47 protein-coding genes and 3 pseudogenes (1 of these 50 running past the window's edge) are annotated in these 57,671 nt (G+C 61.6%); 32 read left to right on the top strand and 18 right to left on the bottom strand.

Translation table 11 applies throughout. From position 1 onward, the window contains the following. From C2R25_RS02220 to C2R25_RS02195, 6 genes are all read left to right on the top strand, one after another. Nucleotides 1–584 carry the 3' portion of an acyl-CoA dehydrogenase family protein gene (locus tag C2R25_RS02220; RefSeq protein ID WP_103727673.1) on the top strand. 643 nt of this gene lie to the left of the window's left edge, so the window shows 584 of its 1,227 coding nt (coding positions 644–1,227); the start codon falls outside the window, past its left edge; it ends in the stop codon at nt 582–584. Then, nucleotides 493–1,662, top strand: coding sequence for a trans-acting enoyl reductase family protein (locus C2R25_RS02215; protein WP_103727672.1), 1,170 nt, complete (start codon nt 493–495; stop codon nt 1,660–1,662). Before C2R25_RS02220 ends, C2R25_RS02215 begins: the two co-directional genes overlap by 92 nt. A 106-nt stretch (nt 1,663–1,768) precedes the next feature. Beyond that, nucleotides 1,769–2,761: an NADPH:quinone oxidoreductase family protein gene (locus C2R25_RS02210; RefSeq protein WP_103727671.1), complete on the top strand. Its 993-nt coding sequence runs from the start codon at nt 1,769–1,771 to the stop codon at nt 2,759–2,761. A 39-nt stretch (nt 2,762–2,800) separates the two neighbouring features. Continuing rightward, a complete protein-coding gene (locus C2R25_RS02205; RefSeq protein WP_103727670.1) occupies nt 2,801–3,592 on the top strand; it encodes a crotonase/enoyl-CoA hydratase family protein in 792 nt (263 codons plus the stop codon). 30 nt (nt 3,593–3,622) lie between these two features. Next, the gene (locus C2R25_RS02200) at nt 3,623–4,411 is read left to right on the top strand and encodes an enoyl-CoA hydratase-related protein (protein WP_103727669.1); all 789 of its coding nucleotides are present in this window, start codon (nt 3,623–3,625) and stop codon (nt 4,409–4,411) included. 33 nt (nt 4,412–4,444) lie between these two features. After that, entirely contained in the window at nt 4,445–5,218 is a 774-nt protein-coding gene (locus C2R25_RS02195; RefSeq protein WP_103727668.1) for an SDR family NAD(P)-dependent oxidoreductase, read from the top strand. Between the two features lie 39 nt (nt 5,219–5,257). Here C2R25_RS02195 and C2R25_RS02190 read toward each other — a convergent pair whose 3' ends face one another. The 7 genes from C2R25_RS02190 to C2R25_RS02160 form a co-directional block, all read right to left on the bottom strand. Next, nucleotides 5,258–6,025, bottom strand: coding sequence for an SDR family NAD(P)-dependent oxidoreductase (locus tag C2R25_RS02190; RefSeq protein WP_103727667.1), 768 nt, complete (start codon nt 6,023–6,025; stop codon nt 5,258–5,260). 20 nt (nt 6,026–6,045) lie between these two features. Continuing rightward, nucleotides 6,046–6,552 carry a DUF3237 domain-containing protein gene (locus C2R25_RS02185; protein WP_158250603.1) on the bottom strand — a complete coding sequence of 169 codons (507 nt, stop codon included), beginning with the start codon at nt 6,550–6,552 and terminating at the stop codon, nt 6,046–6,048. A gap of 79 nt (nt 6,553–6,631) precedes the next feature. Then, complete coding sequence (locus tag C2R25_RS02180; RefSeq protein ID WP_103727665.1) at nt 6,632–7,885, bottom strand: acetyl-CoA C-acetyltransferase; 1,254 nt, start codon at nt 7,883–7,885, stop codon at nt 6,632–6,634. Nucleotides 7,886–7,963: 78 nt separating this feature from the next. Next, entirely contained in the window at nt 7,964–8,335 is a 372-nt protein-coding gene (locus tag C2R25_RS02175) for an EthD domain-containing protein (protein ID WP_103727664.1), read from the bottom strand. Continuing rightward, nucleotides 8,332–9,000 carry a nitroreductase gene (locus C2R25_RS02170; protein ID WP_103727663.1) on the bottom strand — a complete coding sequence of 223 codons (669 nt, stop codon included), beginning with the start codon at nt 8,998–9,000 and terminating at the stop codon, nt 8,332–8,334. Before C2R25_RS02170 ends, C2R25_RS02175 begins: the two co-directional genes overlap by 4 nt. A 13-nt stretch (nt 9,001–9,013) precedes the next feature. Further along, nucleotides 9,014–10,156 carry an acyl-CoA dehydrogenase family protein gene (locus tag C2R25_RS02165; protein WP_103727662.1) on the bottom strand — a complete coding sequence of 381 codons (1,143 nt, stop codon included), beginning with the start codon at nt 10,154–10,156 and terminating at the stop codon, nt 9,014–9,016. 92 nt (nt 10,157–10,248) lie between these two features. Further along, nucleotides 10,249–11,268 carry an NADP-dependent oxidoreductase gene (locus tag C2R25_RS02160; RefSeq protein WP_103727661.1) on the bottom strand — a complete coding sequence of 340 codons (1,020 nt, stop codon included), beginning with the start codon at nt 11,266–11,268 and terminating at the stop codon, nt 10,249–10,251. A 134-nt stretch (nt 11,269–11,402) separates the two neighbouring features. Here C2R25_RS02160 and C2R25_RS02155 point away from each other — a divergent pair, with 134 nt between their 5' ends. The 4 genes from C2R25_RS02155 (at nt 11,403) to C2R25_RS02140 (ending at nt 15,338) form a co-directional block, all read left to right on the top strand. Beyond that, nucleotides 11,403–12,467: a phosphotransferase family protein gene (locus C2R25_RS02155; RefSeq protein WP_199183736.1), complete on the top strand. Its 1,065-nt coding sequence runs from the start codon at nt 11,403–11,405 to the stop codon at nt 12,465–12,467. Between the two features lie 106 nt (nt 12,468–12,573). Then, a complete protein-coding gene (locus tag C2R25_RS02150) occupies nt 12,574–13,587 on the top strand; it encodes a phosphotransferase family protein (protein WP_103727660.1) in 1,014 nt (337 codons plus the stop codon). 2 nt (nt 13,588–13,589) lie between these two features. After that, nucleotides 13,590–13,976: a DUF6285 domain-containing protein gene (locus C2R25_RS02145; protein ID WP_103727659.1), complete on the top strand. Its 387-nt coding sequence runs from the start codon at nt 13,590–13,592 to the stop codon at nt 13,974–13,976. A 27-nt stretch (nt 13,977–14,003) separates the two neighbouring features. Continuing rightward, nucleotides 14,004–15,338, top strand: a complete 1,335-nt coding sequence (locus C2R25_RS02140) for an acyl-CoA dehydrogenase family protein (RefSeq protein WP_103727658.1) — start codon at nt 14,004–14,006, stop codon at nt 15,336–15,338. 66 nt (nt 15,339–15,404) lie between these two features. On the opposite strand, the gene C2R25_RS02135 is transcribed toward C2R25_RS02140, so the two are convergent. Genes C2R25_RS02135 through C2R25_RS02120 form a run of 4 tightly spaced genes read right to left on the bottom strand, consistent with a single transcriptional unit; the run spans nt 15,405 to nt 20,010 of the window. Then, nucleotides 15,405–16,205: an enoyl-CoA hydratase/isomerase family protein gene (locus C2R25_RS02135; RefSeq protein WP_103727657.1), complete on the bottom strand. Its 801-nt coding sequence runs from the start codon at nt 16,203–16,205 to the stop codon at nt 15,405–15,407. Nucleotides 16,206–16,234: 29 nt separating this feature from the next. Then, on the bottom strand, nt 16,235–17,785 hold the full coding sequence (locus tag C2R25_RS02130) for an acyl-CoA synthetase (protein WP_103727656.1): 1,551 nt from the start codon (nt 17,783–17,785) through the stop codon (nt 16,235–16,237). A 15-nt stretch (nt 17,786–17,800) separates the two neighbouring features. Then, nucleotides 17,801–18,913 (bottom strand): NAD(P)-dependent alcohol dehydrogenase, encoded by a 1,113-nt coding sequence (locus tag C2R25_RS02125; RefSeq protein WP_233203720.1) that lies wholly within the window; start codon nt 18,911–18,913, stop codon nt 17,801–17,803. Between the two features lie 44 nt (nt 18,914–18,957). Continuing rightward, the gene (locus C2R25_RS02120; RefSeq protein WP_103727655.1) at nt 18,958–20,010 is read right to left on the bottom strand and encodes a CaiB/BaiF CoA-transferase family protein; all 1,053 of its coding nucleotides are present in this window, start codon (nt 20,008–20,010) and stop codon (nt 18,958–18,960) included. 289 nt (nt 20,011–20,299) lie between these two features. Between C2R25_RS02120 and C2R25_RS02110 the strand changes: the two genes are divergently transcribed. The 11 genes from C2R25_RS02110 (at nt 20,300) to C2R25_RS02060 (ending at nt 33,574) form a co-directional block, all read left to right on the top strand. Continuing rightward, nucleotides 20,300–21,298, top strand: coding sequence for an NADPH:quinone oxidoreductase family protein (locus C2R25_RS02110; RefSeq protein WP_103727654.1), 999 nt, complete (start codon nt 20,300–20,302; stop codon nt 21,296–21,298). Continuing rightward, on the top strand, nt 21,295–22,848 hold the full coding sequence (locus C2R25_RS02105; protein WP_103727653.1) for a fatty acid--CoA ligase: 1,554 nt from the start codon (nt 21,295–21,297) through the stop codon (nt 22,846–22,848). The genes C2R25_RS02110 and C2R25_RS02105 overlap by 4 nt, the downstream gene beginning before the upstream one ends. Nucleotides 22,849–22,916: 68 nt before the next feature. Further along, nucleotides 22,917–24,359: an aldehyde dehydrogenase family protein gene (locus tag C2R25_RS02100; RefSeq protein WP_103727652.1), complete on the top strand. Its 1,443-nt coding sequence runs from the start codon at nt 22,917–22,919 to the stop codon at nt 24,357–24,359. Nucleotides 24,360–24,442: 83 nt separating this feature from the next. Further along, nucleotides 24,443–25,330: a crotonase/enoyl-CoA hydratase family protein gene (locus C2R25_RS02095; protein ID WP_103727651.1), complete on the top strand. Its 888-nt coding sequence runs from the start codon at nt 24,443–24,445 to the stop codon at nt 25,328–25,330. Nucleotides 25,331–25,341: 11 nt separating this feature from the next. After that, nucleotides 25,342–26,160, top strand: coding sequence for an SDR family oxidoreductase (locus tag C2R25_RS02090; protein WP_103727650.1), 819 nt, complete (start codon nt 25,342–25,344; stop codon nt 26,158–26,160). Then, the gene (locus C2R25_RS02085) at nt 26,157–26,891 is read left to right on the top strand and encodes an SDR family NAD(P)-dependent oxidoreductase (protein ID WP_103727649.1); all 735 of its coding nucleotides are present in this window, start codon (nt 26,157–26,159) and stop codon (nt 26,889–26,891) included. The genes C2R25_RS02090 and C2R25_RS02085 overlap by 4 nt, the downstream gene beginning before the upstream one ends. Further along, complete coding sequence (locus tag C2R25_RS02080) at nt 26,888–27,667, top strand: SDR family NAD(P)-dependent oxidoreductase (RefSeq protein ID WP_103727648.1); 780 nt, start codon at nt 26,888–26,890, stop codon at nt 27,665–27,667. The genes C2R25_RS02085 and C2R25_RS02080 overlap by 4 nt, the downstream gene beginning before the upstream one ends. Nucleotides 27,668–27,676: 9 nt before the next feature. After that, the gene (locus tag C2R25_RS02075; protein WP_103727647.1) at nt 27,677–28,720 is read left to right on the top strand and encodes a phosphotransferase family protein; all 1,044 of its coding nucleotides are present in this window, start codon (nt 27,677–27,679) and stop codon (nt 28,718–28,720) included. Between the two features lie 283 nt (nt 28,721–29,003). Beyond that, nucleotides 29,004–31,331, top strand: coding sequence for an enoyl-CoA hydratase-related protein (locus C2R25_RS02070; RefSeq protein WP_233203716.1), 2,328 nt, complete (start codon nt 29,004–29,006; stop codon nt 31,329–31,331). Between the two features lies 1 nt (nt 31,332). Next, a complete protein-coding gene (locus C2R25_RS02065) occupies nt 31,333–32,331 on the top strand; it encodes a nitronate monooxygenase family protein (RefSeq protein WP_103727646.1) in 999 nt (332 codons plus the stop codon). Nucleotides 32,332–32,341: 10 nt separating this feature from the next. Further along, nucleotides 32,342–33,574, top strand: coding sequence for an acyl-CoA dehydrogenase family protein (locus tag C2R25_RS02060; RefSeq protein WP_103727645.1), 1,233 nt, complete (start codon nt 32,342–32,344; stop codon nt 33,572–33,574). A gap of 1,154 nt (nt 33,575–34,728) precedes the next feature. On the opposite strand, the gene C2R25_RS02055 is transcribed toward C2R25_RS02060, so the two are convergent. Further along, nucleotides 34,729–35,466, bottom strand: coding sequence for an enoyl-CoA hydratase/isomerase family protein (locus C2R25_RS02055; RefSeq protein ID WP_103727644.1), 738 nt, complete (start codon nt 35,464–35,466; stop codon nt 34,729–34,731). A 451-nt stretch (nt 35,467–35,917) separates the two neighbouring features. On the opposite strand from C2R25_RS02055, the pseudogene istA reads away from it, so the two are divergent. The 3 genes and pseudogenes from istA to istB all read left to right on the top strand — a co-directional run. Next, nucleotides 35,918–36,798 (top strand): annotated as a pseudogene (gene istA, locus C2R25_RS02050) (IS21 family transposase); the annotation flags it as partial. Then, nucleotides 36,790–36,954, top strand: a pseudogene (locus tag C2R25_RS20615) (ATP-binding protein); the annotation flags it as partial. The pseudogenes istA and C2R25_RS20615, both read left to right, overlap by 9 nt. Before the next feature lie 17 nt (nt 36,955–36,971). Further along, nucleotides 36,972–37,766 (top strand): IS21-like element helper ATPase IstB, encoded by a 795-nt coding sequence (istB, locus tag C2R25_RS02045; protein WP_304465943.1) that lies wholly within the window; start codon nt 36,972–36,974, stop codon nt 37,764–37,766. A 1,184-nt stretch (nt 37,767–38,950) separates the two neighbouring features. Here the strand turns inward: istB and C2R25_RS02040 are convergent. After that, the gene (locus C2R25_RS02040; RefSeq protein ID WP_103727643.1) at nt 38,951–41,002 is read right to left on the bottom strand and encodes a 3-hydroxyacyl-CoA dehydrogenase NAD-binding domain-containing protein; all 2,052 of its coding nucleotides are present in this window, start codon (nt 41,000–41,002) and stop codon (nt 38,951–38,953) included. A 1,318-nt stretch (nt 41,003–42,320) separates the two neighbouring features. Between C2R25_RS02040 and C2R25_RS02035 the strand changes: the two genes are divergently transcribed. Further along, complete coding sequence (locus tag C2R25_RS02035) at nt 42,321–44,636, top strand: CoA transferase (protein ID WP_233203715.1); 2,316 nt, start codon at nt 42,321–42,323, stop codon at nt 44,634–44,636. A gap of 4 nt (nt 44,637–44,640) precedes the next feature. Continuing rightward, on the top strand, nt 44,641–45,495 hold the full coding sequence (locus C2R25_RS02030) for an enoyl-CoA hydratase-related protein (RefSeq protein ID WP_103727641.1): 855 nt from the start codon (nt 44,641–44,643) through the stop codon (nt 45,493–45,495). A gap of 129 nt (nt 45,496–45,624) precedes the next feature. On the opposite strand, the gene C2R25_RS02025 is transcribed toward C2R25_RS02030, so the two are convergent. The 3 genes from C2R25_RS02025 to C2R25_RS02015 all read right to left on the bottom strand — a co-directional run bounded on the left by C2R25_RS02025 (nt 45,625) and on the right by C2R25_RS02015 (nt 48,877). Further along, complete coding sequence (locus C2R25_RS02025) at nt 45,625–46,431, bottom strand: tyrosine-protein phosphatase (protein ID WP_103727640.1); 807 nt, start codon at nt 46,429–46,431, stop codon at nt 45,625–45,627. Nucleotides 46,432–46,503: 72 nt separating this feature from the next. Next, on the bottom strand, nt 46,504–47,964 hold the full coding sequence (locus tag C2R25_RS02020; protein ID WP_103727639.1) for a coniferyl aldehyde dehydrogenase: 1,461 nt from the start codon (nt 47,962–47,964) through the stop codon (nt 46,504–46,506). 139 nt (nt 47,965–48,103) lie between these two features. Then, nucleotides 48,104–48,877 carry an SDR family NAD(P)-dependent oxidoreductase gene (locus tag C2R25_RS02015; RefSeq protein WP_103727638.1) on the bottom strand — a complete coding sequence of 258 codons (774 nt, stop codon included), beginning with the start codon at nt 48,875–48,877 and terminating at the stop codon, nt 48,104–48,106. 152 nt (nt 48,878–49,029) lie between these two features. Between C2R25_RS02015 and C2R25_RS02010 the strand changes: the two genes are divergently transcribed. From C2R25_RS02010 to C2R25_RS01985, 6 genes are all read left to right on the top strand, one after another. Beyond that, nucleotides 49,030–50,247, top strand: coding sequence for an acyl-CoA dehydrogenase family protein (locus C2R25_RS02010; protein WP_103727637.1), 1,218 nt, complete (start codon nt 49,030–49,032; stop codon nt 50,245–50,247). A gap of 5 nt (nt 50,248–50,252) precedes the next feature. Then, entirely contained in the window at nt 50,253–51,044 is a 792-nt protein-coding gene (locus tag C2R25_RS02005; protein WP_233203714.1) for an enoyl-CoA hydratase/isomerase family protein, read from the top strand. 7 nt (nt 51,045–51,051) lie between these two features. After that, on the top strand, nt 51,052–52,245 hold the full coding sequence (locus C2R25_RS02000; RefSeq protein WP_103727635.1) for an acyl-CoA dehydrogenase family protein: 1,194 nt from the start codon (nt 51,052–51,054) through the stop codon (nt 52,243–52,245). Nucleotides 52,246–52,328: 83 nt separating this feature from the next. Further along, entirely contained in the window at nt 52,329–53,492 is a 1,164-nt protein-coding gene (locus tag C2R25_RS01995; RefSeq protein WP_103727634.1) for an acyl-CoA dehydrogenase family protein, read from the top strand. Further along, on the top strand, nt 53,482–54,537 hold the full coding sequence (locus C2R25_RS01990) for a phosphotransferase (protein ID WP_103727633.1): 1,056 nt from the start codon (nt 53,482–53,484) through the stop codon (nt 54,535–54,537). The genes C2R25_RS01995 and C2R25_RS01990 overlap by 11 nt, the downstream gene beginning before the upstream one ends. 719 nt (nt 54,538–55,256) lie before the next feature. Further along, nucleotides 55,257–56,219 carry a TetR/AcrR family transcriptional regulator gene (locus tag C2R25_RS01985; protein ID WP_103727632.1) on the top strand — a complete coding sequence of 321 codons (963 nt, stop codon included), beginning with the start codon at nt 55,257–55,259 and terminating at the stop codon, nt 56,217–56,219. Nucleotides 56,220–56,625: 406 nt separating this feature from the next. Here the strand turns inward: C2R25_RS01985 and C2R25_RS20115 are convergent, their stop codons facing one another. Both C2R25_RS20115 and C2R25_RS20790 read right to left on the bottom strand, forming a co-directional pair. Continuing rightward, nucleotides 56,626–56,952 (bottom strand): hypothetical protein, encoded by a 327-nt coding sequence (locus tag C2R25_RS20115; RefSeq protein ID WP_146049601.1) that lies wholly within the window; start codon nt 56,950–56,952, stop codon nt 56,626–56,628. 26 nt (nt 56,953–56,978) lie between these two features. Then, nucleotides 56,979–57,457 (bottom strand): annotated as a pseudogene (locus tag C2R25_RS20790) (IS630 family transposase); the annotation flags it as partial. Nucleotides 57,458–57,671 lie beyond the last annotated feature (214 nt).

Here is a 57,671-nt window from a genome sequence, read left to right as displayed (position 1 = left end):
TCACAATTGTGCGGATGCTGCCGGTGTTCGGATTTGATGACGCTCCGCACGGTCACGCAGAAGTGCTGCTCGAGGACGTTCGCGTCCCAGTCGAAAACATCATTCTGGGTGAAGGCCGCGGCTTCGAGATCGCACAGGGTCGTCTCGGGCCGGGGCGCATCCACCATTGCATGCGCACGATTGGCGTGGCCGAATATGCTCTCGAAATGATGTGCCGGCGGCTTGAGGCCCGCACGGCGTTCGGCCGGAAGATTGCCGACCAGACGATCTGGCACGAGCGCATTGCCGAGGCGCGCATCGACATCGAGATGTCTCGGCTGCTCACGCTCAAGGCCGCGGACATGATGGACAAGGTCGGCAACAAGGGCGCGCAGCTCGAGATCGCGATGATCAAGGCTGCCCTTCCGAAGATCGCGTGCCGGATCATCGACGACGCGATCCAGGCTTGGGGCGGCGGAGGCGTGACCACCGGTCCCGGCCTCGCGAAGTTCTATGCAGGTGCTCGCTCGCTCCGGATCGCCGACGGGCCCGACGAGGTGCACAATCGCGCGGTCGCGCGACTGGAGCTGTCCAAGTACCGTTGAGAACGGCACGTGCCGCTGGCCTCGGCCAAGCGGGCGAGGCTTGCGAGAGGAACGAACCCTGGCGAAAATCCTGATCTATGGAGCAACCGGGTATACCGGCCGCATGATAGCCCGTCGCGCCGCAAAGCGGGGCCTGAACTTTTCCGTGGGCGGTCGGGACGCGAGCAAGGTCGTGGCGCTTTCGACCGAACTCGGGGTGGACGGTCTTGTTTTGGATGCCGACGACCGCATCGCACTCGGCGCCGCCGTGGCTGCAGCGGACTGCGTCATCAACGCAGCCGGACCCTTCGCGGCGACGGCTCGGCAGGTCATTCGCGCATGTCTAGACAACTCCGCCCATTACATCGACATAACCGGAGAGGTGGGCGTCTTCGAGCTCGCGTACTCGCTCGACGCGGAAGCACGCGACGCCGGGGTCATGCTGATGCCGGGTGCCGGCTGGGACGTTGTGCCAAGCGACTGCATCGCCTTGCATGTGGCGCTTCGCGCCACCGGAGCGGAGTGGCTGCGGATCGGGTTGGCACACATCCACGGTGTGCCCTCGCGCGGGACCCTGCGGACCGGAAGTTTGATCGGGAACAGAAAGATCGTTCGCCGCGGCGGCGTACTGGTCGACTTGGATTATTCGCCGCCGCTGGTCGAGCTAAATTTTGGACTTCGGAGCTTCACCTGCGAGCTCTTGCCGATGGGCGATGTCGTCACCGCCTTCAAGTCGACCGGCATTCCTAATATCGCGGTCTACGGGCCGAAAAGTCCGGCTTCAAGGATGCTGGAGGGAGGTTTGGAAGCATTTCCGGAAGGCCCAACCAAAGAGCAGAACGCGCGTTGGCGGGCGCTTGCGCTTGCGGAAGCCAAGGCAGCGGATGGACGGATCGTGCGCTCAGTGATCGAAACGGGCTCGGGTTATGAATTCACCGCAGCGGCCAGCATCGAGATAGCCGAACGAATCGCTCAAGGCCGATACACTTCTGGGTTCCAGTCGCCGGCTTCAGCTTACGGCGTAAGCCTTGCAACCGAGCTGGGCGGGCGCATCACGGACCTCGACGGCCAAAGCCGCCCCGCGCGATCTCGCGCTTGAAGCTCAAGCGACTTAATTCGCTCCATAACGATCATTGACTCTCTCTCTCTACAATCTTATTAGCCGGTCAATAAACGGTTGATAGAGGCGGCGGAGCGGGAATACGATGCGGGCGCTGCTGAGTCCCCAATCAGGCGATCACACGACTCTTCAACTCAGAGATGTGCCGGAGCCAATTCCAGGGCCGGGAGAGGTCCGTGTGGAGGTGGAGGCAGTAGGTATCAACTATCCGGATGTGTTGATCATCCAGGATCTTTATCAGTTTCGACCTCAGCGGCCTTTTGCACCCGGGGCGGAATTCGCGGGTCGGATCGATGCCGTAGGTGAGGGCGTTGATCGCTTCAGGGTAGGTCAGCGTGTACTCGGAGGTTCAGGCTGGGGAGGGCTCGCTGACAAGGTCGTACTCCCGGCAGACCGGTGCTTCGCCATACCCGACAGCATGCCGGCCGATGAAGCAGCTGCTTTTCTGATGACCTACGGAACTTCACAGCATGCGCTGAAGGATCGTGGCCGTATTCAGAGCGGCGATAGACTGTTGGTGCTCGGTGCTGCAGGTGGGGTGGGGCTCGCCGCTGTTGAGCTGGGCAAAGCCTATAAGGCTCAAGTGATCGCAGCTGTTTCCACTGCCGAGAAGGCCGAAGTTGCGCGTGAGCGCGGCGCTGACGCGACGATCATCTATCCCTCAGGGCCGCTCGACAGTGCAGAAGCCAAGGCGTTTACCGCTGAGATTAGGAAAATCGCCCCCGACGGCGTCAACATCGTATATGACGGCGTGGGCGGCGACTATGCCGAGCCGGCGCTCCGAAGTATGGCTTGGGACGGGCGCTATCTCGTCGTGGGTTTTCCCGCTGGCATACCACGGTTGCCGCTGAATTTGCCGCTCCTAAAAGGGTGCTCGATTGTGGGCGTGTTTTGGGGCGCGTTCATCAATCATGCGTCGGCGCAGCACGAGGCGAACGTCGCTGAACTTATAAGTCTTTACGAAGCCGGAAGAATAAAGCCGCTGGTTTCCGAGCGTTTCCCTCTTGAGCGCGGCGGCGAAGCGATCGCTCGCCTGCAGACGCGAAGCGTGATCGGTAAGGTGGTCGTCACGCTTTAGGCGGCGGCTCCGTGTCTGCAATCTTGGGAGTGTTGGCCGATGAATGATCGGGTCGTTGTTGATGTTGCCGACCATGTGGCGCATGTGCGGCTGGTCCGTACTGACAAGATGAACGCGCTTGATCCTGCGATGTTCGACGCGCTTGTCAAGACGGGTGAAGACCTGCGGGCGCGCAAGGACGTACGTGCGATCGTGTTGTCCGGGGACGGACGTGCATTTTGCGCCGGACTGGACTTGCAGAACTTTTCAGAGATGGCGAAGGGTGAGGCGCACATGGACCTCGTGCCGCGGACGCATGGCGCAGCCAACGCTGCGCAGCATGCCGTCCTGCAATGGCGGGAGATGCCCGTTCCAGTGATCGCTGCGGTACATGGCGTGGCGTTCGGCGGCGGCTTTCAACTGATGCTGGGCGCGGACATGCGCTTCGTTCAGCCCACTGTGAAACTGTCGATCATGGAGATCAAATGGGGGCTCATCCCCGATATGGGTGGGCTGTGGCTGTTGCGCGACATGCTGCGGCCCGACGTGCTGGCCGACCTAACTTATAGCGGACGCACGATCGCTGGCGAAGAGGCGCTCACGCTCGGCCTTGCCACGCGCGTGTGTGGCGATCCCCGGGCCGAGGCGCTTCTCGTTGCGCGCGAAATCGCCAACAAAAGTCCCGATGCAATCCGCGCGGCCAAACGCGTGCTCGCTATAGACGATAGCGAGATCAAGCAGCGGGTGCTGATGGCAGAATCGGTTGAGCAAGCCGCGCTGATGTCGCGCCCGAACCAGATCGAAGCTGTCTTGTCCTCACAACAGGGACGCGTCCCCGTTTTCGCCGATTGACGGCAGAGCAACTATCTTCAGGAGCCAGCCATGGAATACAGCAAGATTCAATTCGAGAAGGCCGGTGATGTCGCCATAGTGCGTCTTAACGCACCCGAAGTCCTCAACGCAGTCGACATGCAGATGGTCGAAGAGCTTCACCATGTGCTCGACACTGTCGGCAATACTGCGCGGGCGCTGCTGCTGACCAGCGTTGGACGTGCTTTTTGTGCCGGCGCGAATCTGTCAGGCGATCTTGGCACAGTTGCTGAGGATGGGTTGCCGGACGCCGGCGCTGCGTTGGAGACGAGCGTCAACCCGCTAATGGTGAAGCTCAGCCAATTGCCAATCCCATTCGTAACGGCCGTGCGGGGCGCTGCTGCTGGAGTTGGCTGCTCCTTTGCGCTTAGCGCAGACATGATCATCGCCAGCGAAAACGCCTATTTTCTTCAGGCATTTGCGCGCATCGGCTTGGTGCCCGATGGCGGTTCGAGCTGGCTACTGACGCGGGCAATTGGGCGCGTTCGTGCGATGGAGGTTATGCTGCTGGGCGAGCGTCTGCCGGCAGAAAAGGCGCTGGAATGGGGCTTGATCAACCGAGTGACGCGCGATCAGGACCTCGATCAGGCGGCACTGGATCTCGCTGCTGCCTTGGCCGCGGGTCCGACGCGTTCACTGGGATTGATCCGCAAGGCAGGTTGGGCGGCAGCAGAGCAGGATTGGCAGCAGGCGCTGGCAACCGAGCGACGCCTGCAGCGCGAAGCTGGTCGCACGGGCGATCATCAGGAAGGTGTGGCGGCGTTCATCGAAAAGCGGCAAGCGCGCTTCACCGGCGCCTAAGCTCTGCTCGAATGTAAACCAGAGGAAGAGTGGATGTCGGGTTTCAGTTTCGATCTAAGCGGCCGTACCGCGCTTGTCACCGGGGCCTCATCGGGGCTTGGCGCACGTTTCGGGCGTATCCTTGCGGCGAACGGTGCCAACGTGGTGCTGGCCGCTCGTCGAACCACGCTGCTTGAAAGCTTGACGGAGGAAATCCGGCAGGAAGGAGGCCAAGCAATCGCGGTACAGATGGATGTCGCCGACGAGGACTCAACGCGCGCTGCTTATGATGCGGCGGAGGCGACATTTGGAACCGTAGACACTATCATCGGCAACGCTGGTACCAACATCGAAGGTCTAGCGCTCGACGTGGAGGCGTCGTCGCTTGATGCGATTTTATCCGTAAATGTGCGCGGGCTCTTTCTTACCTTGCGAGAAGGGGCACGACGACTGATCGCGGCGGGCTCTACAGATCGACAGAACGGAAGAATGGTGATTATCTCTTCCGTCACCGCCCAGTCGATCTCGCCTGGGACGGGTCCGTATAGCGCATCGAAGGCGGCCGCCCTGCAACTCGGCCGGGTACTGGCGCGCGATTGGGCAAATCGCGGCATTAATGTCAATATGGTGCTGCCCGGCTACATCCCTACCGACATCAATATCGATTGGTTCGCAAGTGAAGGCGGCAAGCGCCAGATCCAGAAATGGCCGCGGCGGCGGCTAATGGGTGAGGATTCCCTCGATGCTATGCTGCTGTTCCTCAGTTCCGATGCGAGCCGTTTCGTGACCGGGAGCGCTTTCACTATCGATGACGGACAGACGCTATAGCCCGGTCAAAATAGAATAGGTTGACCGTGTGTTTCTATGCTATCGGACGGCGAAGCCGCCATCAATCAAAAAGAAGCCGCCGGTGTGATAGGCACTCGCATCTGACGCCAGGTACACGGCAATCCCGCCAAAGTCTGTGCCTTTACCCCAACGCTTGAGGGGAATGCGCGGCAGGATTCGCGTGGTCGGCATGTCCGTATCAAGGTGGGGGTTCATGTCGGTGGCGATGAAGCCCGGCGCCACAGTGTTCGCCCGAATGCCGTGCGGTCCATGCTCGACAGCAAGCGAGCGCATCAGCGCGGCAATTGCCGCCTTGCTCGCGGAGTAAATCTCTGCGCGTGCCATTCCGAAGACCGCGCCGAGCGAAGCCACTCCGATCAGAGAACCGCCAGGTTCACCTGCCTTCGCCCGCTCCACCATCAAGCGGCAGCCTTCTCGCAGCGTCCAGTAGACGCCATCCAGGTTGACGCCGAGTATATCGCGCATGTTCTCGGTTGTGGACTCGGTGAACCGCTCCAGCTTGCCGCCGACCCCAGCGTTGGCAATGATTGTGTCAACCCGACCGAACTCGTCGCTTAAGGTATTCATCCCGGCGACGACCTCCGCCTCATTCGCGACGTTCACGGTTCGAGCGCTGACGCGAACTGGGAATTCAGAAAGTTTCTCCAGCGCCTGCGCGTTACGATCGGCGTTGCTGCCCCAAATTGCGATGTCAGCTCCATGTGCGGCAAGTGCTTCTGCCATCGCGAAGCCGATGCCGCGGTTTCCCCCGGTGACCAGTGCCACCTTGCCCGTTAAATCGAACATGTTCGGCAAGCGCCAGCTCCTTATTCTGCTTGGTAGGCAAACAGCGCGTCGGCATTCGCCAGCCCGACGGACTTGTCTGGGATGCAGTGATACATCAAATATTCGACGCCGTCCGTTGTGCCCCGGCCTTCCGTGATCGCCATGACGTGGTTGAGCCAGGCATATCGGGGATGGCTCGTTTCGAAGCGTGGCTGCGTGACGAAGTAGGTGTCGCCGAAGTCGACGATCTCACCTCGCTTGTATCGCTCCTTGGCAGCCGCATCGGTGTTTGCCACACCAAAGTACTGCACGAAGATATTTGCGCCATCTTCAGTGACAAGGACGAGGCGCACGTCGATGTGGTAGATGCCCTCGGCGTCAATCAACTCGAATTCGCCGCCGACCGGAGCCACCGTGCCACGTATGCGCGGTCCTTCCACGGTGCCGCCGGCGAGAGCCCATACATTACGCCGACCCTTCGGGATTAAGCCGATTGGATAGCGCTTGCCCAGGTTGATGCTCACGCGCAGCAACGGCTCGAGCCGCATTGTTCTGTCCCTCCCCAATGGCGCCTGTATCGCGAGCGGCCGGGCGACATCGCACGTCCGGCCGCCCATGAGACGCGTTCTAGATGCGTTCGATGATGATAGCAGGCGCCATGCCGCCAGCGGCACACATGGTCACGAGTCCACGCTTCAGGTTGCGGCGTTCCAGCTCGTCGAGCACGGTCCCGATGAGGATCGAGCCGGTTGCGCCGATTGGATGGCCTAGCGCCATAGAGCCGCCATTGACGTTCACCTTCTCGCGGTCGAGATCCAAATCACGAATGAACTTCTCCGCGACCACTGCAAACGCCTCGTTGATCTCCCAGAGATCGATATCGTCGATGGTGAGGCCTGCCTTTTCCAAAACCTTGCGAGCAGCGGGCACTGGTGCGTTGAGCATCAGGGTGGGGCAGTCTCCCACATTTGCCGTGGCGACAATGCGGGCGCGCGGCTTCAGCCCATGCTTCTCCGCATAGCTCGGAGAGGCGAGCAGGATTGCGGCAGCGCCGTCCACCACGCCGCTCGAGTTTCCGGCATGATGAAAGTGCTCGATCTGGAGGTCGGGAAACTTTTGGTTGATCAGCTTGCGGAAGGTGGTCCCCTCATTATCGAGCGGCACGTCGGCCAGTTTGGCGAACGAAGGCTCCAGTGCTGCGAGATCGTCAGCAGTGGTGTTTGGTCGGGGGAATTCCTCGCGGTCAAGCGCCAGGGTGCCGTCCTCCTTGTAAACCGGTACCACACTGCGGTCGAATCGACCTTCTTCGATTGCGCGAGCGGCGCGCTTCTGACTCTCGAGCGCCAGCGCATCGAGCGCTTCGCGAGTGATGCCTTCCATGCTGGCAATCGCGTCGCCGCAGATGCCCTGGTGTGACTGCGGATGCGCGGCCTGCAGTCGCATGTTGCCCGATCCCATGCCGAGCTGGGGCAGTCCGGCCGCGGTCTCGTCTCGTGCCATCTGGGCCGTCAGCGACATCATCTCAGTACCGCCAGCTATGACCAGATCTTCCTGGCCGCTCATTATTTGGCCTGCGGCGAGGCTGACGCTGGTGATACCGCCGCCGCAAAAGCGATCCAGCGTCACACCGCTAGCCTTAGTGTCGTAACCTGCATCAAGCGCCGCCATGCGAGCTAGATCGCCGCCCTGTGGGCCTTTCTGCGCCGAGGTGGACCAGATGATATCGTCGACATCCGCTGTGTTGAGATTGTTCCGCTCAGCTAACGCCTTGAGAACGGTGGCCGCAAGATGTTGCGGGTGCATGTCAGCAAGGGCTCCCTTGCCGACCTTGCCAATGCCGCGCGGTGTGCGCACCGCGTCAATGATATACGCCTCGCCCATCAATGATCTCCTGGAACATGCAAATGTGTCAGAGATCATGTACGCGGCATTATTTAATCAAGCAACTAACAATCGTGCTCAGCTGAGGACTGCGTTTTCCTGGTAATAGAAGAGCTGAGAGCGCGGGAGATCGATGAAGCGCCGCTCGTCCTCTAGAAGCTCCCGCCCGGCCTTTCGTCCCTCGGGCGTGTTGCCCACGGCCTGGATAGCTTCGACACTGTCGAACCACAGCTCAGCGACGCCGTCGTAAGGTGGTACCTCCCCTTTACGAGCCGCGATAGCGGGCTGAAGCGCGGTGTTCTCGAACATCGAATTCTGCACATAACGTCGGATGCCAAGTATCGGCGCGCGCTGCGCTACGAGCGGAGCATGCCGATCTCGCCAGTAGCTTTGAAATTCCGTAAAGCTGAGGCTCGGACGCCGGCGCAGGCAGAAGATGATCTTGATCATTGGTGAAACCGAACGAATTCGCTTAAAGGTGCCCGCTGCGCAACTAAACCGTTTGCGGGCTCCTCTTCGTCCTTCCAACCGATGGACATGCCGGTAAATAGCATGTGCGCCGGTGGAACCTGAAGAAACGTCTCGAGTGTGCGCGGATAGAGCGCCCAACACTCTTGCGCGCATGAGTCTAGGCCCTCTTCGCGCAGCAGCAGCATGAGCGTCTGCAGGTACATTCCCAAGTCCGACCACTGTGGAGGTCCGTGAGCGCGGTCGACATAGCAGAAGAGGGCAACAGGTGCGCCAAAACACTGGAAGTTGCGTGCAAACCATTGTGCGCGCGCAGCCTTGTCCTCACGCGGGATGCCCAGGCAAGTGTAGAGCGCTTCACCGATTTGAAAGGTACGTGCGCGATAGGGATCATCAAGTGTACGAGGGTAGATATCGTATTCGCTGCCCTCGCCAGCCGGCTGATCAATGACCTTTGCGGTCATGACGCGTTTCAGTTCAGTGAGCCTATTACCGCTCACGACATGAATGTGCCAGGGTTGAATATTTCCGCCCGAAGGAGCTGCCGAAGCCTTGCGAAGCAAGGCTTGCAGCAGACCCATGTCTACGGGTTTATCGAGGAAGCCCCGAACCGACCGGCGGGTGCTGACAGCTTCGCTGACGTTCATCGACCCGCTCCCTTCATATTGAGCGGGCCACAACTTCCTTCATGATCTCGGACGTGCCGCCGTAGATGCGCTGCACGCGTGCGTCGCGCCACAAACGCGCGATCAAATATTCGTTCATGTAGCCTGCGCCGCCATGCAACTGCAGCGCCTTGTCGCAAACTTCGAATTGCAACTCGGTGTGGAAGAGCTTGGCGGCCGAAGCTTCTGCCGTAGTCAGCTCGCCTTGGATATGCCTCGCGATTGCCCAGTCAAGATGCGCCCAGCCGGCTTGCAGCTTGGCTGAGAGCTCCGCGAGAGTGAAACGCGTGTTCTGAAAGTCGAACACCGTCTGCCCGAACGCCTTGCGGTCTTTGGTGAAGGAAACCGCTTCGTCGAAGGCGCGCTGTGCGCCGCCCTGTGCGGAAATGGCGATTCCGAGGCGCTCCTGCGGAAGCTGGCTCATCAGATATACGAATCCGCGCCCTTCATCGCCGAGGATATTGGAAGTCGGCACGCGTACATCGCTGAAAAATAGCTCTGACGTGTCTGCAGCCTTCTGACCGATCTTGTCGAGGTTGCGACCGCGTTTGAAGCCGGCCCGAGTGGCCTCGACCAAGATCAGCGAAATGCCTTTCGCGCCGGCAGTCGGATCGGTCTTCGCGACGACGATGACCAAGTCGGCATGCTGACCGTTCGTGATGTAGGTCTTCGACCCGTTGATTACATACTCGTCGCCTTCCTTGCGCGCGGTCGTCTTGACGCTTTGAAGGTCCGAACCGGTTCCCGGCTCGGTCATGGCGATAGCTGTGATCGCCTCACCCGAGATCATCTTTGGCAACCAGAAGTGCTTCTGCTCTTCCGAGCCATAGTGAAGGATGTAGTCTGCTACGATGTCTGACTGTAAGGTGATGCCGACCGTCGCGCCTGCGTATGCCAGTTCTTCGTCGATCACGGCATTGTAGCCGAAGTCGAGGCCAAGACCGCCATACTGCTCTGGCAGAGTGGGGCACAGCAGACCCGCTTCGCCGCAGGCCAACCAGAACTCGCGACTTACGATGCCTTCTTCTTCCCAGCGATCGAGATGAGGCAGCATCTCGCGCTCAAAGAATTTACGGACTTGATCGCGGAAAGCGTCGTGGTCCTCGTTGAATGCCGTTCGTGTGGCCAAATTAAGCACGATATCCTCCAGCTTCGGCGCCTCGCATGCTGCGCCACTTGGATGCCCGCATGCCTTTAATCAGGCGAATAATCAACGTCCGACTATGTCGTTCAGGTCTCCGGCGAGATGCGGACCATCAGCTTGCCATCGTGATTGCCCGTGAACAGGCGATCGAGCGCCGACGGCGCGTTCTCCAGCCCGTCCACCACATGGTCCTTCCACTTCAGGCGACCCTCCGAGACCCACTGCGACAGATCGGTGTAGGCCTGCTTGGCCTGGGCCATGTAGTCGATAACGATGAAGCCTCGTATCGTGAGTCGCTTCATCAGCACGCGGCCGAAATCGGTCGGCCCGGCGAGCGGCCCCTCTTCGTTATAGCCCGAGATCATGCCGCACAGCGACATACGCCCGTGCAGGCGAAGCCGAGAGAAGACAGCATCCATGATCGGTCCGCCCACATTTTCGAAGTTCATGTCGATGCCGTCCGGGCACAGCCGATCAAGAGCCGCGCCCACATCCTCGTTCTTGTAGTCAATGGCGGCGTCGAAGCCGAGGTCGTCCACGATCCAGCGGCACTTCGCCTCGCCTCCCGCGATGCCGACGACTCGCACACCCTTGATCTTGGCGATTTGGCCAACGACGGACCCCACTGCCCCTGCGGCAGCCGACACGACCAGCGTCTCCCCCGGTTGCGGATCGCAGATGTCCAGGAGGCCGAAGTAAGCCGTGAGGCCGGTGGGACCTACTACGGAGAGGTGCGCGGTGAGCGGGACCCCCGAGGCCATGCGCACCCGGCGCGTCGCCCGCTCGTGCGAAATGCAGTAAAGCGCCCAACCGCCTTCGGCTGGCATGACAATGTCTCCGGGCGCAAACCGGTCGGACCGGCTCTCCTCGACCACGCCGACCGTGCCGCCGCGCATAACATCGCCGACGCCCACCGGAGGGAGGTACTGCTCCCGGTCGCTCATCCAGATCCGGTTGGTCGGATCGAGCGATAGGTAGATGTTGCGGATGAGCAACTCGCCCTGCGCGAGCTCGCGAACGGGCGTTTCCACAAGCTCGAGGTCACCGGCTGCGAGATTTGCGGTCGGTCGGTGCTTCAATACAAATGCGCGATTCATGTGAGCCATGGCCCTACCCCCTTGTCCGCCCCGGGCCACGAGCGAGCCGGGATTGCCGCGCGAAGAGTGAAGACTTTGCGCACGTTGATTCGCGTTTGATTTATCGACTAAGCAGCAGATCGGTCAATGATGGGAGAGTCGTGATGGTGGACGCGGGCACTACGATGGCCGATGTCATGGCGGTTCACCGGTTCGATCCCGAACCGCTGGAAGGATATTTGCGCGAGCGGATCCCCGGATTCGGTGCCGGAATGAAGGTTAGTCAGATTCAAGGCGGAGTGTCCAACCCGACCTTGATGATCATGGCCGAAGGTGCAGACGGGCCACAACGCTATGTCTTGCGCAAAAAGCCCCCCGGAGCCTTGCTGCCCAGTGCACACCGGGTCGATCGCGAGTACCGCGTGATGAAGGCTCTTGGGCAACAAGGGTTGCCGGTCCCGAAGATGCGGCTCTACTGCGATGACGACAGCGTCGTCGGCACTGAGTTTTTCGTCATGGACTATCTCGAAGGCAGAGTGTTTCGCGATGCGCGCCTTCCGGACCAGTCGCCTCAGGAACGCAGCGCGATCTATGACTCGCTCAATGCGGTCCTCGCGCAACTCCATCTGATCGAGCCTGAGGGCGCGGGACTTGCGGATTATGGACCGGCCGGAAGCTATTTCGAGCGACAGATCGGGCGCTGGACGAAGCAGTACCGCGCGGCGGAGACCGATCACTTGCCCGCGATGGAAGAGCTGATGGCGCGGCTGCCTTCGGCGATCCGGGGCGACGACAGCGTCCGGATCGCGCACGGCGACTATCGACTCGAGAACGTGATGTACCATCCTACCGAGCCGAAGATCATCGCCGTCCTCGATTGGGAGCTCTCTACGCTGGGCCATCCGCTCGCGGACATCGGTTACAACGCGTTGCTATGGCACCTGCACGATCCCACCTGGGGAACCCTGGACGGCGTGGACCTGGCGGCCAGCGGCATCCCGAGCGAGGAGGAATATGTCGCCGCCTACTGCCGGCGAACCGGCCGCGATGGGATCGAGGGCTGGCACTTCTATCTCGCCTTCGCGATCTTCCGTTTGGCCGCGATTGCGCAAGGTGTCTACAAGCGGAGCCAGATGGGCAACGTTGCGACGGATCGAGTGATCGAGAACGGCACCAACACCCTGGCAGAACAGGCTCTCGAGATCTTCAACCATCCGCGCGACATCTGAGGCCGCCTCGTCCAGGGGCAACCGACATCGGCATGCCGTCAAGCGCACTTAGGGGCCGCCACGCGGCAGTCTGCAATCAACCAATTGGGGGCGTGCATCAGCTGACATGACTACGAACGTCGAGAACGTGGCGCCCGCGGCGCTGGATCAGGAGCGACTCGCGGCGCTTGCTGATCGCCTTGTTGAAGGGGGCGGTGAGGTGCGTAACCTCCGCCGTTTGTCCGGCGGGGCGAGCCAGGAGACATGGGCTTTCGACATTGAGGCGCAGGGCAGGCGATCGAGCATGATCCTACGTCGTGCGCCGGGCGGCACCTTCCAGCACGAGACCGCCGCCGGGCTGGAGACCGAGGCCGCTGTCATTCGGTCGGTGGCAGCGCACGACGTGCGAACGCCGCCGCTGTGCTACGTGCTCGATCCTGAGGATGGCCTGGGCCGGGGCTTTTTCACGCGGCATGTCGATGGCGAGACGATCGCGCGCAAGATTTTGCGGGACGATCAGTTCTTGGATGTACGACCGCGGCTTACAGGCGAGTTCGGCTCCATTCTGGCGCGAATTCACGGTGTGCCGATTGCGGATCTGCCGTCGTTGCGCGCTGGAGAACCGGCTGACGCGCTCGACCTGATGAGGCGCGGCGTCGAAGAGCTCACCGGTCCACGTCCGGTGTTCGCGCTGGCGATCCGCTGGCTGGAGGACCGTCTGCCCAACCCCGCTCCCACGTGCCTCGTGCATGGAGACTTCCGCCTAGGCAACCTCATCATCGGACCTGACCATGTCAGAGCCGTCCTCGACTGGGAACTGTGCCATCTCGGCGATCCGATGGAGGACCTTGCCTGGCTATGCGCGACGCCCTGGCGCTTCGGTCAGGTGGATCGCCCAGTCGCGGGGCTGGGCCAGCGCGAGGAGCTGTTTGCGGGATACGAGGCGGCCGGAGGAACGGTGGACCGCGCCCGCATGCGCTGGTGGGAGGTGCACAGCGCTTTGCGCTGGGGCGTCAATTGCGCCTCGATGGTCGCAGTGTTCCGCGACGGCATCGATCGTTCGGTGGAGCGAGCGATGATTGCGCGTCGCGCATCGGAAAACGAGATCGACCTTCTCCGTCTCATCTATCTGGGCGACTGACGATGCAGGATGAACCCACAGCAATCGAGATACTCGCCTCCGCTACGGCGTTCCTGCGGGAGGAGATCCTGCCGAAGTTGGCCGGCAACGACGCCTTTCAGCTTCGGGTTACCGCTAACGCCCTTGATCTGGTGCGTCGCGAGCTGATGGTGCCGCAGTCGGACAAAGACGGGGAGAACGCCGCACTGGCCGTGCTGCTCGGCCAGGAGGGCAGCACAGAGGATCTGATCCGTGCGCTTGCTGCTGGCATTGCCGATCGCACGATCGATCCGGCCCGACCTGAGGTCGAGGCTTGTCTTTGGGCAATGACGGAGGCGAAGCTGGACGTCGACCAGCCCGGTTATGCAGGGCTGACACGCGCTCGCGCACTTCGCGGCAGCGACAACTGAGTCACAAGTGACCCGTAGGAGAGGAAGATGGATTTCAGCATCCCGCCAGAGCTCGCCGACTATCTACAACGGCTCGATCGCTTCATCGAGGAAGAGATCAGGCCGCTTGAGGAGGCCGATGATAACATCCGCTTCTTCGATCACCGCCGCGAATGGGCGCGTACCGACTGGGACAATCACGGACTGCCGCGGCATGAATGGGAAGAGCTGCAGGCAGAGGCCAAGCGGCGCGCGGACAAGGCCGGCTTTTTCCGATTTGCGCAGCCGAAGGAGTTTGGCGGGCAGGGCGGGGGCAATCTGTGGATGGCCGTCATCCGAGAACACCTTGCCGCCAAGGGTCTCGGACTGCACAACGACCTTCAGGCCGAGCACTCGATCGTAGGCAATCAGCCGCTTGCGGTCATGTTCCGCGATTTCGGGACGCACAAGCAGAAAGAAGATTTCATACCAGGTCTGCTCGATCAGAGCTTGTTCGTGTGCTTCGGATTAACCGAGCCGCATCACGGCTCCGACGCGACCCACATGGAGACACGGGCGGTGCGCGAAACGCGCCAAGGCATTCCGGGCTGGCGCATTGATGGCGAGAAAATGTGGATTACCGGCATGCATATTGCCACGCACTGCGCGGTCTTCGCCCGAACAAGCGGTAAGGACGGCGAGGCCCGAGGGATCAGTTGCTTTCTCGTCCCAAAGGAAGCGACGGGGCTGACGATCGACGAGTACCTGTGGACTTTCAACATGCCGACGGACCATCCGCGCCTGACACTCACGGATGTTTGGGTACCCGAGGAGGCGCTGTTCGGACCTGAGGACAACGGCCTACCGCTCGCCCAAGCTTTCGTTCATGAGAATCGCATTCGGCAGGCGGCAAGTTCGCTCGGCGCAGCTGTCTACTGTGTCGAGGAAGCCGTAAAGTACGCGCGTGCGCGTAAGCCGTTCGGCCGCGACCTGGCGGAGAACCAGGCGATACAATTTCCCTTGGTCGAACTTGCGACACAGTGCGAGATGTTGCGCCAGCTGATCCGTAAGACGGCTTGGGAGATGGATCAGATGCCGCATCCGGAGGTGGAGAGGCGCCTCTCAGACAAAGTGTCGATGTGCAACTATTGGGCGAATAGACTGTGCTGCGAAGCGGCTGATCGAGCGATACAGGTGCATGGCGGCATCGGCTATTCACGCCACAAGCCATTCGAGCATATCTACCGCCATCACCGTCGATACCGCATCACCGAAGGCGCGGAAGAGATCCAAATGCGGAAGGTTGGCGCGTTCCTGTTTGGCTACCTCGGGCCGCGTCGGCAAGAGATGGCGGCGTTGACCGCCGCTGATGTCGACTATCGGAAGAGTCAGATTCGGCCGTGATGTGCTCCGCTGCCCGGAGTCTACCCGGGCGGCACCGCCGCGGAGGGAGCGTTCGGTGATTTCGTCTTAGCGCCCTCGGAAGACTGGCAAGCGTTTTTCGATAAAGCTGGCGACGCCTTCCCTATGGTCCTCGGTTTGCATCAGCCGGTAGAGCGTATCAGTTGCCCAATTCCCGATATCGCGCGGGTCTCCATAGGTTGCGCGGCGAAGCCCTTCTTTCATGTACCGTAACGCCAGTGGTGGATTACCGGCGATACGTGTCGCCAACACGCGGGTTCGCTCGAGCAACGATCCATGCGGCACAACCTCGCTGACAAGCCCGATCGCCTTCGCCTCCAGCGCGTCGATCACGTCTCCGGTGAATAATAATTCGGCTGCCTTTGCATAGCCGACGATGGCGGGCAGTCGGTAGAAGCCACCCAAATCGCATATCAAGCCACGCTTGATGAACAACTCGGCAAATTTCGCCCGTTCAGAGGCGATCCGAATGTCGGCGTAAAGCGCGAGTTCCATTCCCCAGCCGACCGCCGGGCCGTTCACCGCGGCGATCACCGGCTTGTCACATTCAAGCGCCGCAAGCGCCGCCGGAGTCGGCTGATGCCGCACGACGCCAAACGCCTCCTTCACCGTCTTTGCCGCGGAGCTCAGGATTTCGTCGACGTCGTCTCCTGAGCAGAAAGCAGGATCTGCGCCGGTGAGGATGATACAGATCGCCTCGGGATCGGCAGCGGCGCGCCGAAACGCATCTTCAAGCCGCGCGTAAGCGTCACGATTGAGCGCGTTGCGGCGAGCGGGCCGATTGAGCTCAATCGTGGCGATGGCGTCTTTGACTTGATAACGAACACTTTCGTCCGGGTTGTCGCTCATTCCCGCTTCCACCTGTCGGTCGGCCGTGATTACGCCTCGGAGGCCGCAACCTCGTTCGCTTTCTTCCAGTAGCTGTCGCGAATAAGGCGCTTGTATAGCTTGCCTGTCGCGTGACGGGGGAGCTCTTGCATGAAGTCGATCTGGCGGGGAGCCTTTACATGGCTGATGTTCGTCCGCGCGAACGCCATCAACTCGGCCGCCAGCGTGTCCCCCGCGTCCGCCCAGTCGAGCGGCTGCACCACGGCGACCACCTTCTCGCCCATTTCCTCGTCGGGGGCACCGATGACTGCCACGTCCGCGACCTTCGCATGCGTGACAAGCAGGTTCTCCAGCTCTTGCGGATAGATGTTCACACCGCCCGAGATGATCATGAAGCTCTTGCGGTCGGTCAGATAGAGATAGCCGTCCTCATCCACCCAGCCCACGTCGCCGAGGGTAGACCATCCTTTGGGGTGGCGCGATTCCTGCGTCTTCGCGGCGTCGTTGTGATATTCGAAGCTCGGGCCGCCGGAGAAGTAGATGGTGCCTTCAGTCCGCGGTGGAAGCTCGTCGCCATTCTCGTCACAGATGTGGAGCTTGGTGGTTAAGGGGCGCCCGACAGAACCTTTGTGCGCCAGCCACTCCTGCGGCGAAATAAACGTACCGCCGTTACCTTCCGAACCGCTGTAATATTCGTGGATAATCGGGCCGAACCATTGCATCATCGCGTCCTTGACGGGGACGGGGCATGGCGCGGCCGCGTGCACGACCGCCTGCAAGGAGGACACGTCGTAGCGCAAGCGAACCGCCTCCGGCAGCTTGAGCATGCGAACGAAGTGGGTCGGCACGAATTGCCCCATGGTGACGCGGTAGCGCTCGATAGCCGCCAAGGCAGCCTCAGGATCGAACTTCTCCATGATCACCACGGTGCCACCGAGCCGCATCATCGCCATGCACCAACGCAGCGGGGCGGCATGGTAAAGCGGTGCGGGGCAGATGTAGATCGTGTCCGCAGTTCCGCCGTAAAGATTCTTCAGAGCATTTACGAGTAAGTCGGGGCTGTCGATCGGCGCGCCCGTGATCGCCGCCGGCTTGATCCCCTTGGGACGGCCGGTAGTGCCCGACGAATAGAGCATGTCGTGACCCGCCTGCTCATCGGCAACTGGTGTCGATGGTTGAGCTGCGCGCTCGGCAAGGAAATCGCGATAGCCATCGATAGCGCCGCTGACCGTGAAAAGAATGGCGTCCAGGCCACGTGTGCGAAGCTCGTCGGGCATTCTGCCCACTGCCGGCGAAGTGACGAACACCTTTGCACCGCTATCGGCCAAGATGTACGCGACCTCATCCGCCTGCAGTTTGTTCGACACCGTCACATAGTAGAGGCCGGAGCGCTGCGCTGCCCAAGCGATCTCGAAAAACGTCGGCGTGTTCTCGAGACAGATCGCGATCGCGTCGCCCGGCTTGAGCCCCAGCGACCTGAAGAGCTGCGCGCCCTGATTTGATCGCGCGTCGAGCTCGCCATAGCTCACGATCTCGTCGCTCGGCGACAAGATGATCGCTGGCTTATTAGGGTTCGACCGAGCGTGGACGGAAGGATGCATGACGTTTGCTGAACCTTATTCAGAGGGAAGCATGACAGGCTTGATGCACTTGCCGCTGTGCTGATCGGCAATGGCCTGATTGATTTCGTCGAGCCGGTATGTCGTGATCAGCTTGTCGAACGGAAACTTGCCCTGGCGGTAGAGTGCGATCATCTTTGGGATGAAGGTGTCGGGATCGGCGTCGCCCTCGATGATGCCCATGACCGTCAGGCCCTTGGCCATTGCCACGTTGATCGGAAGCGCGATCGCATCGTCGAGCTTGGATGAGATGCCAACGAAGCCGATCTTGGCGTGGGGAGCGGTGCAGCCGATCGCCTCCTCGATCACGGGCTTCAGGCCAGACGTGTCGAAAACGTAATTCACGCCAGCTGGAACGATCGCGCGGACGGCCTCCTGCAGGTTCGTCGTGAGCGGATCGATCACGTGCGTCGCGCCGAGATCGAGCGCCGCGTTCCGCCGCGCCTCCTTGGGTTCGGCGACGATGATCGTGGAGCAGCCCTGGACAATCCCGCCGAGCACGGCGCTGAGCCCGACCGCGCCTCCGCCAAGGATCAGCAGCGACGATCCAGCGTGGCAGGCCAGCGAGTTGATGACCGATCCCGCGCCCGTCTGGATGCCGCAACCAAGCGGCCCCATGAGTTCGAGCGGCACGTCCTTGTCGATCGGAACGACATTGCGCTGGTTGGCAAGTGCGTGCGTCCCGAAGGACGACTGACCGAAGAAGTGCGCGCTGGCGGGCTCGCCCGCGACGTTGACGCCGGTCGAGCCGTCAATGCGCCGCCCGCTATTGTTGAGCTGCGGGAAGGAGTAGCAATATCCGGGCAGCCCCTCGTCGCACGTAGGACAATGTCCGCAGCTGTTGAAGGTTAGAACGACGTGATCGCCCGGCGCGACCTTGGTCACGTTCTCGCCCACCCGCTCGACAATACCTGCTCCTTCATGACCGAAGATGGCCGGCGCCTTCATGACCTGGAGATGGGCGCTGAATACCAGATCGGTGTGACACAGGCCGACGCCGACGATGCGCACCAGCACTTCGTCCGGTCGTGGATCTTCTATATCGACAACTTCCAGGTTCCACGGGGCTCCGGGAGCGCGTGCGACCGCTGCTTTCGCCTGAATACCCATACTCACCCGCTCCCTTTTTTCTGAATCATCAATGTTACCAAGATCTACGTCTTGAGAGGAGACGGGCGAACCGGCGTGGCGACCGGACTTCGCGAGTATCGGGGCGCTGGCGCGGGCTGCACCACTCCGTCGAGATCGACGAACGCTTTGCGTGCGACATGATGTGGGTGACTCGGGGCCTCCGACATCGAGAGCACGGGAGCAAAGCAGACATCGCTATGTTCCATGATCGCACACCACTCATCACGTGTGCGCGTCTTGAAAAGCTCCGTGAGCTTCTCCTTCAAGGCCGGCCAAGCTGCCGGGTTCATCTGGTCGGCGAACCGGCTATCCTCGGCCAGATCGGCAAGGCGCAGCAACTCCGCATAGAACTGCGGCTCGATCGAGCCGATCGAGACGAACTTGCGGTCGGCCGTTTCGTAGACATCATAGAAATGCGCGCCGGTATCAAGCAGGTTGGTGCCGCGCTCTTCTGTCCAACCGGCCGTGGCGCGAAAGCCCCAGATCATGCTCATCAACAGCGCCGCGCCATCGGTCATTGCGCAATCGATGACTTGGCCTTCGCCCGTCCGCTGTGCGTGAAGCAGCGCCGAGACCATGCCGAAGGCGAGCAGCATGCCGCCACCCCCGAAATCACCGACGAGGTTGATCGGCGGGGTGGGCTTCTCGCCGGCCCGGCCGAGCGCATGGAGCGCACCGGCGAGCGCGATATAATTGATGTCGTGGCCGGCCGCCTGTGCGTAGGGGCCCTCCTGCCCCCAGCCCGTCATGCGACCATAGACGAGCCGCGTGTTGTCGGCGAGGAGAACGTCGGGGCCGAGACCGAGCCGTTCCATCACGCCCGGTCGAAACCCTTCGATAAGGCCGTCCGCCGAGCGGACGAACTCGCGCACCCGTTCTCGCCCTTCGGGCTTCTTCAGATCCGCTTCGACCAGCTTGCGCGAGCGCATCAGCGGATCGCGCGGATCCGGCGCACCGCCAGGGCGATGGACGAGGATGACCTCGGCGCCTTGGTCGGCGAGCATCATCCCGCAGAATGGGCCAGGGCCGATGCCCGCCATTTCGATGAGGCGAAGTCCGGAGAGCGGGCCTGCCATGATCAGCGCGGCGCCTTCCGGATCGCGCCGTTCACGTTCAGTTTCGCCGGATCAATCCTTGCACGCGCGACAATCGAGCCGAGGAGAGCACCGCCTAGATCGGCCGGATGCCATCCCGCGAGCCGGTTTGCACGCCGCCCTCCGACAGTATGAGGCGCTGCGACAATATACGCTTCGGGCATCCCGTATTCTCGGCTCCGCTGTGAACCCGCTTGCGATATCACCCCTAGGATGGCTAATCAATCGCCCAATCAAAGAGAGAGGGCGCTGTGTTAAGCGGTGACGTGGCATGATGATGGATGCGCTGGTCTGTGAGGACTTTTCGGAACGCCCGACGCTTGTAAAGCATCGGGTCGACGCCCCGCATGTCAAGGCGGGCGAGGTCCGCCTCAAGGTGGCCTGCGCGGGGTTGGGATTCGTCGACGCGCTGATATGCGCGGGACAGTATCAGCTCCGACCGCCGCTCCCGTTCACGCCGGGAAGCGAAGTCGCCGGTTGGGTCGATGCGGTGGGCGAGGGCGTGGATACGCTTAAGCCCGGCGACCGCGTCGCCGCCCTCGTGACGAGCGGCGCTCTTGCAGAATATGCCATAGCCCGCGAGGCTTTGGCAGTGAGGATACCCGACGCCTTGTCATTCGCGCAGGCGGCGGCGTCCGTCACGAACTATAGCACTGTGGCGTACGGCCTTGGACAATTGGGGAAGGCGGCGGCAGGCGAGACAATGCTCGTGCTTGGTGCAGGGGGCGGTCTCGGTATGGCGGCGCTCGACTTCGGTCGCATGTTGGGACTGCGCTCGGTCGCGCTCGCCTCAACGGAGGCCAAACGGGCCGCGGCACTGGAACAGGGGGCGGCTATTGTTCTGGATAATGGTGCCGAGGACTGGCGGCAGAATGTCGAGGCGCAGATCGGCAAGGGAGCTGTAGACATCGTCTTCGATCCGGTGGGCGGCCCCGCCTCCGATCCGGCGTTCCGCACCCTTGCGCCTGGCGGTCGGCACCTCGTTCTTGGCTTCGCTGCGGGCGAGATCCCCCGCCTTCCCCTGAACCTCCCGCTGCTGCGGCGCAGCAGTCTCGTCGGCGTCGACTGGGGCGGGGCGATCCGTGCCGATCATAAGCTGTTCCGGCCCACATTCGCGCCTATCGCCGAAGCGCTGTCTACCGGCGCCTTGCTCCCGGCGCGAGTGACGGCTGTCACTTCGGCCGGGGCCTCCGTGTCGCTCGCGAGGTTGCGCAACCGTGACGTGGAAGGCAAGCTGGTGGTCGAGATCGAACGAGAGGCGGGTCGGTGAGCGAGACGCTGTCGGAACTGCTTGCAGGGATCGCCAAGCGGCAACCTGCCTCGCTCGCCTTCGAGTTCGGCACGCGCTGCACGACGTATGCAGAACTGGACGGCGGAAGTACCCGCGCGGCGACAGCGCTACTCGCTTCGGGCGTGGAGCCGGGGCAGCGGATCGGGTATCTCGGCAAGAACTCCGATCGCTATTTCGAGCTGCTGTTCGCGGCCGCGAAAGCCGGGGTAGTGCTTGTGCCGATCGGTTGGCGCCTGACCGCGCCGGAAATCGAGTTTCTCATTGACGACGCTCGCATAGGCTTGCTGTTCATCGAGCCGAACTTCCACTCTACCGCCACCAGGCTGGCCCAGGGCCGGCCGCTGCAACTCGTGTCAACGGAAGGGGCGGTGCATGAATGTCCCGCCTACCAGGAATGGCGGGAGAGCGGCGATCCATCGAGGCCGATGCCGGTTGTCGAGGCGGCGTGGCCGGTGATCCAGCTTTACACGTCAGGCACGACGGGGCGGCCTAAGGGCGCGATGCTGAGCCACGCGAACATCTTCCCGCTACGCCCGCTCTCCGCGGCGGCGAACATCGAGTGGGATCGGTGGGATCCGGAGGATGTGTCATTGTTGACCATGCCGATCGCTCATATCTCGGGCACGGGCTGGGGGCTGGTGGCGCTCTACAACGGCGCGAAGTCGATCGTCATGCCCGAGTTCGATGCAGGCGTGATCCTGCGCGCCGTTTCGAACGAGCGGATCAGCCGGGTTTTTCTGGTGCCCACGGCGGTGCAGGCGGTGTTGCGTCATCCCGATGCGGCACAGTCGGATTTCTCGCGCCTCCGCTACATTCTTTATGGCGCCTCTCCGATACCGCTGGGCCTTCTGCGCGAGGCGATGGCCGTGCTCGGATGCGAGTTCGTCCAGAATTATGGAATGACGGAGACTTGCGGAACGATCGTGGCGCTGCCTCCCGAGGATCACAGTCCCGCAGGAAACGAGAGGATGAAGTCCGCCGGAAAAGCGCTTCCGGGCGTCGAGCTGCGGATCGTCGACGAAGAGCTGGAGCCGGTTCCGGCGCGGACGATTGGCGAAATCCTGATCAAATCTCCTACCACGATGATCGGGTACTGGAACCGTCCCGATGCGACGCGAGAGGCGCTGGTCGACGGTTGGATGCGGACTGGCGACGCCGGTTACCTGGACGAGGATGGTTATCTGTTCGTGCAGGATAGGCTGAAGGACATGATCATCACAGGCGGCGAAAACGTCTATCCGGCGGAAGTCGAGAGCACGCTGCATTCCTATCCCGGTATCGAAGACGTCGCGATCATCGGGGTGCCGGACGAGCGGTGGGGGGAGGCGGTTACCGCGATTGTCGTACCGACGGCGAAAGGCGTTGACGAAAAGGCGCTATTGTTGTGGGCGCGCGAGCGGCTGGCAGCGTACAAGGTTCCCAAGCGGGTGATCCTCACCGATGCCTTGCCGCGCAACCCGAACGGCAAAATTCTCAGGCGGTTACTTCGCGAGCCTTTCTGGACGGGAAAGGGCCGCGCTGTCAATTGACCGCTCTCATTCAATCGAGTAATTAACGGAGCGGAGCTCTGGCTCTGAACAGAACATGCGAGGATGCCATGACACGTTTTGACGGCGACTTCACGCTCACGATCGACGGCCGAAGCGTCACCACGCCGACGGCAATCGACGTCATCAATCCCGCCACGGGGCAGGTGATCGCGCAAGCGCCCGACTGCACGTCCGTGCTTCTAGATGAGGCGGTTGCTGCGGCGCGGCGAGCCTTTCCTGCCTGGCGTGCCACTCCGCTGGAACAGCGGCGCGCAGCCGTAGCAAAGTTCGCCGAGGTCCTCGCGGCTCATGCTCAGGATTTCGCCCGCCTCTTCACTCTGGAGCAGGGGCGTCCGGTCGCCAAGGCTGCGCAGGAGATCATGGGCGCCGCCTTCTGGTGCCAGACGGTTTCGCAGCAGGAGATTCCTGTCGTCGTCAACGAAGACAGCGCCGAGAGGCGGTCAGAGACTCGTCACGTCCCCATCGGCGTGGTCGGTGGCATTGTGCCGTGGAATTTCCCCATGCTGCTCGGTGTGTGGAAAATCGCGCCGGCGCTGCTGACCGGGAATACCATCGTCATCAAGCCCTCGCCGTTCACCCCGCTTACCATGCTGAAGTTGGCGGAGCTCATGCGTGAGCATCTGCCAGCAGGCGTGTTCAATGTGGTTAGCGGTGGCGACCAGCTCGGCCCATGGCTGACGGCCCATCCCGATGTCGACAAGGTGAGCTTTACCGGATCGTCCGCCACCGGCCGCCGCGTCATGGAGAGCGCAGCCGCCAATCTCAAGCGCCTCACTCTCGAACTGGGCGGCAACGATGCCGCCATTGTAATGCCCGACGTAAACGTCGAGGAAGTCGCGGAGAAGCTGTTCTGGGCGGCGTTTGGAAACAGCGGCCAGATCTGCATCGCGACCAAGCGCATGTATGTCCACAAGGACGTTTATGACGCCGTGGCGCATGCGCTGGTCGAATACGCGCGCAAGGTGAAGGTCGGAGATGGCCTCGATCAGGGCACCGACATGGGGCCGGTTCAAAACAAGGTGCAGTTCGACCGTGTAAAGAACCTGATCGAGGATGCGCGTGCGTCGGGCCTGAACTTCCTTGTCGGTGGCGATGTTCCGCAAGCAGACGGCTACTTCGTTCCCGTGACGATCGTCGACAACCCGCCGGAGAACAGCCGGGTGGTTCAGGAGGAGGCGTTCGGCCCTGTCCTGCCGCTGCTGAAGTTTGATGAGGTGGATGAGGTCGTCGCCCGTGCCAACGCGTCCGAGTACGGCCTGGCCGGCTCGATCTGGTCAGCCGACGTCGACAAGGCGGTGGAGATCGCCTCGCGGCTCGAGACGGGCACGGTCTGGATCAACGAGACGCAATACATCATGCCCTGGACTCCGTTCGGGGGGCACAAGCAGTCCGGCGTCGGCATCGAGAATGGCAGCGAGGGGTTGCTCGAGTACACTCTTCCGCAGACGATCTCCTTCCGCAAGAGCGTGGCAGCTTCGGCCGAAAGCTAAGCTTCATCGCCGGATTACCGACACAGGGTCCGGCCTGAGGGCCGGGCTGCCGCGTTCATGGCGCCCAAGGGAGAGAAACACGCATGCCTTATGAGACGATCACCTATGAGGTGGTGGATCGCATCGCCACGATCACTCTGAGCCGAGCGGACAGGCTCAACGCGTTCACCGAAACAATGATGAACGAGATGATCGATGCGTTCGATCACATCGATTCCGATGACGATGTTCGCGCGGTGATCGTGACGGGTGCGGGACGGGCGTTCTGCGCGGGAGCCGATCTGGGCGACGGTGCCGGTACTTTCGACGCAGTCGGGATCGAGGACTCGCCCGTTCGCGCGGATGGCAGCCTGGATTACTCGAAGGAAAGCGCACGCGACGGTGGTGGACGGCTGACGCTGCGTATCCATCGGTGCCTGAAGCCGGTGATCGCGGCGATCAACGGTCCGGCGGTCGGCATCGGCGCGACGATGACCCTGCCCATGGACATCCGCCTCGCGAGTGAGAACGCCCGGATCGGCTTCGTCTTCTCGCGCCGCGGGATCGTGCCTGAAGCTGCCTCCTCTTTCTTCCTGCCGCGGATTGTCGGTATCTCGCAGGCGCTGGAATGGTGCTTTAGCGGCCGGGTCTTCCAGGCGGCCGAAGCGCTGCAGGGTGGTCTCGTAAAGGCAGTGCTACCTGCCGAAGAGCTGCTGCCCGCCGCGCGTGAGATCGCGCGCGAGATCGTTGAAAACACGTCGCCTGTTTCGATTGCGCTGATCCGCCAGATGATGTGGCGCGGCCTGGGCATGACCGATCCGATGCAGGCGCACCAGGTCGACAGCCGTGGTATCCTGTCGCGTGGGCGCAGCCGGGATGTCGCTGAAGGCGTGACCGCATTTCTGGAGAAGCGCTCCGCGGCGTTTCCGGACAGGGTCTCGTCCGACATGCCGGACTACTTCCCGTGGTGGGACGAAGCGGCGTACGGCTAAGGGGAAACGGAATGGATATCTTTCGCGACGGCATTTGCGCCGGCAAGGTCGTGTTCGTCGCCGGCGGGTCCAGCGGCATCAATCTGGCAATCGGCCAACGTTTTGCCGAACTCGGGGCCAAGGTGGGGCTGATCAGCCGCAAGCAGGACCGTGTGTCCGCCGCGGCGCAGACGATCGTTGACGCAGGTGGTACCGCCATGGGGATCGAGGCGGACGTGCGAGACTATGCCGCTGTCGAGGCGGCGCTCGCGCAGGTCAAGCAGGCTTATGGCGAGATCGACGTGGTCATCTCCGGTGCCGCCGGCAACTTTCTGGCGCCGGCCGTGGCGTTGTCGCCGAACGCCTTTCAGACGGTGATCGCAATTGATCTGCTCGGCACGTTCAATGTGCTGCGCGCTTGTTACGATCATATCCGCAAGCCTGGCGCCTCGCTCATCTCGATCACCGCCGGCCAAGCGACGCGGCCGGTGATGTTCCAGGCCCATGCCGGCGCTGCCAAGGCGGGGATCAACAATCTGACGCAGGGGCTTGCGATGGAGTGGGGGCCCGCAGGCATCCGCGTCAACGCAATCGCGCCTGGTCCGATCGGCGACACCGAGGGAATGTCCCGTCTGGCGCCGTCGGAAGAAGCGACAGCGGCGCTCAAGGCGCGCATTCCCCTTCGCGATTATGGCACGAAACGCGACATCGCCGATCTTGCGGTGTTCCTGTCGAGCGAAAACGCGAAATACATCACCGGCGCGATCATCGACTGTGATGGCGGCTCGAACCTCGGGGATGCTTCCGCAGACGCCCTTGCAATTCCGCACGCGGATAGGAGAGACGCGTGAACGACCTGGATTTCACCGGTAAGAACGTCCTGGTCGTCGGAGGATCGAGCGGGATCGGCAACGGCGTTGCGCGTGCTTTCCTCGATCGCGGCGCGGCTGTGACGGTGTGGGGAACACGGCCGAGCGCGGCTGACTATGACGGCGAGGAAGGAAGCGACCTTTCGGGGATCGACTATGTCCAGGTCGATGTTTCCAGGCCCCAGGCGGTTGCCGCCGCTCCGTCCCTGGAGAATGGGCCCGACGTACTGGTCCTTTGCCAGGGGATTGCGGTCTATGGCCGAGCCGAGTTCGAGATGGAGACTTTCGAACATGTCGTCGACGTCAATCTCAACAGCTTGATGTCGTGTGCAAGCAAGTTCCATTCCGAGCTTGCGGAGCGCAAGGGATCGCTGATCCTGATCAGCTCGACGGCAGCCTTCCGGACGACTTACGGCAACCCGGCTTACAATGCCTCCAAGGCGGGCGTGCTCGGTCTGACCCGCGCGCTTGCGCAAGCCTGGATTCGCGACGGCATCCGCGTGAACGGGGTGGCACCCGGCCTCGTGAACACCAAGCTGACCAAGGTGACGATGAACGACAGCAAGCGGCTGGAGGGGCAGTTGAAGCTTATCCCCAGCCGCCGGCTCGGCACTCCTGCGGACATCGCCGGGGCGGTGCTGTACCTTGCCTCTCCACTGGCTGACTATGTGGTCGGGCAGACCCTGGCGGTGGACGGTGGGGGTATGCTGTGACCCCGCTCCCGAGACTGAACCGCTCGCTTCAGGGCGCTGCCGCGTTCATCACGGGCGCGGGCAGCGGCATGGGCCGGGCGATGGCAGTCGTGTTCGCGCGGGAGGGCGCGAAGGTTGCGGTGGTGGATCGAAATGCCGAAGCGGCGGAGGCTGTTGCCGAAGAGATACTAGGCGAAGGCGGCATTGGGGCCGCATTCGCGCTGGACCTCGCCGAAGCGGACCGGATCGCACCGGCGGTCGAACAGGCTGCCGGAGCCTTCGGCGGGCTTGATGTGGTCGTGAACAACGCCGGGATATCCGCCATGTCGGCCATCGATGCCGACGACTATGGGGCCAATTGGAACCGGCATCTCGCCGTCCTGCTCACCGCCCAGCCGCTGGTTGTGCGTGCTGCGCTACCATTCCTGCGGCGCTCTCCAAACCCCCGCATTCTCAACATCGCTTCGACTGAGGGGCTCGGTGCGACGGCTGGTCTCAGCGCGTATAGCGCGGCCAAGAGTGGTGTGATCGGCCTGACGCGTTCGCTCGCGGTAGAGTTGGGGCGCGACGGCATCACGGTCAACTGTATCTGCCCAGGGCCGATCGATACCGCGATGACTGCGTCGATCACGGATGAGGACAAGGCCGCATACGCGAAGCGACGCACCGCGCTACGCCGCTATGGTAGGCCTGAGGAGGTCGCGCATATCTCTCTTAGTCTGTGCGTCCCGGCAGCCTCGTTCATCACCGGCGCGATCATCCCGGTCGACGGCGGACTCACCGTCCGCAACGCTTAAGGTTTTTCCATGGAATGGCGTTCTCTCGTCGACCTCGATTGTCTGGCCGCCTGGATGGATGGACAGGGGCTCGAGTCCGGCGTCATCGACGATGTGGTCCCTTTAACCGGAGGCACGCAGAATGTCCTGCTTCGCTTCACGCGCGGCGCCCGCACGTTCGTCCTTCGTCGGCCTCCTCTTCACAGCATCGCCAATGGCAGCGAGACGATGCGGCGCGAAGCTCGCATCCTGCGGGCGCTGGCGGGTTCGGACGTGCCGCATCCTGGTCTGATTGCCGCATGTTCTGACGAAGAGGTGCTCGGCTCCGCCTTCTACCTGATGGAGCCGGTTGAAGGCTTCAACGCGACTGTGGGTATGCCTGCCCTGCATGCCGAAGATCCTGCGATCCGCCGCCGGATGGGGTTTGCGATGGTGGATGGGGCGCTGGCGCTCGGACGAATCGACCCGTTTGCCGCGGGGCTTGGCGATATGGGCCGACTCGAGAACTATCTCGAGCGTCAGGCGACGCGCTGGCGCAAGCAGTATGAAGGCTATGCCAGTCACGGAGGCTGGCGCAGGGATAGCCTCTCTGGCGTTGAGGCGGTCGGCACGTGGTTGGATGAGCACTGCCCCACGTCCTTCACGCCTGGAATCATTCACGGCGACTACCATCTCGCCAACGTGATGTTCCGAACAGATGGCCCTGAGCTTGCCGCCATTGTCGACTGGGAGCTTGCGTCCGTTGGCGATCCTTTGATCGATATGGGATGGCTGATCTCGACATGTCCGGACGATGAGGACGAGGTGCAGCCCATTACGCGGCTTGAACCGTCCGACGGCTTTCCCACAATCGCCGAACTCATCGCACACTATGTCACGAATTCTCAGCGTGATACCTCCGCGATGCTCTGGTACAAAGTGCTTGCCTGCTACAAACTCGCGATCCTCCTAGAAGGATCGAACGCTCGAGCGATCGCGGGGAGAGCGGACCGGGAGGTCGGTGATCGGCTGCATGCACAAGCGCTTATATTGCTCGCTAAGGCTCAGCGCTCAATTGCACGCGGCATCCTGTAAAGGCACTTCATGAAAGTATTTAAGCGATCAATTAAGCTTGCGTTTTAGCAACCGACTTTGTATCGCCATATGCACTTCGCTCCGTGTGTTTGTGTGAGGTGCCGGTCAGGCTCGGTTCGAATCATGCTGGGGCAAGCGGCGCGGGCATTGTGCCATCGCGATGATCAACTGGCTGTATCAGGCGGAGGGCGAGGCAAGGCAAGCGGGCGGCGGGCAGCGGGAGGTCTTCATACGGGATGAAGGTACGCTGGCTACGTTCGTACGGTGAGTGGGAGAAAGCGCTTTGACAAAACTTGCCGCCGAGAATGTTCCGGTAATCGTCGCCATCGGCGAAGTGACGGATCGACCCGCTGGCCCGGCGGCAGGGCGTGAACCGGTGGCGCTCATGGCTGAAGCACTTCGCAATGCCGATGTCGACGCCGGTGGCGGTCTCCTGGCGGCGCTCGACTCCATTGAACTGGTTGGGCAGGTCAGTTGGCGATACCGTGATCCGGTCGGCTTGCTATGCGAGCGGCTTGGCATCGCGCCGGGACGCGCGATCAACGCCAGCATGGGCGGTGAGACTCCGGTGCGGCTCGTCCACGAGGCCGCACTGCGAATTCAGCGGGGTGAGAGCAAAGTTGCCGCAGTAGTTGGCGGTGAGTCACTCAACGCCTTGGGGAAGGCCCGCAAGGCGAAAGTCACGCTCGACTGGACGCCCATCGTGTCTCGCGACGAGGCGGTCAAGGTGGACTACCAGAGTCTGCCGCTAAGCCGCTCGTCCAAGAAAATCGGCATCACCGATCCGGTCCACATCTATCCGCTATATGAAAATGCCTATCAGGCGAGCCGTGGCATCGACCCCGCAGAGGGTCGGCGGCAATCGGCGCAGCTCTGGGAGCGCTATGCGGCGGTGGCGGCGCAAAATCCGTTTGCATGGATCCGTTCGGCGCCTTCGGCCGAGGAAATCGGGGAACCATCGGAAAGCAACCGCATGGTTAGCTTCCCGTATCCTAAACTCATGGTGGCCAATCCTAGTGTTAACCAGGCCGGAACGGTTGTCGTCGCCAGCCTTGCCTGGGCCCTTGCCGCTGGCATTGCCGAGGAGCGGCTGATCCACATCTGGGGCGGTGGCGCGGCAAATGAACCCGGCGACTATCTTCTGCGCGACGGTTATGACCATTCGACGGCGCAGCGCGCGGTGCTCGAGCGTGCCGTGGAGCTGGTGGGTGGCGACGCGAAGCGTTTCGACCTTGCCGAACTGTATAGCTGTTTCCCAATCGTGCCGAAGATGGCGTTGGAAACGCTGGGCCTCCGGGCCGATGTCGAGCCGACCGTCGCAGGGGGGCTGACCTTCTTCGGCGGGCCGCTCAACAACTACATGACTCACGGCATGTGCGCGATGGTCCGCAAGTTGCGCGCTGGCGAAGGCCAGATCGGCCTTGTCTACGGACAGGGCGGCGTCGTCTCAAAGCATCACGCGCTCGTCCTCGCGTCCGAGCCTGCATCGTCGCTTGATGATTCCTACTCTGTGCAGGATCGCGCGGACGCCGCGCGCGGGCCGGTGCCCGCACTGATAGAGCGATATAGCGGGCCCGCGACGGTCGAGACCTATACGGCCGTATATGGCCATAAAGGCGAAGTCCGCCATGGCGTGGTCGTAGCGCGAACACCTGGCGGCGAACGCTTGATCGCGCAGGCTCGTGCCGATGACAAGCGGACGCTCGCGCTGCTCACGACGACGGAGCGCTCGCCGATCGGCATGCAGGGGCATGTTCGCATCGACGGCTATGACAACATGGTGTGGGAGGAAGGCGCGCTGCGCGATCGCAAGGCGATGCCGAAGAAGTACTGCACTGTCGAGCGCGACGGACCGCTGACGATTGTCACAATCAATCGCCCGGACGCAATGAATGCGCTGCACCCGATGGCCAATGAGGAGCTCGGCGAAGTTTTCGACGAATTCCAGGCCGACCCGGATCAGTGGGTGGCGATCCTGACCGGTGCGGGTGATCGCGCGTTCTCCTCTGGTAACGATCTTAAGTTCACCGCGGCAGCCATGGCCCGCGGAGAGCAGCCGGGGTCGCCCGTAAAGGGCTTTGCTGGTCTGACTTCGCGCTGGGACCTAAAGAAGCCGGTGATCGCCGCAGTCAACGGCGTCGCAATGGGCGGGGGCTTTGAAATCGCGCTCGCGTGCGACCTTATCATCGCGTCGCGAACGGCGCGTTTCGCGCTTCCCGAGCCAAGGGTGGGCCTTGCTGCGCTGGCAGGTGGCTTGCTGCGGCTGCCCCGACAGATCGGACTCAAGCAGGCGATGGGCATGATCCTGACCGGCCGCCACGTTCCGGCGGAGGAGGGAATGGCGCTCGGATTTGTAAACGAGGTTGTGGAACCTGAACAGCTGATGTTGGCAGCTCGGCGTTGGGCAAGCGAGATCATGGCATGCAGCCCAATGTCGATCCGAGCGTCGAAGGAGGCGGTACTCAAGGGTCTGGATGAGCCGGACCTGCAGGGCGCCTCCACCAATCAGATGCGCTACTCCGCAATGCAGGCGCTGTTTCGATCCGAAGATATGCGTGAAGGACCGCTCGCCTTTTCCCAAAAGCGCGCACCCCAATGGAAAGGCCGTTGACATGATCAAGACTCGTTTCACTGAACTGTTCGGCGTCGATCATCCAATCGCCCAAGGTGGCATGATGTGGGTCGGCAAGGCAGAGCTCGTAGCGCCCGTCGCCAATGCTGGCGCCTTGGGCTTCCTGACCGCGCTGACGCAACCAACACCCGAGGCGCTGACCAAGGAGATTGCGCGTACGCGCGACATGACCGACAAGCCTTTCGGCGTGAACCTGACGATCTTGCCGTCGATCAACCCTCCTCCGTATGCCGAATACCGGGCCGCAATCATCGAGTCCGGAGTGAAAATCGTCGAAACGGCGGGTTACAAGCCGCAGGAGCATGTTGATGACTTCCGCAGCCATGGCATCAAGGTCATCCACAAGTGCACTGCGGTCCGCCATGCTCTCTCGGCTGAGCGGATGGGCGTGGATGCGATCTCCATCGACGGCTTCGAATGTGCAGGGCACCCGGGTGAGGACGACGTCCCTGGCCTGATCCTGATTCCCTCGGCGGCAAACGTCGTAAAGGTGCCGATGCTTGCTTCTGGCGGTTTCGCGGATGGCCGCGGGCTAGCCGCCGCACTCGCGCTTGGTGCCGACGGTATCAATATGGGAACCCGCTTCTGCGCGACGCAAGAGGCGCCGATCCACGAGAACTTCAAGAAGGCGATGGTCGAGGCGGACGAGCGCTCGACCGACATCATCTTCCGGACCTACAAGAACAGCGCGCGTGTTGCCCGCAACGCGATCAGCCAAGAGGTAATCCGCCTCGAGCGTGAAGGACGCCCGTTCGAAGATGTGGCACACCTTGTTAAGGGCGCGCGCGGGCTCGAGGGCCTTATGAACGGGGATACCGATCATGGGGTCTGGAGTGCCGGCCCCGTTATCGGCCTGATCCGCGATATCCCGAACGTGAAGGATCTGGTGGAAACGATTATCGAGGATGCCGAGGTTTTGATCCGCGAGCGGCTGGGCAACATGCTCGACGCGCTCTCGGCGCGTTCGGTCGCTGCATAGGACACACGAAATGGATCTGGACTGGAGCGACAAGGAACTCGCGTTTCGTGACGAGGTGCGCGCGTTCTTCGCCGAAAATTTGACATCTGAAGCGCGTGACGCGGGCAGCCTGATGACAAGCGTCTATGCCGACCACGAAGCTGGCATGGCATGGCAGGCGGTTCTGCACGAGAAGGGCTGGGCCGCGCCCAGCTGGCCAGTCGAGCATGGCGGTTGCGATTGGACGACACTCCAGCACTACATCTTTTCGCGCGAGCGGGTCACTGCAGGTGCGCCCCCTGTGTCTCCGATGGGCATCCAGATGGTCGCTCATGTCATCGCGCGGTTCGGCACGGAGGAGCAGAAGGCGTTCTTCCTCCCGCGCATCCTGACCGGCGAGCACTTTTGGTGCCAGGGCTATTCTGAGCCTGGCTCCGGCTCCGACCTTGCTTCGCTCCAGATGAGCGCGGTTGAGGACGGCGATGACTTCATCTGCAATGGTTCGAAGATCTGGACGACGCATGCGGGCGAAGCCAACTGGATATTCTGCCTCGTGCGAACATCGCGCGAGGCAAAGCAGCAGCAGGGAATCACTTTCCTGCTGATTCCAATGAATACGCCTGGCATCAAGGTCGCGCCGCTCGCGATGACATCGGGCGAGCAGGTCCAAAATCAGGTCTTTTTCGACAATGTGCGTGTGCCTAAGAAGAATGTGCTCGGCGAGGTCGGCAAGGGATGGACCGTCGCCAAGTATTTGCTTGAGTTCGAACGCGGCGGTTCGGCCTATGCGCCCGAGCTTCAGGTTCGCCTCGCAGCGCTAGCCGAGGCAGCCGCACAGCAACCTTCGGACACTGGTGAGACGTTGATCGACGATCCGATTTTCGCGGCCAAGCTCGCCGACGCTCGCATCCGCACCGACGTGCTCGAAATATTTGAGTTTCGGATCATGTCTGAAACAAGTGGCAGTGGCAGTGTTGGAGTCTTCTCGTCGGTAATGAAGGTTCTTGGCACCGAGTTGCAGCAGTACGTGACCGAGATAGCGCTAGAGGCAGCAGCCGCGCAAGGCACGGTCTATCAGCCGCATGCAACCCGACCAGGTGGGCCAGTGATCGATTATACCCCACCGGCGAACGGGTATGTGTCGGGCGGGGTGTGGCAGGCGATCGCTCCACTCCGCTACATGAATGAGCGCGCCGGATCGATCTATGCAGGGTCGAACGAAATCCAGCGCAACATCTTGGCGAAGACTGCATTGAGGCTGTGATGCTTCGCGACATCCCTTTCGTCGGGCCGACCGCCGGGGGACGCGCTTGGGACAGAACGATCTCATCGCGGTTCATGAGTGATTGTCCAGGCTCGCGCTCAGAGCGGTTGCCCGTAGGCGTGCGCGTGACTGCGAACTTCAATCTCAAGAGCATCTACAGCTTCCGTCACTACGCCTTACGCCATGGTCGTCGGTGGAGAGGTGCGCACCGATGCGCCGCTGAGATCCGCTGAGCACTTCGATGCAAGCGATGCGGATCTCGCGGTGCACCTTGCTATCGCCTTCTACCTTCGTGGCCAGCAGAGCGCGTGCTTTGATGTCTCTGGCCGCCGGCCGCGCAGCCGAGATCATGTTTAATGACGGTCAATCGGAGAACCGAGTTAACGCAAGCGCGGCGGAAATCGGCCGTGAGCCGGCGTCGATAGGCGCCCGACCGGAGAGCGTCAGCGTTGTGGATATACTGATGCGAGGCAACTTAAGCGGCACACATCTATCCCACTAAAGCGGTCTCTACACGCTGTATTGCGCGCGGCTCGCCCACTGCGAGGAGCCGGCGGTGCTTAACTGCGTCTCCAGTAAGGACCGCATCGGGAGACCGGGCAAGTTGTTGCATTACCTCCCGGTTTGCATGTCATCGCCTCGGTGAGCGACTACGTCACATTCAACAACATGCCCTGCCGAGATGCGTTGCTGGACCACGCCTGAGGTGTTACAGCGCGTGGCATCTTGCCGTCTCAAGCAGCCTTCTAGGCGGTGGTTTCGGTCGATCCTATGTACATCGCGAGCGTAGAGGTTCAGATTTCCGAACGGCCGGGGAGCCTCAATTCTCAACTTCGCATCGTGCTTGGCTTCCGCCGGAGACGCGCAAGCGTTGATCGAGCGCTACCTCGTCACCGATTAAGGCACGCCATCGTCGCTACGTATGTGAGGCGTGAGCCCTTCGTCCTCCGATGATCTTTGTAGGAGGCCTGTCGCCAGTCTTCGCAAAGGGACCTTTCCGGGGGAACCCAGCCGGTCCCTCATGATGGTTGGCAAGCGTGGTGGCCGAACCGGCATGCGAATATTGCCAAGCCGGGACTTGCGCCTTGAAGCACCTAGAACAATCCGGTTAGGCCCGATTGCTTCGGCTCGCACTGGGCGGTACGATGGGATCGCTAGCGTCGGGTGAAGGCTGCGATACGATCCTGCGCGTCGGCCCCGAGTCCCTCGTTCTCGGTAATCTCCCACTGCAGCCCGGCGTCGATAGGCCAGCCTTCGCTCGCCTCCAGCAAGCGCTTGTTGGCGCGATGCGTATGAGGCGAATTGGCAGCGATGCGAGTAGCGACCGCTTCGATCTCATGATCGAAATCAGTCAGCGGCACGGCTGTTTCGGCAAGTCCGATTCGAACTGCTTCGTCGGCGTCGATGATGTCGGCTGTGAACATCAGGCGCTTGGCAGTCGCTATGCCAACCCGCCGCGGAAGCCGCTGGCTCATGCCCCAGATCGGCGTTAAAGCCCATTTTGCGTGCGTATCGCCAAAGCGCGCGTTGTCCGCTGCGATGATGAAGTCGCAGGCAAGGGCGACCTCTAACGCACCGGTGTAACAGTGGCCGTGAACCGCCGCTATCACCGGCTTAGGCATCTTCTCCATCAGACGGAGTGTTTCGCTGTGCCACCCTAGTGAGGGAACTTCTTCTCCGTTTGCGATGTCGTCGAGATCATGACCTGCGGAAAAGCACTTGCCGGCGCCACGCAACATCACGCAGCGTACGTTCTCATCCACCCGCAGTGCCTCAATGTGGCCGCGCAACTCGTGAAAAAGCGGCACCGTCAGCGCGTTGAGCTTTTCTGGGCGATTTAGTGAGAGCAGCGACCATCCTTGGTAGTCCGCGCGTTCGACCAGTGCTTTCATTCGCTACAATGCCTTCTGCATGTTGGTTGTGCAACATCGGTGCCTGCCTTCGCCGTAGATTATCATGCGCAAGGCGCTGCTTCTTCCTCGTGTTATCGCGGTAATGGTCGTTCAATCAACCGCTGTATGCGGCAGAACCTGATTTGCTGGTTACTCGCGGATGGATGAGGTTGGTCGCGGACTAGCACCAAATACTCTGCAAGAAGAAACCTGGGAGGGGCATAGTGGGAGAGCGTGCTGCGCTGCGATCAACGTGAGACGTCAGCGTCAATCAGGATGAGACACCGTTTGCGGGTGTCGGCGTAGGGCGTAGCCCGGAGCCGACAGCCTCAAACGAAAAGCCCCTTCGAAGGGCTTTGATGGTCGTGACCGGCCTACATCTGAGCTTTTCCTTGAGGGAAGAGCCCAGGTGAGCGGTCGACACGTCAACGATCATCAGACGAGGCTCTTCATGAATTACCGCCAAACCGACCCGCTACCCGTGGCAGCAGCCAAGGCTGGCATCAGCCGGGCGACCGCTTACCGGCCACTCGAGGATGGCAGGCTGCCGTCGCAAAAGGTGGAGCCGCGAGGTCGACGTCGACCCGATCCGTTGGCTGAGATTTTCGATGCCGAGATCGTCCCGCTCCTCCAGGCGGCGCCGGGCTTGCGAGCAGTCGCCATATTCGAGGAGATGCTTCGCAGGCATCCGCATCTCTCCCCCGGCATTCGGCGGACGATGGAGCGGCACATTCGGACATGGCGTGCGCACCACGGTGAGGATCAGGAGGTCATCTTCCGCCAGACACATGAGCCTGGCCGCATTGGCCTGTTGAACTTCACTGACAAGGGTGACCTCGACGTGGCGGTCACAATCGCGGGGCAGCCGCTTAAGCATCTGCTCTACCATTTTCGGCTGGCTTGGTCAGGCTTCGAGCACGCCCATGTCATCCTCGGCGGCGAGAGCTATGTCGCCCTGGCGGAAGGACTGCAGAATGCCCTGTGGGCGTTGGGCGGCGCCACGCCTGCATCGCAGCGACAGCCTGTCGGCGGCATTCCGCAATCTCGACGCTGACGCGGCGATACGAAGCGTTGTGCGAGCATTACGCGATGGAGCCGACCCGCAACAATCGCGGTGTCGCCCATGAGAACGGGGCTATCGAAAGCCCCCACGGCCATCTTGAATCTGCCGTGACCGATGCGCTGCTGATGCGCGGGTCCGGCGACTTCGTCGATCTGGCGACATACCGCGCCTTCATCGACGAGATCGCCGCGCGCAAGAACCGGCGCAATGCCGCTGGTATCGATGCCGAGCGCGCGACGCTGCGGCCACTTCTCCAGCTTCGCACAACGCTCGTCACCAGTCAGCTCCCGGTGGCCCGCTGGCATCAGACGATCAACGATCCAACCTATGCCGATGCGATCCTCGACCGCCTCGTCCACAACGCTCACCGCCTCGAGCTCGAAGGCGAATCCATGCGCCGGCCCGCAACGCCAACTGCCGCTTGACCGCATCACCGACATAGGTGACATCGACAGCCAACGATCAGCCGCTTCAAGTGCGCGCGATCAGATCGGAACGCTGCGCGGCATCAGATTGGAATGCCTGCGCGCGATCGTCGGAATCCGCAGCCTGGCCCCAGTTTGCTGAGCGCGCCGACAAGGAGGCGTGGCCAGCGACCCGCTTCCTCGCAGCGCTCGCCGAGCACGAGATCGCCGAACGAGATCGGCGGCGCATCGAGCGGCATCTGGCAGAGGCGCGCCTGTCACCGGGCAAAACCCTCGACACCTTCGACTTCACCGCCGTGCCGATGATCTCCAAGGCCCACATCTTGGCGCTGTGCGCCGGCGACAGCTGGCTCGAGAAAGGCGCCAATCTCATCATGATCGGCGGACCCGGCGGCGGAAAAAGCCATCTCGCCGCAGCAATCGGCATGGCACTTGTCGAAGCAGGCTGGCGCGTCCTGTTTACCCGTACCTCGGATCTGGTCCAGAAACTCCAGGTCGCACGCCGCGAGCTTGCCCTCGAAAGCGCTATCGCCAAGCTCGACAAATACCACCTGCTGGTGCTCGACGATCTCGCCTACGTCACCAAGGACCAGACCGAAACCTCCGTCCTCTTCGAACTGATCAGCGCTCGCTACGAAAGTCGATCATCCCTCATCACCGCCAACCAGCCATTCGGCGACTGGTCCAGGATCTTTCCGGATCCGGCCATGACGCTCGCGGCCATGGATCGCCTCGTACACCACGCCACCATCTTCGAAATGAACGTCGAGAGCTACAGACGCCGTGCCGCTCTCCAGCGACAATCAACCTGAGACCCCGCTGTCGCGGGGCGGCAATCAACGCAAAACTGACCTTGCATTGCCTGTCGCACCGCGACAATCTCGCACCCGTCACGGCCTCAGAGTCTCATTCTGATCGCCGCTACTGTCTCACCAAGATCGCCGCGCAACAAGAGCGCAACCATTGTTCGAGTCATCGAAGGTTTGTCGTGCCGGTGGAGCGGTCATCACCAATCTTCTTCGACTATGATAAGCGAAAACGTAGGAGCCAGCGCCTCTATTGTTATCGAAGGGAGCGTGGCAATTTGCGGCGGATCACAATGCCAGACGGAAGATTGTCAAGCGGATTAAGTCGTGAAGTTTACTTGCTTAGAGCCTCAGCTATGCAGTCTTGAACGAAGATCCTCCCATCTTTGTCTCTGGATAGCTCCATCGTATAGCTGCCAGTTATCAGCGAAGCGCGGTACGCAATCGAGTAACACCCATGTTTGAAGTGCGCGGTCACCATGATGTGGTCATGGGTGGAATGATAAAGAAACAGCGCGCGATGAACAGGCGCCTCTTGGAGAAACTCGGTGCAACCGAGGCCTGATGGTCTTCCGCCGGCTTCGCGCAGTTGGCGAGCGTCGCATCAGAAGGATGCACGACCGACACCTCGGGGGGGATGCAGCGCCTGGTCCGTCGCAAGCAAGGGGGATCGAATTGATCGGGCGATCACCGGGTTTCACCCTGTTATCTTTGGCATGCTGCTATAAGGCGTGTGGTACCGCCTAATCTGTCATCCTTGGCCGATAATGCCGGTTGCAGTCGCAAGGCCGGTCAAAGGATGCCTTGCGCGCTGCTCCTCAGCGAGGTGCCACGTCCGAATCGTTTGAATTCAAGGGAAGACGGCGATCGGTTACAACCTGCCTGTACGCCAAGCGTCGAACGGCAGCTCTGAACCGTTATTGCGGAAGCGGGGGCTTCGTCGCGCTGGTGAGACTCATCCCCTGGCCCGATCAGCGGCATCCACCAGCGACGCTTTTGGAGCGAAATACGTCTAATACGATCGCGCACACTGCAAAGCCCACAACACACCATCGTTGCTGTGACCGATCAGATCAAGACGAGCGCGAGTGTGCAAGGTGCGAAGAGCCACGTTGCACCGATCCCCTATACAATACAATCAGAGGTGAACGGCGCTTCGCTATGCTCGCGAAGCACCGTTCCGGCATAGTTCAGTTGAGGATGCTATCGCCTGCTGCGGCCTTCGCCACCAGAAGCTTTGCAGGTTCGATACCGCGCGAACGCAGCCCATCGACGACCTTCTGGAGACCGACCGATTGTCCCCAAAACATGGGCCCGCCAGTGTAAACCGGCCAGTTATAACCGAGGATCGCCGCCACATCGATATCCGAGGCGCGCAAGGCAATCCCTTCTTCGAGCAGCTTTGCGCCTTCATTGACCACAGGATAGAGAAGACGAGCGACGATTTTTTCCTCGCTCTGGCTACCCGTGTTAACAATGCCCTTGCTTTTGGCGAAATCGGCGATGACCTCTGCTGCGACCGGGGACGGCGTTGCTTTGCGGCTGTCATCGTAGTCGTAGTAGCCACCGTTCTTCTTCTGGCCGAGCCGATCGAGCTTGACCAGATCACTGTTGACGGTTCGTTCGGCGCTCTCACGGCCAATAACGTCCAGACCGACCAAATCGTTCATCTGGAACGGTCCCATGGCGAAGCCATAATTGTAAATGGCGGCGTCCACCTCTTGCGGAGTCGGCCCTTCGAGAATGAGTTCATTCGCCTGCTCTGCGCGTTGGAACATGATCCGGTTCGCGATAAAACCAAAGCAAACGCGGCTGAGGACAGGAACTTTGCCAATCTTCTTGCCGAGCGCCATCGATGTGGCGATCACCTCATGAGAAGTCTTTTCGCCGCGCACAACTTCGAGAAGCCGCATCACATTCGCAGGCGAGAAGAAGTGTAGCCCGACAACCCATTCCGGCCTCGTGGTCGCCGCGGCGATCTCGTTCACATCGAGGAAGGAGGTGTTCGTCGCCAGGATCGCTCCCGGTTTTGCAATCCTATCGAGCTTGCCAAAGACGTCCTTCTTGACGCCCATTTCTTCGAAGACTGCCTCAATGACGAGGTCCACATCGCCCAGGGCTTCGAGACCGATTGCGGGCTTGATGAGCGCCATTCGCTGCTCGACTTGCTCTTGCGTCATCCGCCCGCGTTTTGCAGACGCCTCATAGTTGCGACGGATTACGGCAACTCCGCGATCTAGCGCGTCCTGGTTCATCTCGACCAGCGTGACCGGCGTGCCGACATTGAGGAAGTTCATGGCGATGCCGCCGCCCATCGTGCCGGCCCCAATCACGCCTACCTGGGCAATCGGGATCGTGGCCGTTCCCTTGGGAACGTCCGGCACCTTTGTAGTATCGCGCTCGGCGAAGAAGTAATAACGCTGCGCTTGCGACTCGGTGCTGGTGACAAGTTCGAGGAACAATTCGTTTTCGCGCTTCATACCCGAGTCAAAGTCAGGGCTGGTCTCGACCGCGGCCTGGATCGCACGCACGATGTTGTGTGGCGCCTTGAAGCCGCGAAATGTGCGGGCGTGTGCCTTCAGATAGTTTTCGAAGACGTCCGGGTTGGCCTTCGCGGCTTCGAGCTTCTCGTTACGGTCGCGCACACGTGCCAGCGGCTTACCCTGAGCCAGTACGCTTCGTGCAAAAGTAACAGCGTCGGCCACCAGATTGCCCTCAGTCGCCAGCGCGTCGATCATGCCGAATTCGAGCGCCTTCTTCGCCTTGATCGGCTTGCCGCCAGTGATGATGTCGAGCGCGGCTTCTACTCCGACGATCCGCGGCAGGCGCTGAGTGCCCCCAGCGCCGGGCAGCAGACCGAGCGCGACCTCAGGCAGTCCAACGAGCGCCGAGGGGACCGCAACGCGATAGTGGCAGACGAGCGCAACTTCGAAGCCGCCGCCAAGTGCGGTGCCATGGATTGCCGCCACCACTGGCTTTGTACTGCTTTCGATCTGAGCCATGACTTCAAGCAAATCCGGAGATTCCACGGGCTTGTCGAATTCTGAGATGTCCGCGCCAGCGAAGAAGGTTCGGCCGCCACAAGCCAGAACGATCGCCTTCACTGCTTCATCTGCAGCGAACTTTGTAAAGCCTTCCGCAATGGCACGACGCGTCTTGATGCCAAGAGCATTTACCGGAGGGTTGTCGACCAGAACAATGCCGATCTCGCCGTCAATCGTGTAAGTGCCAACCTCGCTCATCAACCCGCTCCACCTTACTTTCGTCCGTCCCTTCATGGGCCGCCATACCTCCCTATTTAATCATTCAATAAAGAGCAAGGCTTCTAATAAGGCATGGTCCCGAAGGCATTCCGCCAATGGCGATCCGAGGTAGCTGCGCCACGAGGTCGGACCGTTCTTAGGCGATTTTCATGCTATGATCAGGATGGAACGCTGACCCTCTTCCGAGCAATGCGCGACCGCAAGCCGCGCCGCGCATCCTGAATGACATTGCGGTTTCGAACGGCTTGCGCGGCAGTGAGATGATCTCCAAGTTTGCAGACCTGGAGAAGCTCAGTCCATCCCCAAGTTGTCATCGACATGGATCGCATGCCCGGTAGTGCAGCCCGCTTCAGGGCTCAACAAGAAGGCTACCAGCTGCCACCCGTTGCTCGGTGTCCCTTGTGAGACGATGGTATGCCGCAGGCGACCGACTGTTTTGGCGCGCTGAACTCCACATTGCCGTTGTGATCTGCTGTTCGCTGAGGAGTGCCGGCCATCAAGTCCGTGTGGACCGATACAGGGCAGACGCAGTCCACACGAATGCCATGGCGAGCCAACTCGCGTGCGAGTTGGTTTGTGGCTCTGCTAACCGTGAGTTCGATGCGGAGTAAGCGCCGTAGTTTGCCATACCCGATCGATGTGCGAGCGAATACAGGATCACGATCGGGCTACCGGCGTGGGGCTCCCACATCCAAGCCTACGGCGTTCGGCACGTATCCGGCCGAGCCACGCCATCCGGCCGCACGCTCCTTGGAAGGAACGTCAGCGCGGTCCCGGGCGGGAGACGAAAATGACAACCGCTGCCGCTCCCCAAGCGAGTCGCAGTTCGGCCGCACGCCTGATACCGCGCATGCGGTCCGCGTGTGTTACTAGAGCAACCCGTGTGTCAGACAGTTCGATATCACGTCCCTCGACTTGATCGCGACGAAAAATCGGTGATTAGCCGCAGACGGGCCGGAGCCACGCCACCACAGATACAATCTATGAGCTCATAGCCGAAGCAAATCAGATGTTAAGCCGCAGCCTTTGCACCGGCCAGTGCACCCGCGAAGGGGCCAGCAAGCAACCGGATTGCGGCGAATTAATTTATCGCTTAAAAGGTTGCGCTGCAGTCCTGTTACATGAGCAGATTGGCTGGGCTAGTAGCCGCAGGCACTATGGCGACCAGCGGCACACTCGCCGCGGTTCCCAGTTGGCCGATCCGGCGACGCCGATCCAATCTGTTGCCTTGTCCGCAAGGCTAAAGCGGAATTCGCAATTACGGTCGCGCAGCGAACGATAACGAGGGAGCATGATGTTGGCGGACACTGTCACAACTTTGGAGGTCCCTCTGGAAGATCGGTCGCTCGCGGGAGTTCGCGTACTCGACGCGGCGCCAGGAGCGATGGGGGCCATTGCCCGTCACTTCGCCGAATTGGGAGCCGATGTTGTACGGCTTGAGCCCCCCGAAGGATCTTCTGATCGACGCGATGGGCGGATCGCCGCCGGCATGAGCCTTGATTTCGTTGCAGCCAATCTCGGCAAACGTGCCGCCACGATGGAGCGGTTCGAAGCGCTCGCATGTGAGGCCGATATCCTGATCGTTGCCCGGGGCGAAGTCGAAGTGGCTGGCTTACGGAGCCGCTACCCTTCGCTGGTGATCCTGTCGGTGTCCGATTTTGGAGACACGGGTCCATTCGCTAAATGGATAGGTGGAGACGCCTTGTTCCACGCGCTTTCCGGCGAGTTGTCGCGTTCCGGCATTCCAGGACGTCCGCCACTGCTTCCGCCGGGAGAACTCGCACTTTCCTGCGCCGCCGTTCAGGCTGTCTACGTCACCCTGTTGGCATACTGGGAGGCGCTCAAGTCGGGGCGCGGAGACCATCTCGACTTCTCCATGCTGGATGGTGCCGCGCAGGCGCTGGATCCCGGCTACGGCATCGCTGGCAGCGCCGCAGGTGGCGTGCTGGCCAGCAAACTCCCCCGCGGCCGCCCCGACGTGCGCTTCATGTACCCGATCTTTGCGTGCAAGGACGGCTTTGTACGTTTGTGCATCTTAGCGCCTCGCCAATGGCAGGGCATGTTCGAATGGATGGGCCGCCCCGAAGAGTTCGCTGATCCCTCGTTCAACAAGATGCCGGTTCGGTTCGCATCCAAGACGCTGCTGCCCGCCATGGCCCGGCTGTTCGCTAACAAAACTCGCGAGCAGGCAGAGGAAGAAGGGCAGCGCTACGGTGTTCCTGCTGCCGCCGTGCTAACGCTCGACGAGGCGCTTGCCACCGAACAGGTAGTGGCGCGGCGCGCGTTCAGAACGGTGCGGTTTGGTGCTGACCTCGAAGCGCCGTTCCCTGACGGCGTGCTGGAAATTGACGGGGCGCGGATGGGCATCGCTGGGCCACCGCCGGGGCTGCCCGAGAGCGATGTCGTTTGGCGTCCGCGTGCGGAGCCGTTGCGGCCCCCAGCTGCCGGTGGCCGACCGTTGGAAGGCCTAAGAGTCCTTGATCTTGGCGTGATCGTCGTTGGAGCAGAAACCGGGCGTTTGCTGGGAGATCAGGGCGCGGATGTCATCAAGGTTGAAAGCTCAGCATTCATCGATGGCAGCCGACAGAGTCGGTCGAGCGCGCCGATCAGTCCCACCTTCGCCACTGGCCACCGCAACAAGCGCAGCCTCGGCATCGATCTGCGCCACCCTCGCGGCAAGGAGTTGATCGAGGCCTTGATCCGGCAGTCAGACGTCGTGCTCTCGAACTTCAAGGGAGGTACGCTGCAGTCGCTGGGTCTTGATTATGCGACGATCAAGGCGATCAACCCGCGCATCATTCTCACTGACAGTTCGGCATTCGGGCCTTCGGGGCCTTGGGCACGCCGGATGGGATATGGTCCACTCGTCCGCGCGTCAGCCGGGCTGACGATGCAATGGCGTTACCCTGGTGAAGCGGAAAGCTTCTCCGACGCGATCACTGTGTACCCCGACCACGTCGCGGGCCGCATTGGCGCGATCGGCGTCATCGCGCTTCTGATCCGCCGTTTGCGGACCGGCGAAGGCGGTCAGGTCAGCGTGAGCCAAGCAGAGGTCATGCTCGGCCACCTGGCGCCCCAAATTGCTGCGGAGGCGTTGGAACGTGCCGGGCATCCAGTCACCGTCCCGTCACAGCAGACAGCGGTTCTCCCCTGCGCCGGAGACGACGAGTGGTGCGTCGTGGTGGTGAGGAACAGTGCCGACGAATTGGCGATCGCGCGCGTCACGGCTGGCCTTCCGCTCCCCGACTGGGCGCGTGAGCGCACCCCGCGCGATGTCATGGAAGCGCTGCAGGCGGTCGGTGTTCCCGCAGCGGCAATGCTGCGCGTGTCGGAGCTTCCCAGCTTTGGCTATTATGTCGAGCGTGGCTTCTTTCGTGAGTCAATCCATCCACGCATCTCGGAACCGCTCACGATGGAAGCGGCCCCTGTGCGGTCCGAGAACCTCCCCGAGCCACCGGATTTGCCCGCGCCATTACTGGCGGAGCATAGCGGTCAGTTGCTCCGAGAGAGGCTCGGCCTATCAGCGGCGGAGGTCGAAGACTTGCTGGCAGCGGGCGTGATCGAACAATCCGCTGAACGGACGGGCGGAGACGACGCTCCTGTAACCGCGTAAATCTATGTACGAGCAGATCATCGCGCATTTGGAAGGGCCGGTGCTGACCCTGGCCTTGAACCGGCCCGACAAGCTCAACGCGTATACCGACCAGATGGGCGGCGAACTCGCGGATGCGATTGAGCGTGCCGACGCGGACGATGCGGTTCGCGTAATTATCCTGACTGGTGAGGGTCGCGGGTTCTGTGCGGGCGCTGATATCTCCTCTGGCGCTGGTAGCTTTGATGCCGCGGACGGCGGCCGAATCAACTTCGGCGGGGCCGGGGAGGGCAGCAGGGGACCGCGATTGATAAGGGCGCTGTTCAACTGCCGCAAGGCCACGATCGCTGCATTCAACGGTCCTGCCATTGGCGTGGGGCTAACCCTTGCTCTTCCGGCGGACATCAAGATCGCCGCCGCGGATGCGCGTTTCGGCTTCGTCTTCGCTCGGCGTGGGCTCGCACCAGAGGCCGCCAGCGCCTGGTTCCTGCCGCAACTCGTAGGCCTTTCGCGCGCCTTGCGCTGGTGCCTGACGGGGAGCATCTTTGATGCCCACGAGGCGCTTGCGGCGGGATTGGTGAGCGAATTGACTACCGCCGAGGAGCTTCGCGGTCGCGCCCGGGTGATCGCTCTGGAAATATCGCGGGAGACGGCCCCCGTTTCGATCGCAGTGACACGGCAGCTGCTCTGGCGACATGCCGCGGCCGATCTGCCATTCGATCTCATGGCGCACGAGCTTGGTCTGATCTCGGCAATGGGCTCCAGTGCGGATGTTCGTGAAGGCGTCAGCGCATTCATCGAGCGCCGTTCCCCTGCCTTCCCCGGTCGAGTCAGCAGCGACATGCCGCCGGATTTTCCTTGGTGGAGCGATGGCCCTTGAACGCACGCGCCTTCCGAGCGTGATTAGCTCCGCTGACGAAAAACGCGGGCTGCTGCATGGTAGCCCTGCGTTACGGATGCGAGCCTGTCTCGCGCAAGCAAAGCATGAGGGCGATCAGCCCTCTGCGCGTTAGGCGTCTTCCAGCAACTGCTCGTGCAGCCGCTCCAAGGTGGCAGCGGTAAGGCCGAGTGCCTGGATCGCGAAGTTGCGCGTGGAGCCGTATCGCACCTCCATCGCTTCAAAAGCGGCTGTGAGGTAGCGGGGATCGGACCGCATGATAAGCTGCAAAGCTGCTGGTGAAAGCCGATCGATCCACCCCTGCGAAACGCCTGCTCCGGCCGCCGCGTTCTTTTTCAGTCGGTTCCAGTCTAGCAACTGTTCGGTTTTTGCGTAGTCGGCTATGACATAGGGCCGCTCCACTCCTAGCAGCTCAAGCAGGAGTCCGACGGCAACGCCTGTACGGTCCTTGCCGGCGGCACAATGGATCAGGACGGGCGTCGCTCCGTCCGCAATCGCCTCGTAGAGCTCACGAAGATGGAGGCGATGTTCCTCCGCAAGCACGCGATATAGCGCGAGGACCGCCTCGAGATAGTCCTCGTCACTTCCGTCCTGCCGGTATAGCCCGTCATAGCCTTCCTCGCGGGCCAACGACACATCCCACGCGAGCACGCGTGCGCCAGTTAAGAGAGCTTCGTGCGTCGGGCTCTGCTCGCGCTCGGAACGGCGGCGAAGGTCTCCGATCGTCGCAATGCCGAGAGAGCGGATAACGCGCACATCGTCTGCAGTCAGTTCATCGAGCTTGGCAGAACGCCAAAGTAGACCTCGGCGCAGCTGGCGGCCACCCATCGTGGGATAGCCGCCGATCTCGCGGAAATTCTGCCCGCCCACAAGCCGGATGATCCGGTCGGGTTGCACAGCGTCGACATGGCTCAGCATCTCATACTCCAACCAATGACCATCCGCTCACGATCTTGACTTTGGCTTCACACGGACGTGCGGATAGCCGCGTCACTTGATCGATTTTTGCACGAACGCCCGGAACTTCGCTCCATAGGGCGGACGCAGCATTCTCATCGGGCCGAGATCCTTGCTCAACTGTCTATAGATCGCCTTCATGTGGCTGAACTCCCGGAAGCCTTCGGCCCCGTGATACGCCCCCATCCCGGACGGACCGATCCCTCCAAACGGAAGGTTCTCCTGCGCGCAGTGCATAATCACGTCGTTGACAGTCACACCGCCGGAAGTCGTGCCTTCGATAACTTGCTCGCGCTCGGCTCCGTCGGTGCCGAAATAATAGAGGGCCAGCGGACGATCTTTCGCGTTGATAGCCTGGATTACCTCCCCAAGATCCTCATAGGGCCGAACTGGTAGCAACGGGCCGAAGATCTCGTCCTGCATCACTGCCATTTCGTCTGTTGCATTCAAGATGAGCGTGGGGGGAATGCGGCGATGTGGTTGCTGAGAGAAATCTTCATTCGCAGGGTTAATCTCGACGATGTCGGCCCCCTTGTTGCGCGCATCGTCGACATAGCTCCGGATGCGATCGAAGTGCCGTTCGCTGATGATCGCTGTATAGTCCGGATTGTCCTTGAGCGAGGAGAACATGGCGGTGGTCGCGGCTTTTGCGGCGGCAACGAATTCCGGCATACGGTCGCGCGGAGCGTACACATGGTCAGGCGAGAGGCAGATTTGCCCGGCATTCAGGGTTTTGCCCGCCATGATCCGGGCGGCCGTTGTTTGCATTTCTGCGCTCCTGCCGATCACCACGGGGCTCTTGCCGCCCAGCTCCAAGGTGAGCGGCACCAGGTTCTCCGCGGCCGCGCGCATGACGTGCTTGGCGATCGATCCCGCGCCCGTGAAGACGAGGTGATCGAAGGGCAGCGCTGCGAAAGCCGCGCCGATGTCGGCGCCGCCCGTAACCACCGCGACTTCCTCAGTTGCGAAACGTTGCTGGAGCAGTTCTCTTAGCAGCTCCGACGTGCGGGGTGTGAACTCCGACGGTTTGATTAATGCCCTGTTGCCCGCCGCCAGCACTCCTGCAAGCGGCGAGAAGACCAGACCGACTGGGAAGTTCCAAGGCGCGATAATCCCGATCACGCCTTTGGGCTGGACACGGATCTCCGCCCGTGCGCCTAACAACCCGAGAGGAAAAGGCTCTACCTTGCGCCGCTCGACGCGCATCCACCGTTCCAGATGCTTGCGGTTGTGACGCAGTGCTCCGATCGGGCTCGCGATGTCAGTCAACGCGGTCGCGTGCAAAGATCGGTTGCCGAAATCGGCGCAGATCGCTGCCTCAATAGCAGCGCTATTCTCCTGGAGCAGCGCAATGCAGCGATCGAGTCGGTCTTTGCGCAGTGCAATCGAAGGAGATCCATCGCGCAGATGGGCTCTACGCTGCAACTCTAGCAATGCGGGGAGGTCCTCACATCGCGGACTGCTGTCGGACTTTATCTCGGTTACCTTGTTCATGGCCTGTCTCACTTCCCGTTCGTTGAGGACCGGCGAGAAGCCGAGTCCGGCCGCTGACCTTCCTGCCCATCGTCAGCTTCAGTGATAATCGATGGAATGCCAGATAGATTGGCTGCATTTTGACTACAGTGTCCGGCGTTTACCGCCCACCTTGTCCGTCATCGACCTTAATGACCGTTCCGGTCACCGCATCAGAAGCGGGTGACACGAGGTAGAGCAGGGTACTGTCTAGCTGAGCGACATGGCCGGCCCGCTTGCGAGGATTGCTTTCGATGAAGCCATCACCCATGCGTGAGCGCATTCCGCTTAGCATCTCGGTATCGAAAGCGCCCGGAGCGATGCAGTTGACGTTGATGTCAAGCGCGGCCCACTCGACCGCAAGCGCCTCGGTCATTCGTACCACGCCCGCTTTCGTAACAGCATAAAGCGACGCGCCCTTCATGGTGCTGAAGGCTGCCATCGAGGCGATGTTCACGATGCGCCCATGCTTACCCGCTTTTATCAGTCGCCGCGCAACTTCCCGGGAGAGAACAAAGGGTGCGCGCATGTTCACATTTATCACCTGATCAATAAAATCTAGTGACATCTTGGTCGCGAGCTGCGCATCAGGCATACCAGCATTGTTAATGAGGATTGTGATCGTGCCCAGCGCCTCGTCAACTTTGTCGATGGCGCCCGCAAGCGAGGCGCCGTCAGCAACATCCATTGGAACCGCAAACACTGTGGCTCCCGCATCGCGAAGCTCTTGTGATAGCGATTCCAGACGATCCTCGCGCCGACCCGCGATAGCCACGCTGGCTCCCGCTTGCGCCAGCACCCGAGCGAACCGTTCGCCGAGGCCAGATGTGGCACCCGTGACCAGCGCAACCTGCCCACTGAGATCATGGCTGGCATAGGGAAGCGGGTAGCTCATGGAAAAACACCCTTCTCGTAAGATCCGCGCGAAGCGCCCTTGAGTCGCATCGCCGGCAGAGAAAAATCGAAATCGCGCGAATCTTTCGGCTAGTAACGCTGAGCCATGCGTGTATTTAAGCAATTGATCAAGGCATGGTTAGGACGAGCCCGATGGATTTCGATCATAGCGACAAGGTGAAGGCGCTCGTCGCCAAGCTCGAAGCCTTCATGGACGCGAATGTGTACCCGATCGAGCACGAGATCGAAGGTTGGAATGCAGACCCGGCGAACCGGTGGCAGCCCTGGCCAGGGATCGAGGTGATGAAGGAAAAGGCGCGCGCCGAAGGGCTGTGGAACCTGTTTCTGCCGCATGAGTATGGCGAGTTCAGTCCGGGGCTCACTAATCTCGAATATGCGCCTTTGGCCGAGATCATGGGCCGTGTGCCCACTTCGCCTGAATTCTTCAACTGCTCCGCGCCGGACACCGGAAACATGGAGGTGCTGGCGAAATTCGGGACGCCCGAGCAGCAGGAGCGATGGCTCAAGCCGCTCCTCGCGGGCGAAATCCGGTCGGTCTACATGATGACCGAGCCGATGGTCGCTTCGTCGGACGCAACCAACATCAGCACGACCATTGTGCGCGATGGGGACGACTATGTGATAAACGGCGTCAAGTGGTGGATCTCGGGCATCATGGATCCGCGTGCCAAGCTGCTGATCCTGATGGGCAAGTCGAATCCCGAAGCGCCGCGGCACGCGCAGCATTCGACGATCATCATCCCGCGCGACACGCCAGGCGTCTCGATCGTTCGCACGATGCGCGTGTTCAACAACTGGCACTCGCCCGGCGGCGAGGCAGAGGTGCGGCTGGAGAATGTTCGTGTGCCCGCGTCCAATCTGATTCTTGGGGAAGGCCGCGGCTTCGAGATCGCACAGGGTCGGCTCGGGCCGGGCCGCATCCACCACTGCATGCGGTCGATCGGCCAGGCACAGCGGGCGCTGGAAGTGATGTGCCGCCGGGTGGAGAACAGAGTGGCCTTCGGCAAGAAATTGTCCGAGCAGAGCAGCATTCGGCGTGACGTGGCGCGCTCGTTTTGCGAGATCGAGCAGGCGCGCCTGCTCACGCTCAAGGCTGCCGACGCGATGGACAAATACGGCAACAAGGTTGCCGCCGACCTGATTGCCGCAATCAAGATTGTCGCCCCGCGAATGGCGCAGACAGTTACCGATCGTGCTATCCAGGTGCACGGCGGCGCGGGGGTCTGCGACGACACGCCGGTGGCGGATGCGTTCCTGATCAATCGATATCTGCGAATCGCGGATGGGCCGGACGAGGTCCACATGAACCAGCTCGGACGGCTGAAGATACGGCAGTACAATCTGCAATGACGACGGTGGGGCAGGCTTCGGAGGGGCAGGTGCAAGTCGAACGTCGCGATACCGTCGCGATCGTTCGCTTCGCCAACCCGCCGCACGGCTTTGTCGCGAACAAGGGCGCGGCGCAGCTTTGCGAGGCCGTGGGGCAACTAATCGAGGACAACGGTATCCGGGCGATCGTGCTGACCGGCGGACAGGAGGGCGTGTTCATCCGGCACGCCGATGTCGGCCAGATCGCGCGGGCGGCCGACGCGCTTGCGGGCGGGCGGATCGCGCCGTCCAGTTTCGTCACTACACCCTTCATGGAACTGGGCGCGATGCTGGAGGCGGCGCATAAGCCGGTGATCGCCGCGATCGATGGCGTTTGCATGGGCGGCGGCTTTGAGCTGGCGCTCGCCTGCACCGTCAGGATCGCCAGCCCTATGGCACGAAGCATAGGCTTGCCGGAGATCCGGATCGACATCATCCCGGGCGCGGGCGGGATCAAGCGGCTTTCGGACGCGATCGGTATGCATCGCGCCCGCCTCTTCGCACTGCGGGGCGCGGTGGTAAGTGCCGAAGAGGCGCTCGACCTCGGCCTTGTCGATGAGATCGCGCCGTCTGCGCTCGATCGGGCGGTCGCGCTCGCAGAGGAGTTCGCGGGCCGAGCCGTTACGGCTGTCCGGGTGATCATGAGGCTGGCGCGCGAGCAAAGCGGGCTGGAGGGCGTCGGCATGGCCATGGGCGAGCTGCTGCGCGACGATCAATCCGCAAGGGCGCGCCTGCATCGTTTCACCGAACAGGGCGAATGGCTCGAAACGCTATCCTGAGGACATCATGCCGCTGACATCTTCACCTGATCTCGACGCCTTCCGCGAGGAGGTCCGCGCGTTTTTCGAGACGGAATACCCTCAAGACTTGATAGAGAAACAGCGCACCGGCATTCTCGATCGTGCGGATCAGGTGCGTAACCAGCAGGCGCTTCAGTCTAGGGGCTGGCTCGCTCCCGCTTGGCCCCGGGAATATGGCGGCGCCGGCTGGGATCCAATTCGTCGCCACATCTTCGAGGAAGAGGCCGACCGCGTCGGAGTGCCGTTCATCGTACCGATGGCGGTTATCTATGTCGGGCCGGTGATTTATACCTTCGGCTCGGACGAGCAGAAGCGCCGCTGGTTGCCAGACATTTTGGAATCCCGCGCGTTTTGGGGGCAGGGCTACTCGGAGCCGGAAGCGGGTTCAGATTTGGCAGCGCTCCGCATGACGGCACGGCGCGAGGGCGATCACTACGTCCTGAACGGCACCAAGATCTGGACCTCCTACGCGCAGTGGGCGGACTGGATGTTCTGTCTCGCGCGGACCTCTAAAGAGGCGCGCCGGCAGGATGGCATCAGCTTCCTGTGCCTTGAGATGAACACGCCCGGCATCAGCGTGCATCCGATCATCACGCTCGATGGCGTCCACCACCTCAACCGGATCGAGTTCCAGGATGTGCGGGTGCCCGTCTCGCAGCGCATCGGCGAGGAGGGCAGGGGTTGGCACTATGCGACGTTCCTGCTGCAAGGGGAGCGATTGTCCTACGCGCATGTATCGCGCAAGCGCGAAGACTTGCGAATTCTCCGCAGGCTTGCGAGCGAGATGGCCGGGGAGGGTGGCGGAGCGATGATTGACGCGCCGCTCTTCGCGGCGAAGCTGGCGGGGTGCGAAGTCGCGGTGGAAACGCTCGGCATCTCCGTTCTGAGAGCCCTCATGGCCGGAGACAGCGTGAGCCAAGCCGAGGTGTCCACGATCAAGATCGCTGCCACCGAGATCGCGCAGCGCATCACCGAACTGGCGATCGAACTCGCGGCCGAAAGCGGAGCTGTGTTCGCCAACCGCCATGCCCCGGACTGGCCCGCCCGAATGCCGCTCGTGCCGCGTTTCGCCCCGCCGGCGATGGCAAGTTATCTGTTCGAGCGCGCGCAGACTGTCTACGGCGGGGCCACAGAGGTGCAGAAGAACATCGTCTGGCGGATGCTCGCCAGCGGCTATTGAAGGACGCTTCTCATGGAAATCAGGCTTTTGCCCCCGCCTTGCGCTTGTCACCCGGTTGTTGCGCCGTGTGTCAGAGAGCGCATATGACCGCCCGCGCGGCCGAGATTGCACAGCGGGTCGAGCGCTTCGTGCGCGACGTCGTCGTTCCTTACGAAAGCGATCCACGTCGCGATGGGCACGGCCCGAGCGATACGCTCGTGATGGAAATGCGGGAAAAGGCTCGCAGCGCTGGCGTGCTTACGCCCCATATCCTGGAGGACGGCAGCCACCTGAAACAAGTCGAGACCGCGCTGGTGCTGCGTATGACGGGGCTTTCGCCACTCGGACCGCTGGCCTGCAATACGATGGCGCCGGATGAGGGCAACATGTACCTTCTCGGCAAGGTCGGCTCTCCCGAGCAGAAAGCGCGCTTTCTGAAGCCGCTTGTCGAGGGGCGCGCGCGTTCGGCTTTCTTCATGACTGAGCCGGCAGGCGAGGGCGGTGCGGGATCGGACCCGTCGATGATGCGCACCACGTGCCGCCTCGACGGCAACCAGTGGGTGATCAATGGCCGCAAGGCCTTCATCACCGGCGCCGACGGCGCCAGTGTCGGCATCGTGATGGCGAAATCGGAAGATGGCGCCTGCATGATCCTGGTTGACCTTCCCGACCCGGCAATCCGGATCGAGCGAGTGCTCGACACCATCGATTCCTCGATGCCAGGCGGACACTCGATCATCACGATCGACGATCTGCGGGTCCCGGCCGATCAGATGCTCGGCAAATCGGGCGAAGGCTTCAAGTATGCCCAGGTGCGTTTGTCCCCGGCGCGTCTGTCGCACTGCATGCGCTGGCTGGGTTCGTGCGCTCGCGCCCATGAGATCGCGACGGACTATGCCAACCGACGCATGGCATTCGGCAAGCAGTTGATCGACCATGAGGGCGTGGGGTTCATGTTGGCCGAGAACCTGATCGACCTGAAATCGTCGGAACTGATGATCGACTGGTGCGCCGGCGTGCTCGACGGCGGCAGCCTTGGCACCGCGGAAAGCTCGATCGCCAAGGTTGCCGTGTCGGAGGCTTTGATGCGCATCGCCGATCGTTGCGTGCAGGTGATGGGCGGCACCGGCGTGACCGGCGATACGATCGTCGAGCAAGTCTTCCGCGAAGTGCGGGCTTTCCGCATCTATGATGGGCCTACCGAAGTGCACAAATGGAGCCTCGCCAAGAAGATCAAGCGCGAATGGAAGGCGGCAAATGGTCACTGACGCCGCCGCGAACTCGGGCGCGACCGGAGTGCGCACGCCGATCGACCGAGAGTCGCTGGTCCGCTGGATGACGGCGAACGTAGCCGGTTTCGCCGAACCGCTGGTGATCGAGCAGTTCAAGGGCGGACAGTCGAACCCGACCTATCGTCTTACCACTCCATCGGCGCGCTACGTGCTACGCCGGAAGCCCCCTGGCCCGGTGCTCAAGGGCGCGCACGACGTACTTCGCGAAGCGCGCGTGTTGAGCGGTCTCGCTTCTACGCCGGTGCCCGTGCCCCCCGTGCTCGGTGTCTGCGAAGACGATGCGATTATCGGGTCGCCCTTCTACGTCATGGCGCTCGTCGAGGGACGCATATTCTGGGATGCGTCCTTCAGCGAGGTGGAAAAGCGGGAGCGCGCCGCCTACTTTGACGCCATGAACAAGGCCATGGCCGACTTGCACCAAGTCGATTTGCATGCCGTGGGCCTGGGGGACTATGGCAAGCCGGGCAATTACTTCGAGCGGCAGATCGGCCGCTGGTCCCGCCAGTATCACGACGACGCCGAGGCGGGCCGCGACCCCGACATGGATGCCTTGGTGGCGTGGCTTCCAACCGCCATCCCTTCGGGGGAGGAAAGCGCGATCGTTCACGGCGACTTTCGCTGCGACAATCTGATCTTTCACCCTACCAAGCCGGAGGTGGTCGCCATCCTCGATTGGGAGTTGTCGACGCTCGGTCATCCGCTCGCCGATTTCGCCTATCACGCGATGATGTACCGAATGCCACCCGACATCGTCGCCGGTCTTGGGGGCACGGATCCGGTACCTCTTGGCCTTCCCACCGAGCGCGAATATGTCGCAGCCTACTGCGCGCGCACAGGACGCGGCGGGATCGCCGACTGGGATTTCTACCTCGCGTTCAACTTCTTCAGGCTTGCCGCGATCTTCCACGGCATCAAGGGAAGAGTGATCCGTGGGACCGCGGTTTCGGAGAACGCGCGCGAGCGTGCCGCGGCGTTCCCGCGGCTGGCCCGACTGGGCCGCGAGACGATGGAGGCTAGCTGACACTGCTCAGGGCAGGGTGATTGGTAGCTTCGCGCCCGCTTTTCAGAGCGGGAGGTTCGGTCGCATCGCATTGAGGAGCGCCGTGACGAAGTGCTGGCGCAGTGGGACATCGCTTTGGACGAGTTGCGGATTGCGCTGGCCGACACTGACCTTTCGGTTGCAAATTCAACTCTGCCTCGCTTCTTGCGCGCCACGGCATTAAGCGGACGAAGACGGGGCACGTGATCGAGTAAAACCGCCTCGGCGGCATAAGGCAGCGTTATGCCTGTTCTAGTAGCCTGTGCCACCTCGATCCGCGATGCCTGGTGTTCATCGACGAGGCTTGGATCGCAATCAATTATGAGGTGCAGCGCACGGTCGCGCACCTTGAGGCTGCGCTTGCTGGTCGGCTTTCCCCATCGTCACCACAAGGTCCCAACACTGGTCACAGACTACCCAAGAGCAGGATAACGCCTAGTTGCTTGACCCCCAGAGAAGAAGAGAGTTCGGCTTTCAGAATACGCCGCGGGTTGTGTGTTCGAGCGAGCCTCTAAAACGCTTGTACTAGCTTCAGCGACACCCAGCGATGCTGGCCTCAGCGAAAGCGAACTGCTAGTCCCCGGTGGGGAGTGAATGCCGTGGCCACGAAGTTGAACTGTCCGCAAAGATTAGCAGAACCGTCTCACCGGAGATTGGTTGCGGTTGTCACCCGTCAGTGGGAGCAACCCGGCGCAGGAGGGATGTCGGCCCGCCAGATCGCCTTGCTTGCTGATGCTCCGGTCTCATCGATCTACCATCACTTTGGTTCTTTGGAACACCTGTTTTCAGTTAGCCAGGAGGAGTGCCTTGCTGCTGCCGAAACGTGGTGCAATCGGCAGGTTGAGCAGATCGCCGACTTCGGCGGCTCGCCGGAGAGCTGGGGCAGCTACTTCGCGCTTGTGGTGGACGAATGGTCCTACATGCAACGACCGCTCGCTTTTGCATGGCGTGAATGCCAGCTCCTGGCCCATCGGCGTCCCAACTTCGTCAACTTGGCCGAACGCTGGCACAGCCTATGGCAGAGTTTCTGGGAGCGGGTGGGAGCGCAATTCGAGCTCGGCTCGAGGACAAGCGCAGTCGAGCGCATCTTCGACAACGAGAGCCTCTTGCACATGCTGTGTTGGCGCCGCAGCATCGATCGTGCGGCGCTGGAAGAGAGAGGGCGCGGCCTGGCTGCGTGGCTCTCCGGCGAGCCGGCGCCCGCAACTCCGTGGCGCGATTTCGCCCAGGCGCAAGCCTTGCTGCTGATGCCCGCTACGCCATCAGGTGACGAAATTACCGAGCGGATCAGGCAAGCGGCCGCACACCTGATTGAAAACGCGGGTGTGGCCGGCGTCACCCATCGCGCCGTGGCAGGGCAAGCTGGTCTCACGCTGAGCACCGTTGCGTACAAGTTCCGCACCAAATCTGCGCTGTTGAAAGCCGCGTTCGACGGTGTTTCCGTTGCACTTAATGCCCAGACGGACGAGAGAGCTAAACATGGCACTCCTGCCAGCCTCTCAACACTCGCGGATGATGTCATTCAGGCTGTCGAGCGTACCAACCGTGTAAGTCTTGGAAACGCGTTGTATGTGGCAGTCGCGCGCGATGCAGACCTTAACGCGTTCGGTGCGCAGCTTCGTTATCTTCGAGGCCGTGCCTCGCTCGCTTTGCTGCCACCCTAATTGGGACATGGCGCCAAATGAGCATCTTGAAAGGCGCTTTGTCCTCAAGTCGCTTGAGCTCCCAGCTTCGCGCGTCTTATCTGGAAACTTTACGAAGGTGGGTCATGCAGCGCAATGTGAGCTCATCCTGCTGCAGTCTCAATGGTCGCGGAGAATGGTAGGAGATTGCCAAACATCATGTTTATCGTAGTATCATGTCGCGCCAGTGGCGCGGGTGGCGAGCTGTAGATGAAACTATCCGAGGGCATTTGATCATGATCTGGTCGGGGCGCTTGGACTCTCAACATCCGCGTACTTGGTCTGCCTCAATGGGCTTCCAAAAAGAAGCTTCCGCACTTCCATCTTGTGCTAGCAGGATCGCCAAGGTCCAATCTATCGATACGCCGAGTTGCTCTCCCTATACCGCTCAGATCTTACGTAAACCAAAGCCTAATTGAGGATGCTCATCAGGGGCTCCGATTGACAGGTCAGTGTAAAGTGTTAATAGCAGAACACGTTGTAAGTACTTTCTACTTTCACGATTGTTGGTCAGTGCAGAAAGCTTATCGCAGTGTGTGCGAGGCAGGCACCATGGTGCTTGTACCTGAACGAAGCCCCACTCTTCAAACTTATCGAAGAAAATCTGTTTCGTCATGTAGGCTGTTGCAGATCCTGTGCGCGCTGCTGCTGCGGCCGACAAATTGTCTTTCTCGACCTTATACCAACCTGCATTGATCAGAACCGACGCGCCCATTTACGGCGACCGATGGTCATGATGCGTCAGGGCTGATCGACGAGCTTGTTCCGGGCTTCGCAACGACGGTCGACGATGTTGACGTAGGATGTGAAGACGCGATTGGAGAGCCAGTTCTCACGCACGGACTGCCAAATGTTCTCGACTGGGTTCAGCTCGGGGCATTTGGCCGGTAGTGCGACGATGCTGATGTTAGCGGGACCTTGAGCTTGCCGGTCATGTGCCAACCGGCCTGGTCCATCAGCACGAGCGCGTGGCCTCCAGGCGCGACTGTGAGCGAGATTTCGGCCAGCTGCAGCGACATCGCGTCGGTGTTGCAGAAGGGCAGGATCAGCCCGGCGCCCTTGCCCGGCTCGGGGCAGATGGCCCCAAAGATGTAGGCCGATTTCGTCCGCTGGTCCCAGGGCGCCGAGGGTCGCGTGCCGCGGCTGGCCCAACGCCGCGTGATCTTGTTCTTCTGGCCGACGCGCGCGTCGTCCTGGAACCAGATCTCTAGGGCCGTGCCTTTCGGGATGGTCTTCCTGACCTTCGCCACCTCGGCGGCGAGACCCTTTCTAAAGGCCTACATGGCCAATTCATTCTGCGGTAGTGGTGTCAACCGGCGCGCAAAACTGACCCCCTATCGGCGCCCAATATTGACCCCACCTTTCGGCAGCGCGGCGGTTATCCCGGTAGTCGATAGGAGGGGCCCACGGACGACGACGCGCACCGTCAGGTGT

This window comes from Novosphingobium sp. HII-3 (assembly GCF_002916655.1).
Taxonomy (GTDB): domain Bacteria; phylum Pseudomonadota; class Alphaproteobacteria; order Sphingomonadales; family Sphingomonadaceae; genus Novosphingobium; species Novosphingobium panipatense.
Note: the sequence above shows the minus strand (reverse complement) of the source record. Positions and strands in the feature narration are given on the sequence as shown.

Excerpts from the sequence above, each read along its gene's own strand:
- C2R25_RS02095 (WP_103727651.1), top strand. The coding sequence starts at position 24,443 with ATGCCTTATGAGACGATCACCTATGAGGTGGTGGATCGCATCGCCACG.
- C2R25_RS02030 (WP_103727641.1), top strand. The coding sequence starts at position 44,641 with ATGTACGAGCAGATCATCGCGCATTTGGAAGGGCCGGTGCTGACCCTG.
- C2R25_RS02150 (WP_103727660.1), top strand. The coding sequence starts at position 12,574 with ATGACTACGAACGTCGAGAACGTGGCGCCCGCGGCGCTGGATCAGGAG.
- C2R25_RS02195 (WP_103727668.1), top strand. The coding sequence starts at position 4,445 with ATGTCGGGTTTCAGTTTCGATCTAAGCGGCCGTACCGCGCTTGTCACC.
- C2R25_RS02160 (WP_103727661.1), bottom strand. The coding sequence starts at position 11,268 with ATGGCTCACATGAATCGCGCATTTGTATTGAAGCACCGACCGACCGCA.
- C2R25_RS02190 (WP_103727667.1), bottom strand. The coding sequence starts at position 6,025 with ATGTTCGATTTAACGGGCAAGGTGGCACTGGTCACCGGGGGAAACCGC.
- C2R25_RS02145 (WP_103727659.1), top strand. The coding sequence starts at position 13,590 with ATGCAGGATGAACCCACAGCAATCGAGATACTCGCCTCCGCTACGGCG.
- C2R25_RS02090 (WP_103727650.1), top strand. The coding sequence starts at position 25,342 with ATGGATATCTTTCGCGACGGCATTTGCGCCGGCAAGGTCGTGTTCGTC.
- C2R25_RS02020 (WP_103727639.1), bottom strand. The coding sequence starts at position 47,964 with ATGAACAAGGTAACCGAGATAAAGTCCGACAGCAGTCCGCGATGTGAG.
- C2R25_RS02025 (WP_103727640.1), bottom strand. The coding sequence starts at position 46,431 with ATGCTGAGCCATGTCGACGCTGTGCAACCCGACCGGATCATCCGGCTT.
- C2R25_RS01995 (WP_103727634.1), top strand. The coding sequence starts at position 52,329 with ATGACCGCCCGCGCGGCCGAGATTGCACAGCGGGTCGAGCGCTTCGTG.
- C2R25_RS02130 (WP_103727656.1), bottom strand. The coding sequence starts at position 17,785 with ATGCATCCTTCCGTCCACGCTCGGTCGAACCCTAATAAGCCAGCGATC.
- C2R25_RS02010 (WP_103727637.1), top strand. The coding sequence starts at position 49,030 with ATGGATTTCGATCATAGCGACAAGGTGAAGGCGCTCGTCGCCAAGCTC.
- C2R25_RS02140 (WP_103727658.1), top strand. The coding sequence starts at position 14,004 with ATGGATTTCAGCATCCCGCCAGAGCTCGCCGACTATCTACAACGGCTC.
- C2R25_RS02175 (WP_103727664.1), bottom strand. The coding sequence starts at position 8,335 with ATGATCAAGATCATCTTCTGCCTGCGCCGGCGTCCGAGCCTCAGCTTT.
- C2R25_RS02125 (WP_233203720.1), bottom strand. The coding sequence starts at position 18,913 with ATGGGTATTCAGGCGAAAGCAGCGGTCGCACGCGCTCCCGGAGCCCCG.
- C2R25_RS02210 (WP_103727671.1), top strand. The coding sequence starts at position 1,769 with ATGCGGGCGCTGCTGAGTCCCCAATCAGGCGATCACACGACTCTTCAA.
- C2R25_RS02075 (WP_103727647.1), top strand. The coding sequence starts at position 27,677 with ATGGAATGGCGTTCTCTCGTCGACCTCGATTGTCTGGCCGCCTGGATG.
- C2R25_RS02170 (WP_103727663.1), bottom strand. The coding sequence starts at position 9,000 with ATGAACGTCAGCGAAGCTGTCAGCACCCGCCGGTCGGTTCGGGGCTTC.
- C2R25_RS02015 (WP_103727638.1), bottom strand. The coding sequence starts at position 48,877 with ATGAGCTACCCGCTTCCCTATGCCAGCCATGATCTCAGTGGGCAGGTT.
- C2R25_RS01990 (WP_103727633.1), top strand. The coding sequence starts at position 53,482 with ATGGTCACTGACGCCGCCGCGAACTCGGGCGCGACCGGAGTGCGCACG.
- C2R25_RS01985 (WP_103727632.1), top strand. The coding sequence starts at position 55,257 with ATGTCGGCCCGCCAGATCGCCTTGCTTGCTGATGCTCCGGTCTCATCG.
- C2R25_RS02000 (WP_103727635.1), top strand. The coding sequence starts at position 51,052 with ATGCCGCTGACATCTTCACCTGATCTCGACGCCTTCCGCGAGGAGGTC.
- C2R25_RS02120 (WP_103727655.1), bottom strand. The coding sequence starts at position 20,010 with ATGGCAGGCCCGCTCTCCGGACTTCGCCTCATCGAAATGGCGGGCATC.
- C2R25_RS02215 (WP_103727672.1), top strand. The coding sequence starts at position 493 with ATGCAGGTGCTCGCTCGCTCCGGATCGCCGACGGGCCCGACGAGGTGC.
- C2R25_RS02060 (WP_103727645.1), top strand. The coding sequence starts at position 32,342 with ATGGATCTGGACTGGAGCGACAAGGAACTCGCGTTTCGTGACGAGGTG.
- C2R25_RS02185 (WP_158250603.1), bottom strand. The coding sequence starts at position 6,552 with ATGCGGCTCGAGCCGTTGCTGCGCGTGAGCATCAACCTGGGCAAGCGC.
- C2R25_RS02055 (WP_103727644.1), bottom strand. The coding sequence starts at position 35,466 with ATGAAAGCACTGGTCGAACGCGCGGACTACCAAGGATGGTCGCTGCTC.
- C2R25_RS02100 (WP_103727652.1), top strand. The coding sequence starts at position 22,917 with ATGACACGTTTTGACGGCGACTTCACGCTCACGATCGACGGCCGAAGC.
- C2R25_RS02110 (WP_103727654.1), top strand. The coding sequence starts at position 20,300 with ATGATGATGGATGCGCTGGTCTGTGAGGACTTTTCGGAACGCCCGACG.
- C2R25_RS02200 (WP_103727669.1), top strand. The coding sequence starts at position 3,623 with ATGGAATACAGCAAGATTCAATTCGAGAAGGCCGGTGATGTCGCCATA.
- C2R25_RS02065 (WP_103727646.1), top strand. The coding sequence starts at position 31,333 with ATGATCAAGACTCGTTTCACTGAACTGTTCGGCGTCGATCATCCAATC.
- C2R25_RS02180 (WP_103727665.1), bottom strand. The coding sequence starts at position 7,885 with ATGGGCGAGGCGTATATCATTGACGCGGTGCGCACACCGCGCGGCATT.
- C2R25_RS02135 (WP_103727657.1), bottom strand. The coding sequence starts at position 16,205 with ATGAGCGACAACCCGGACGAAAGTGTTCGTTATCAAGTCAAAGACGCC.
- C2R25_RS20115 (WP_146049601.1), bottom strand. The coding sequence starts at position 56,952 with ATGGGCGCGTCGGTTCTGATCAATGCAGGTTGGTATAAGGTCGAGAAA.
- C2R25_RS02155 (WP_199183736.1), top strand. The coding sequence starts at position 11,403 with ATGGTGGACGCGGGCACTACGATGGCCGATGTCATGGCGGTTCACCGG.
- C2R25_RS02040 (WP_103727643.1), bottom strand. The coding sequence starts at position 41,002 with ATGAGCGAGGTTGGCACTTACACGATTGACGGCGAGATCGGCATTGTT.
- C2R25_RS02205 (WP_103727670.1), top strand. The coding sequence starts at position 2,801 with ATGAATGATCGGGTCGTTGTTGATGTTGCCGACCATGTGGCGCATGTG.